The organism is uncultured Flavobacterium sp. (assembly GCF_963922255.1).
Taxonomy (GTDB): domain Bacteria; phylum Bacteroidota; class Bacteroidia; order Flavobacteriales; family Flavobacteriaceae; genus Flavobacterium.
Genome location: NZ_CAWUIC010000001.1, coordinates 288,358 through 346,028 on the forward strand (window position 1 = coordinate 288,358; position 57,671 = coordinate 346,028).

Below are 57,671 nucleotides of genomic sequence, written 5' to 3' on the forward strand. Positions count from 1 at the left end.
GGAAGTTTTCCTTTCAAAGCTTTAGGTAGAGCAAGAGCTGGTGGAGATTTAGATGGATTTGTGAAAATTCTTGCTGATAAAAATACAGATGAAATTCTTGGTGTTCATATGTTAGGTGCTCGTTGTGCTGACTTAATTGCAGAAGCAGTTGTTGCTATGGAATTCAGAGCAAGTGCAGAAGATATTTCTCGTATGAGTCACGCTCATCCAACGTTTGCTGAAGCAATTAAAGAAGCTGCCTTAGCTGCAACAGATAATAGAGCATTGCACGTTTAGAATTGCAATAATATAAATAGCTTTTTCTTTTACTAAGAAAAACGTAAAGTTTATTGGTACAATTATTGTACATAAAACATAAATTATTGCAGTTTTCATAATATGTATTTAATTGGTTTAAAATAGCGTATAGAAAAGTTCCTGCAATATAGAAAGTCCCGTGAAAACGGGACTTTTGTTATTTTATTTAGAGTTTATCTATGCTTTAATCAAATCTTTGTAGGTTTCCCAGTGAACATAAATCAAAAATAAATTTGCTCCAAGAACAAATATTGCAACAGGAAGATCAGTTGGAGCAATTGAAGAATGAAGGAAAAATATATTGACTGTGATGGGTAATAAAATTAGTAATCCTAATTTCATAAACTTTCCTGTTAATAATGTTAATCCTGCAACAAGTTCAACTATTTTAACTAATGGAAATAAATACTTTGTAGCCATAAATCCAGACATAACAGTCAACATTTCACCTTCTGGCATTGGTTCATCCATAAATTTAAAAAAATAATTTAAGGAAGCAAAGACCATTAAGGCACCTAAAAGAATTCGAACAATTAAGATTGCAATTTTTATATAAATTAGTTTTGGTTACTATGTCAAAGATATTAAATAATTGTTTTTAAAATTGTATTTTTGAAATTCAAATAAAAAGCATTGAGAACTTCTATAATAAAGTCTATACAAAACCCAACAGAATTCAAAAAACAACTTTTAAATTGGAGTCAACAGTTTAGAGAAATTGTGTTTTTAGATTCTAATTCAAATTATAATAGAGATTCAAAGTATTCTACTTATGATTTGGTTGTTGCGGTAGATGCCTTTACAGCAATTAAAACAGATTATACAAACGCTTTTGAAGATTTATACCAATATCAATCTATAACAAATGATTGGCTGTTTGGCTATTTATCTTATGATTTAAAAAATGATATTGAGGATTTAAAGTCTAAAAATTTTGATGGATTGTATTTTCCAGATTTATATTTTTTCCAACCCAAGAAATTATTTTTACTTAAAGGTGAAACTTTAGAAATTCAATATCTCAATATGTGTGATGATGAGGTTGAGGTTGATTTTGATGAAATAAATCAGTTTTCAGTTTTCAGTTTTCAGTGTTCAGAAATAAATATTCAACAAAGAGTTTCTAAAGAAAATTATATTGAAAAGGTTTCTAAAATGTTAGATTATATTCATCGTGGTGATATTTATGAAGCTAATTTTTGTATGGAATTTTTTGCCAAAGATGCACAATTAAATCCATCACAAGTTTATAACGATTTAAACGAAATTTCAGAACCACCTTTTGCTGTTTATTTTAAGAATAAAGATAATTTTTTAATTTCAGCTTCACCTGAACGTTACTTAAAGAAAGTTGATTCGAAAATTATCACACAACCTATAAAAGGAACAGCTAAACGTAGTTTTGATATGGAATTAGATGAAGAACTTAAAGTTAACTTATCTAAAGATGCTAAAGAACGTTCAGAAAACATAATGATTGTTGATTTAGTTCGAAACGACTTATCGCACACAGCCACAAAAGGAAGTGTCCAAGTAGAAGAATTATGTCAAGTTTACACATTTAAACAAGTACATCAAATGATTTCTACAGTAGTTTCAGAAGTAGAAAATACAACTTCTCCCATCCAAATTATAAAATCTACATTTCCTATGGGAAGCATGACTGGTGCTCCAAAAATATCAGCTATGAAAATCATTGAAGAACTAGAAGAAACCAAAAGAGGTTTGTATAGTGGAGCAGTAGGATATTTTACTCCAAATGGAGATTTCGATTTTAACGTTGTAATTCGAAGTATTTTATACAATTCATCCAATCAATATTTATCTTTTTCTGTTGGAAGCGCAATAACTTCTCTATCAATTCCTGAAAAAGAATATGAAGAATGTTTATTGAAAGCAAAAGCTATGTTTGAGGTTTTGTTAAACAATTAATTCTTATTTTTGAGCATGCAAAATCAATTTCAAGACCAACTTCAAAATCAATTTCCCTATCTAAAAGAAAAAAAACTTCTTTTGGCAATTAGTGGTGGAATTGACAGCATGGTTTTATTGCATTTACTTCATAAATTAAAATTTGATATTATTGTTGCTCATTGCAACTTTAGTTTGCGTGATGCAGAAAGTGATGCTGATGAAGATTTCGTAAAATCAACTTGTGAAAGTTTAAATATTCCGTATTATATTCAGAAATTTGATACTAAACAATTCGCTTCTGATTATAAACTTTCCATTCAATTAGCTGCTCGAAAATTACGTTATGATTGGTTTTCTGAACTTTTAACCGATAAAAAAATAGATTATGTTTTAACAGCTCATCATTTGGATGACGAAATTGAAACGTTTTTAATTAATCTAACTCGAGGAACTGGTTTAGAAGGTTTAACCGGAATTCCAGCAAAAAATGAGAAAACAATTCGTCCTTTATTAATATTTTCAAGAGAGCAAATTGAGAATTTTGCCAAAGAAAACAACATAAAATGGAGAGAAGATTCTAGCAATGCTTCTAACAAATATTTGCGAAATAAATTAAGACATGATGTAGTTCCAATTTTAAAAGAATTGAATCCAAGTTTTATGAATTCGTTTCAAAATACTTTGAATAATTTAAAACAAAGTCAGTCTTTAGTGGATGATGCTTCTCGAATTGTTTATAGAAAAGTAGTTCAGGAAGAAGAACATCAAAAGAAAATTAATATTTCAGATTTAAAACAACTAGAAAATTATGAAGCTTATCTTTTTCAATGGCTTAAACCTTTAGGATTTTCTGCTTGGAGAGATATTTATGATTTAGTTGAAGCTCAATCGGGTAAACAAGTTTTTTCTGAAAAATATGTGCTTTTGAAAGATAGAATCTACTTGATTGTTTCTGAAAGAAATCAAAGAGATTGTAATGTAAGTTATATAATTGAGAAAAACACTTTAGAAGTTAAAAATCCCTTAAATGTTTTAATAAGTAAGGTAGATGACATCTCTAATTTAACAAATACTACTATATTTGTCGACGAAGAAAAAATTTCTTTTCCCTTAGTTATTCGAAAATGGCAAGAAGGAGATGTTTTTTTTCCTGCAGGAATGAAGGGTAAAAAGAAAGTGAGTAAGTATTTCAAAGACGAAAAATTCTCACTTATTGATAAACAAAATCAATGGTTAATGTGTTCAAATGATGAAATAGTTTGGATAATTAATCATAGAGCAGATCAACGTTTCATTGCAAACAATAAAACAAAAAACATATTAAAACTAGAAACAAAATAATGAAGAAAATTCTTTTAAGTGTGCTACTTTTAGTTTCCTTTTTAGGAAATTCACAAATATTAGATCCAGTTAAATGGAAAACTAAAGTCGTTCAAAAATCAGATACAGAATTTGAATTAGTAATGGAAGCTGCCATTGATGATGATTGGCATCTTTATTCACAATTTACACCAGATGGAGGAGCTCAACCGTTAGTTTTTACTTTTAAAGGTAGTGGAAAAGACTATAAATTAGTTGGTAAAACTAAAGAAAGTCAATATAAGAAAACCTACAATGATATTTTTGAGGTAGATGAATATTATTTCTCAAAAAAAGCAACATTCACACAACTAATCAAGGTTACAAATTTAAAATTAAAAGAGATTAAAGTTTCGTTAGAAGGACAATCTTGTATTGACGGAAAATGTATTCAAGAAGACGATAATTTAACCTTTAAATTACCAGAAATAAAGATAGTTGAAGTTGAAAAAGTAGAAGAAATCATAAAAGATGAACCAAATGAAGAAGTTTCTACTGAAATAGTTTCTAATGATATTGATACAACTAATCTAGCTAACGCAAATGTTACCGATACAAAAGAAACAACTGAAATTGAAAATACAACTCCAATAGAACCTGTTAAAGAAGAGAAAAAAGGTTTGTGGACGATATTCTTTTTAGCTTTCTTTGGAGGTTTTGCAGCATTGTTAACACCATGTGTATTTCCAATGATTCCAATGACAGTAAGTTTCTTTACCAAACAAAGCAAAACAAAAGCAGAAGGAAAGCGAAATGCCATTTTATATGGAATTTCAATCATCTTAATTTATGTTTTGTTAGGTTCTTTAGTTACAGCTATTTTTGGAGCAGATGCTTTAAATGCCTTATCAACTAACGTTTGGTTTAATATAATTTTCTTTTTACTATTAGTTTTCTTTGCAACATCATTTTTAGGAGCATTTGAAATTGTATTACCAAATTCATGGGCAAATAAAGTGGACAAACAAGCTGATAGAGGTGGGTTTGTCGGAATATTATTTATGGCTTTAGCTTTAGCAATAGTATCTTTTTCTTGTACTGGACCAATTGTTGGAACTTTATTAGTAGAAGCAGCTTCAAAAGGAGGTTTAGCACCAATTGTTGGAATGGTTGGATTTTCATTAGCTTTAGCGCTACCATTTATGTTATTTGCAATGTTTCCAGGATGGATGAATTCATTACCTAAATCAGGTGGTTGGTTAAATACTGTTAAAGTTTCTTTAGGATTTTTAGAATTAGCTCTGGCTTTCAAATTTTTATCTAATGCCGATTTAGTGTTACAAGCACATTGGTTAGAAAGAGAATTATTTTTAGTGATTTGGATTGTAATTTTTGGAGCTTGGGCAGTTTATTTATTTGGAAAATTAATGTTACCTCATGATAGTCCAATTACTTATTTGTCTGTTGGTAGATTATATATGGCAATTTTAGTCTCAATGTTCACCTTGTATTTGATTCCAGGATTATGGGGAGCACCTTTAAAATTAATTTCAGGATTTCCTCCACCAATGACGTATAGTGAAAGTCCAAATGGAGTAGGATATAAAAATGATGGATTAAGCGGAACAGTTTCAGCTTTACCAGAACACGCACACAAAGGACCACACGGAATTGTAGCTTTTCATGATTATGAACAAGGATTAGCTTACGCGAAAGAAGTTGGGAAACCAATATTATTAGATTTTACAGGATATGCTTGTGTTAACTGTAGAAAAATGGAAGATTTCGTTTGGTCTACATCAGAAATTTTACCCATGTTGAAAGAAGAGTTTGTACTGATTTCTTTATATGTTGATGCTAAAGAAGAATTACCAAAAGAAGAACAATATGTTTCAAAAGAAACAGGAAAAGAAATAGTTTCAGTTGGAAATAAATGGAGCGATTATCAAATTACACGTTATAAAAATAACGCTCAACCATATTACATTATATTAAATGATGAAGGTAAAGATTTATCAACACCAATTGGCTATACACCAGATGTTGAAGAATATAAAGCTTGGTTAAATGAAGGTTTAGCAGCTTTTAAAAAATAATAAATATCTATAATTAAAAATCCCAATCATTAATTTTGATTGGGATTTTTTTTAATCTGTTTCTTCTAAAGAAAATATTTCTTCAACTGGTTTTTCAAAATATCTGGCTAATTTTAAAGCTAATAGAGTAGAAGGCACATATTTCCCTTTTTCCATAGCGTTTATGGTTTGTCGGCTGACTTCTATTTGTTTGGCCAATTCTTCTTGCGAAATGTTTTTGATGGCTCTTAATACTTTTAAATTATTAGTCATCTTGATTGGTTTTATTTAGCTTGTAGATCATGTAATGAAATCGAATGATGAAGAATAGAAGTAAAGTAAACATATTGTAAAATAATACATTTAGGTAAGGCATTCCGTAAATAAATAAAGCAAAAAACAGAATTAAACCATAATTAAGGTATGTAGCCCAAACTAAGCTTTCATATCTAATTTTCGATATCATTTCATCTTCTACTTTAAGTTTAGAAAATCCAACAAAAATTCCACCGAGAATCATCCCAAAAGTTAACAATTCATCTGAAACGCTATTGGTTATTACAGTAAAGAAACCTGGAACTTCACCAATAGTTTCCTGATAAATCGAAAAAACTTTTATTGTTAAATAATCATCTAATGATAAATTAAAAACAGAACTTGAAATTATTAAAATTAAACTTGGAACAAATAAAACCCAACCAAGAGTTTTATAGCTGTTCGGAAAAAGGAAACGTGTTTTCATTAGATATGTGATTAATATTATTTTTCAAATGTAAAGTATATTTTACATATTGACAAATAAAATTAACAAAAAGTAAAGTAAGATTAACTCTTATTTTGGTTTACTATAATTTTAAAAAGCTTTGTGGCTCATTAGTTATTATGAAAACTACTTGTGAACTATAGCCCTGATTGCAACGGCATCCTTTTTTGTTTTCTTTTAAAACAAAAAAGATATAGTGGAAAGCAGGAGGATTTTTGATGTGAAAACTACTGTTGTGCTTCTAAAAAAAAAAAATATTATTCTATTCTTTTTTCAATATAATCTGAGTTTAAAAGATACAAAGCACCCATGTATTGTAAATTAAATGAAACCAAGTCACCAACTTTATAATTCTTTTTAGAACTACTAATATCAACAACAGTCATGTCTGAACTAGAATCTATTATGCTTACTGAATTGTCTGTAGGTGCTAAATATTGCGGTTGCATGTCTAATAATCCAAAATCTAATATTGCACGCAAAGAAGTTTCGCTTAAGTCTAAATTTTCATTCACTTCATAAGTATGTCCAGCAACATTTTCTCCTAGTTCACCTGTTGGATTATTTGGTTTTTCTGTAATTTCAATGATTTCTGCGTACAATCTTAACACATCATTATGCATACCTTCCATGGTTTCTCCTGTGAATAAATCTTTACCAAAAAACAAGGCTTCACCAACTCTAAAATGGTTCACAGCCATAGGCCGTGCATTTTTAAGCATCAAAGGAACAGCTACAGAAGTTCCACCAGAAACCCATGGAATTTTTACATTGAATTTAGCTTCAATTAATTGCTTATATAAACTCAATTGAATTAGTTTGTCTTGTGTGGGCATTACACCGCTTAAACAGTTTAGATTTGTACCAATTCCTCTAATTTCGATATTTGGAAGACTAAAAATTTGTTCGTAAAAAGACATTAATTCTTCTCCTAAAACTCCTTCACGCAAATCTCCCATTTCGATCATAATGATAATTTTATGGGTTTTATTTTGACGTTTGGCTTCTTCAGATAAAAGTTTGATGGTGTAAATTTCTGTATTGAAACTTACATCAGCATATTTTACGATTTTTGCAATATTCAGTTTTGAAGGTGGTTTGATGTAAACCGTTTGAATCTCTGGTTTTAGTTTTTTGATTTTTTTCAAATTACTAATTCGAGAATCGTGCATTTCCATTACACCTAAATCAATTACTTCTTTTAGGTAAATAGTATTTCCGCAAAGTAATTTGGTTACAACACCCCATTCAATATGTCTCTCTTTAAAAAGAGTATCAAGAAAAGTATAATTTTCTTTTAATTTTTGTCTGTATAATTTTAAAAATGCCATTATTCAATTATTTTTCTAGGAATAGATTTTGAAATTCTTGATAAAAATTCATAATTCAACTGGTTGTTTAGTTCTCCAAAAGAAGCTACTGTTATTGCTAAATCACCTTGATTACCTATAATTACAACTTCATCCCCTTTTTTTACATTATCGATTTCAGAAACATCAATAGTCAACATATTCATATTTATAGTTCCAATTACACCACAACGTTTTCCTTCGATTAAAACGCGACCTTGATTGCTCAAAGAACGACTGTATCCATGAGAATATCCTAAAGGAATAGTGGCAACTTTCATGTGTTCTTTGGCCATATAACTGGTTCCATAACCAATAAATTCTCCCGATTTTACTCGTTTTACATTCATAATTTCACTTTTCCATGAAATTACGCGTTGTAATGGATCTGTTTTTTTCTTTTTAGAATTTAGGTAAGTTACCAAAACTTCAGGACTTGGCCATAAACCATATTGTAAAATTCCGATTCTCACTAAATCCATTTGTGTTTCCGGAAACATCATGGAAGCTGCTGAACAAGCTGTGTGTTTTATTTTAGCTTCAATTCCGTGTGATTTGAAAATTTCTATAGCTTCATTAAATCGTTCAATTTGATTTTCGATTCTGTAATAATTCGATATACTTTCAGCACCAGCATAATGAGTACAAATTCCAACAAAATCAAGATATTTTGCCTCTTTAATTAAATATTTTGCCAATCTTGAAAGTTCTTTTTTAGAAAAACCAGTTCGGTTCATTCCAGTTTCAATTTCAATATGAATTTTTGCTTTTGTTTTTAATTTTTTAGCTGTTTTTGTTGCTGAAGCCAAACGATAACGTTCAAAAACAAAAAACTGAATTTCATTTTCGATTACCCAAGGCAAATCATCATCAGCTACAAAACCCATAATCATTATCGTGACTTTATTTCCTAAAGTTTCAAAAACAATTTTAGCTTCTTCCACATCAAAAACCGAATAATGATTGACTCCGCTTTGATGTGCCATTGTAACAAATTCTTTGATACCATGACCATAAGCATTTCCTTTAACGACTGAAGAAAAGATGACTTTTTTGCCCAACATTTTTTTTAAAAATGCGAGATTATTTTGATACGCTTTTTTATTTATTTCTATGATAGAATTTCTATGCATTTAAAATTTCTTTTGTAATTTGATGGAATAAATTTATTCCGGTTTCAATAATTTCGTCTGGAAAATCATAATCAGGATTGTGTAGTGAAGGTGTATTTTCTCCAGAACCTAAACCTAACATAGCTCCTTTAAAATTTTGCGTAAAGATTCCGAAATCTTCACCAAAAGTAAAAGGTTGCTCCTTTTCTAAAATATCCAAATTAAGACTTGAAGCCGATTTTCTAATGAAATTCACAGCTTCACTATTATTTTCATTTGCTTGAAAACTTTCTGTCCAATCGATTTTTGTTTTCAAATTAAATTTAGAGGCAATTTCGTTTACATTTTCTTCTAAATTAGATTCAATATTTCTCATTTGAGCATTACTATTGCTTCTCACGGTAAAATGAACTTCACCATAACCAGCAGAAACACCATAAGCTTTTTCGCCCATATTAATATGAATAGGAGTGATGAGACAATACTTTTTAGAAGAAACGTCAGTATTGATTTTGGAATTAAAAACCTGAATAATTTCGGCTATAGCTAAAGCTGGATTGATGCCGTTTTCAGGTTCACCAGCATGAGAAGTTTTTCCGTTTAATTGAATAATCATACTGTTAACTGCACAAGTAAACGTATTTTCTTTCACAATTATTTGATGTTTCTTAAATCCAGGAAGATTGTGTAAAGCAAAGGCAAAATCAGGTTTTATAGCATCAAAATTTGAGTCATTTAAAACTCTTTTGGCACCATTTCCGTCTTCTTCTGCAGGTTGAAACAAAAGCATTACCGTTCCTTTTTTTAGAGGATTTTCATGCAAAGTTTTTGCCATTCCACACAGAATAGCCATATGACCATCGTGTCCACATTTATGAGAAACTCTTTCATAAAGCGATTTATAATCAAATGAATTAATTTCTTGAATAGGTAAAGCGTCTAATTCACATCGAAATAGAACTGATTTCCCGTCTTCTTTTCCTTTATATATTGCTAAAATACCTTTACCACCAAGATTAGTAATTACTTGGTTTGGTTTATATTTCGAAAGGAAATCTAAAATTCGTTGAGCAGTTTTAGATTCATTTCCCGAAACTTCAGGATGTTGATGTAATTCTTGTCTTAATTGAATAAGTTCTTTCAAAATGTATTATTTTGTTAAACGCATTTCCAAATATTTATTGGTAAAGCCTAATTTTTCATATAAAGCCTTTGCTGGATTGTCTGGCTCAACATGCAAGGCAATGTTTCCTTCAGTTGTATCAATCGCTTTTTGCATTAGTTTTTTACCAAATCCTTTTCCACGTTGACTATTATCTACTGCTATGTAAACCAAAATATTTTCAGGAATAAATCCGCTCATTCCGGTGTGATTTAAGATGACAACACCAACAATTTTTTCATGGTCTAAACCAACGATTATATTTCCACCTCTAGCAGGATTCATTGCGTAATCGATGCATTTTAAAATGTCTTCTATTTTGTCACCATATTGTTCTAAGTGAGTGTATAAGAATTCAGCAATAATTTGATGTGTATAAGTTGAGTTTTCTCCAGTTTCTGGATTAATGATTTTAAATTCCATTGTTATTTTTTTTATAATGATAATTTGATAGTACTATAAATGTTATTAAAGATACGCTAATTCCGAAGATATTGGCATCTAAATGTTCAGGTAATGTATAATTTAACGGTAATTTATTATTTGAAAGAATAAGTCCAATCGTTGTTGAGCCACCTAAAAGCATGCTCCAAAAAGCAGCAATAGGATTGCTTTTATGCCAAAATAACGCTCCAAGAACTGGGACAAATAAACCAGACACCATGAAAGCGTAGGAGTAAAGCATCAATTCTAATACATTTTGCATTTGTGAAGCTAAAAGAATGGCAAAAACACCTACCAAAAGCGTTACAATTTGTGATAATTGTAATAATTTTTTCTGCGTTAATTCTTTTTTGTAAAATTTTGAAATGATATCTGTAACAATATTTCCAGAAGCAGCCATTAAACAACTATCTGCCGTTGAAAGAATTGCTGAGAAATAAGATGAAAGCATTAATCCCATTAAACCAATGGGTAAAATGGTGCTTAATAAAATAGGTAACCCCATTTCGCTATCCATTGTTGAAGCATCTGTTATGCCATCAAACATTCCTTGTGTTGCAGCTACTTTAGCTAACATTCCAAGAATTACTCCCATAAAAGCCATTATTGGCCATTCAAATAAACCTGCAATGAACCAAGCTTTTTTGGCTTCTCTTTCGTCTTTACAAGCATAAATTCGTTGATATAATGTCATTCCAATAAACCAAATCGGAATTATAGTAACGGACCAATTTAAAAGTTGGTGCCAAGAAACATTAGTTAAGGATAAATATTCAGGAGCTAACGTTGCTTTGATGACATCATAACCACCAACTGCGTTATAAGCAATCGGTATTCCAATAAAAACCAAACCAGCAATTAGAATAATCCATTGAATAGTATCGGTGTAAATCACAGCTTTTAAACCACCAACAGCAGTATAAACTACAGCAATTGCTCCCATAACAATTAATGCCCATTGTAAATTTAAACCATCAATAGTGGCAGAAGCTAATTTGGCTCCTGCTAAAACTTGCGAACTAGTAAATCCAATGTAACCAATCGCAGAAATGATTCCAGCTAATAAAGCTACTCTTGCACTATAAAAATGATTGAAGATTTGTGGGAATGTAAAAAACTTATGCTGATGACCTAATTTGCTCACTTTTGGAATTAAGAAAACGGCACTCAACCAAGCACCGATAAGTCCTGTAAACAACATCCATGAGCCCGAAATTCCCATAGTGAAACCTAATCCACCTAAACCAATTGAAAATCCACCACCAACATCTGTTGCCACAACGGATAAACCAATGTGCCAACTACTCATGTTTCGTCCACTAACGTAAAAATCTTCTGATGATGTGTTTTTTCTGTAAAAATAAAAGCCTACACCTAGCATTGCTATCATGTAGACCACAAAGATTATATAATCTATTGTGTGCATTTTTTGTATTTTAGATTAAACTGTCTGAAATGGAATTTTTCCAAAAGACAAGATGCAAAACTTTGCAAAAGATGAAAATAAGATTGATTTAAGATTAAAATCATGGATGGAACTTAAAGAACCGTCTTATTTTCAAAATATGATGCAAAGGTAAGATAATTATAAAGAATACACATTTTGAATGTAAAAAACTGAATTAAAAATTTGGAAAATTCAAATTATTTTTTGGATATTTGTATCAGTATAAGCCATTTAAATAAAATTATAAGCCATGTTAGTAAAAGTATTTGGAAGCGCTGTCTTTGGCGTTGAAGCTACTACTATTACAGTAGAAGTAAACATTGATAAAGGAATTGGATATCATTTAGTAGGATTACCAGATTCCGCAATAAAAGAAAGCAGCTATCGAATTGCTGCTGCACTCAAAAACAATAACTACGAACTTCCCGGAAAAAAGATTACGATAAACATGGCTCCAGCCGATTTGCGTAAAGAAGGTTCTGCTTATGACTTAACATTAGCAGTCGGAATTCTAGTTGCTTCTTATCAAATAAAAGCAGAAACCTTAGCGGAATATGTCATTATGGGAGAATTATCTCTTGATGGAGGATTACAACCCATAAAAGGGGCTTTATCCATTGCCATAAAAGCAAAAGAAGAAGGTTTTAAAGGATTGTTTTTACCGATTCAGAACGTTAAAGAAGCCGCAATTGTGGAAGGATTAGATGTTTACGGAATTGAAAATGTATTACAAATCATAGATTTTTTTGAAGGAAGAGGAACAATCAAACCAACCGTTATTGATACCAAAGAAGAATTTTCAAAAACATTAGAATTCCCAGAATTTGATTTTTCAGATGTAAAGGGGCAGGAGAGTATCAAGCGTTGTATGGAAATTGCCGCTGCTGGTGGACATAACATTATTTTAATTGGGCCACCAGGTTCAGGAAAAACTATGTTAGCCAAACGTTTGCCTAGCATTTTACCACCAATGACTATGAAAGAAGCTTTGGAAACCACAAAAATTCATTCTGTTGCAGGAAAGACTAAAGAAGGTGGTTTGATGGCTCAAAGACCTTTTAGAAGTCCACATCATACAGCAAGTTCTGTTTCGTTAGTAGGAGGTGGAAGTTATCCGCAACCTGGAGAAATTTCTTTAGCACACAACGGAGTTTTATTTTTAGATGAATTACCAGAATTCAAGCGAGAAGTTTTAGAAGTAATGCGACAACCTTTGGAAGATAGGGAAGTTACGATTGCTAGAGCTAAATTTACGATAACATATCCATCTTCATTTATGTTGGTAGCAAGTATGAATCCAAGTCCAGGGGGTTATTTTAATGATCCTGATGCACCAGTAACTTCATCTCCAATGGAAATGCAACGTTATTTGAGTAAAATTTCTGGACCATTATTAGATAGAATTGATATTCATATTGAAGTCACACCAGTTCCATTTGAAAAATTGACAGAAACTAGAAAGGCAGAATCAAGTGTTGAAATTCGAAAAAGAGTAACAAAAGCTAGAGAAATACAGTCAATTCGGTTTGAAAATTTTGAAAATTTACATTATAATGCGCAAATGAGTAGTAAACAAATTAGGGAATTTTGTGCTTTAGATGATGCTTCCTTACAAATGCTAAAAACTGCTATGGAACGCCTGAATTTATCTGCAAGAGCTTATGATAGAATTTTAAAAGTAGCCCGAACAATTGCTGATTTGGAAGGTTCAGAAAATGTAAATTCTAGTCATATTGCAGAAGCTATACAATATAGGAGTTTGGATAGAGAGGGTTGGTTGGGATAGCATGTAATGCATCCCTGAATTGCCTCCAGCTTTAGATGGAGAAACTAATAAATCAATTTCAAAAATCAAAAATCTATGCCATTCATAAAAATATACATCCATTTAGTATGGAGTACAAAAAACAGAAAACCATTTTTAAATACAATAGAATCAAGAAAATTAGTTTGGAATATTAAAGAAAATGCTAAAGAAAAGAATATTTATATTGATTTCATAAATGGTTATGAAGATCATTGTCATTGTTTAATTTCATTAGGTAGTGATCAAAATATTGAAAAAGTAGTGCAATTATTAAAAGGAGAATCATCTTTCTGGATTAATAAAAATAGTCATTTATTTCCCAATTTGAAAGGAGAAAAATTTGGATGGCAAGAAGAATATTATGCTTTGTCTGTATCTAATTCTGTATTAAATAGAGTTCGTAATTATATCAAAAATCAAGAAGAACATCATCGCAAAAAATCATTTCAAGAAGAATGTGATTTGATTGTTGAGGAGTTTAGAGATTTGGCTAAAGCCTATAATGTTGATTGTGGTTCCTCCAGCTGAAGCTGGAGGGAATTCAATAAAAATCCTTATAAGATTAAGTATTCTTCAACCAAAGGTTTCGATACGATTCATCTTTATCATAATCTTTGGCTTGTTTTTCTATATTGAAAACTCTGTTTTGTCTTGGATCGTTTCCTACACCAGCTAAATAAGCCCAATTTCCCCAATTACTACAAACATCATAATCAATTAACTGTTGTTCGAAATAAGCAGCTCCAATTCTCCAATCGATGTTTAATTCATTGCAAAAATAACTCGCAACATTTTGTCGTCCACGATTACTCATAAAACCTGTTAACTTTAACTCAAGCATATTTGCATTTATAAAATCAGAATTTGTAGAACCATTTATCCATTGCGAAAGTAATTTTTCGTTTAAAGATTTTGAGTTTTGTTTTTCGGATTTTATGCCTTCAAATAAGAAAAATTTTGTTTGGTGTTTTTTGAACATAAATCTAAAAAAATCTCTCCAAAGTAATTCAAAAATTAACCAATACGTAGAATCATTTGCTCCAAATTGCGATTCATATTTTTTTATTTCACTATAAATAAATCTTGGAGAAATACAACCATTTGCTAACCAAGCTGAAAACTTTGAAGAATAATCAGCACCAATCATTCCGTTTCGAGTTTCTTTATAATTAGATAAACATTGACTTTCATAAAAATAATGATTTAATCTTTTGAGCGCTTCTGTTTCACCTCCTTTAAACTGAATTGCAGCTCTTGAATCTATTTCTTCAGATTCTAATCCTAATTCATTCAAACTTGGAAGTTTTATTTCAGGAATTTTAGGAGAATTTATTTTTTCGGGTTTATCAAAAGCTTCTCTTATTGTTGCATCTTTCTCTGTTTTTTTTCGAAAAGTTGTAAATGTATCAGGAATATCTTTTATTGAAAAAGGTAAATCTTCCGCATGATATAAAGTGCTTGTGCTTATGGATTCAAATTCGCAACGCAATTTAAAAAGCTCATTGGCTACTAATGTTTCCGTTTGTTTCTCTTCAAAAGCTACTTCACGCTTTGCAAATACTTTTTGAATTTTATAGGCTGAAACAATTTTTGGAATTTCTATTTCTGGTTTACCTTTTATAATTAATAATCCAGAACCTATTGCTCTTAAATTCTTATCTAAATCCGCTAAAGATTCTAATAAAAATTGAGTTCTATAATTACCTGTTTTTTTAAATCCAAATGAAGTAGTTTTAAAATGAGCTTCATCAAAACAATATACACAAACTAGTTGATTGCTTTGTGCAATTGCTTTTAAAAATGTTTCGTTATCTGTTAATCGTAAATCTGTTTTAAACCAAACTAATGCAGTTTTCATTATAATTCGTTTATGTTTTTTAAATAATAATCAGCTTGTTGTAATAATTCTACTTTGTCTTCGGGTTTCATTTTTCTCCATACATTGTACATCATTCCAATTCTTGGATTTTTACCTAAATTATCTTCATTTTTGTCATAAAAATTCCAATATAAACTATTGAAAGGACATGATTTTTCTCCTGTTTTTAATGCTTTTTTATAAAAACAAGTGCCACAATAATGACTCATTTTGTCAATATAACTGGCTGAACTAACATAAGGTTTTGTACCCACAATTCCGCCATCAGCAAACTGACTCATGCCACGAGTATTTGTTATTTCGACCCATTGTATGGCATCAATATATATACCTAAATACCAAGCGTCAACTTCATCAGGATGAATTCCTGCTAAAAGTGCAAAATTACCGGTAATCATCAACCGTTGAATGTGATGCGCATAGGCATAATCTAACGATTGGTTAATCGCATCTTTCATGCAATTCATTTTTGTTTTTCCAGTCCAAAACCAATCGGGTAACTTTTCTTGATTGTTGAAATAATTCATTTGAGCATATTCAGGCATTTTTAGCCAATATATTCCTCGCATATATTCACGCCAACCAATGATTTGACGAACAAAACCTTCTAATTGATTGAATTCAATTTCGTTGGGACGATTTTGCCATTCAGCAACAGAAGCTTCAATAACTTCTTGTGGAGAAATCACTTTAATGTTCATTGAAAAGGATATTCTAGAATGATATAATGACCATTCATTGGGTGTCATTGCATCTTGAAAACTTCCAAATAAATGCAAACAATTTTTGACAAAAAAATCAAGTAATTCTAAGGATTGTTCTCGATTTATTGGCCAGACAAAATTCTTTTCATCAATATTTCCGATGGTTTTTATATCCGTTTTTTTAATTTCATTTACTATATCTGAAACATCATTATTGAAAATTAAAGGTGGAGTAGGTTTGTGCTCTTTTGGAATTTTCTTTCGGTTTTCGCCATCATAATTCCATTTTCCTGTTGTAGGTTTGTCTCCTTCCATTAAAACATTGTGTTTTTTTCGCAGGGCACGATAAAAACTTTCTAATAAAAATGTTTTTTTTCCTTCAAAGAAAGTTCCAAGTTCTGTTCTAGAAGTATAAAAATGTTCAGAATCAACAACCGAATTTGAAATAGATAATGTATTGCAATAGTTTTTCAATAACTCATCTAATCTAAATTCATCAGGAAATTGGTATTCAAAATTGGTAAACTGATGTTTTTCAATTAAATACTGAATGTTTTTGTCAAATGATTGTAAGTTGTTTTCATCATTCAGATTAATATAAATTATTTGATGTTTATTTTTAATTAATTCATTGGCAAATGACTTCATAGCCGAAAAAAAGCCTACAATTTTTTGAATATGATGGGTTGCATAATCGGTTTCTGTTCGAATTTCCATTAAAAGATATGTCACAGAATTATCTTTAGTTTTAAACCACGAATGATTACTGTTTAATTGATCTCCTAGAATTAACCTTAAAGTTTTCATGTTCATTATTTATTCATTCTACATTTATCACTACAATATTTGACTTCATCCCAAACTTTTTCCCATTTTTTACGCCATGTGAAAGGTTTTTGGCAAACCAAACAAATTTTAGTGGGTAAGTTTTGTTTTTTTACTCCTTTCAAGTTTATTTTATTAGTGAAAAAAGGACATTATTAGGTTTTGCATAACTCAAACGGTCAATTCTTTTAGTTGTATGATAACTGTCTAAACCAGTGCAAGTTATTGTTTTGGCTTTTTCTATGTCAATAAAACCATCATCAAATAAACTGTCATTTGGAATGTAAATATCTTTGACTTGACCAATAATTAAAATGGTATTGTTTATTTCTATTTCAACTTTTTGCTTGAATTCCAAACTAAATTGAATGTGACTTTCTTTAACAAATGGTGCTTGAAAATCGTTTTTATATTCTGTATTTAATCCCGTTGCATCAAATTCTGAAATTTCTCTTGGATAACGAGCCGAAGTTTGATGTGCTTGTTTGTAAATTTCTTCATTAATATGATTAACGGTGTAATATTTTGTCTCTAAAATGTTTTCTAAAGTATGTCTTTCAACAACTCCTGGACGAATAATGATTCCAAACAAAGCGGGATTTGATCCAATATGAACTAGGGAACTAATTATAGAAAGATTCGTTTGATTTTCCTTGTTATTAGTTCCAATTAAACACACACTTTTAAAGCCAGATAAACTATTCATTAAGTTTACTCGGAATAATTTTTCCATGGAAGAAATATCTGAATTGGAAATGTGTTTTTGCATGACTTTATTAGTTAAATTAATTATTCTAAAAAGTTATCTTTCTTCGAATCAATATGAATCCATTTTTTATTGCTGTTTAATTTGAAAGTTCCAATGTGTTCTTTATTCCAATCATTAGGATGAATTAGGGATAGAAAATTAGATCCGTCTTTTCCTAAATATAAATGGTATATTTCACCAACAACTGGTTCGAAATAAAATTTGGCATTGTATAGAATTTCGTTCCATTCGTATTCTTGCATTAGTTTTTCATATTCTACTTTAAGTTCGTTGAATTTACTTTCAAATTCTTTATTTACGTTACTAACCCCTTTATTTTTCCAATCAACAATATTATCTATTTTGATGGCTGGAGCTCCAACATTTGTAGCGTAAGAAATTTTATTAGCATTATATCCATTTTCATCAGAGTAAACTACATTATCTGGGATTTTACTTTTCATGATTATCTTTTTGAAATTTTGTTATTAGAAATGGCACGTTGAAGTTTACATTTAAAACGATTAATACCTTCAACTCGTTTGGCTAAATGTTTGGTTTTACAGTTTTCAACTCTCTTTCGCCACAATTTGTAACTGCTAAATTTGAGTTCTTTTTTCATTAAAGCTTTAACATCAGCTTCATTTAAACCAAATTGGAATTTGATGGCATCAAAAGGTGTTCTGTCTTCCCAAGCCATTTCAATAATTCGATCAAGTTCTATATCTGTAAAGTTTTTGTCAGAAATCATATTTTGTTTAACTATTAAATTAAAAAGTTAAACAAAATTACAAAATATTTTATACTGAAGGATAAAATTTAAAAATTAATTATGTTTTTTCCAGTATCTTTTTCCGTAGCTGCAGAAAATTTCATTATTAGATTTGATATTTTTTGTAGCAATTATACAAACATTGTTATCATCATCTAAAGTGATTTTTGAGTTGTTTTTAAATTCAGGGTTTTCAAAAGCTTCAGCATCATTGGCATATTTGGCAAAACAATCCACATGCATAGAATCCATAATTGTTCCATCAATCATGTTTATGAAATATCTGTCTTTTCCATTGTCAACACGATTTTTAGCTTCAATTTCGGTTAAGATTTCTCCTTTAAAAATGGAAATGACTTCGTGTTTATAGATTTTAATTGCAGTAAATAAGCCTTTTCCTGCGTTCTGTATTTGAGAATTTTCTATGTATAAATAGTCAGATTCAGGTGCTTCTATTTTTAAAGTTAAATTGTTCAGGATTTTAATTTTTGGATTAGTAACAAATATAAGTAAACCAATCCAGATGAATCTTACTAAACAAATTTATAAAAACGTGCTCCTTTTAAAACTGGATTTTCTTTTTCGATGTAATCTAAAACAAATTCGTTTGATGAATTTAAAACATTAGATTTTAATTCTTTTTTATGAAGTTTTTCATAAGTTTTAAAATCAATTGCTGTTCTTAGTTCTAAAGTTTCGAATAATTCTGTTTTGACAATTTTATCTTTCCAATTTTTTTCAATTGTACCTTCAAATACCTTTGATTTAGAGCCACTACCATATGCAATAAAACCTGCTTTTTTTGTTTTTAACTCTAAATTTTCTTTTTTGTAAAAATACAAAGCAGATAAAAATCCTAGAAATATTGAACCAGTATAAATATTTCCAACGTCACCAGAAGCAATTTCTGATGGTTTTATTTTTTGATTGACTAAAGTCAAGTATTCATTTGATTTTGATAAAGCTCTTAACTTATCTTTTACCGTTTCTCCTTCTTGTTGCTTTAAAAGAGCTTGGTTTTCTTTTGCAAAAATTTCAATAAACGTTCTTCTTCCTTGAAAACAGTAGGGTAGATGCATCAAAATTAAATCCCAATTATTAAAAATTACTGTGTTTTGATTGCTTTCTTTTTTATAATGATCGTAAGCCTCTGTGATTCTATTAATGTAACAAGTATTTGAATATTGTCCATCAAAAACAGGTTGTTCTTTTGTGATAGTAATTTCAGATTCTAAAACACCAAACCATTCTTCATTGTTGGGATTTTTTGTTATTTTAGATTTTTCGATAATTATTTTTGGTTTAAAAAAATCAAAAACGCCACTTGTTGAAACCCCTATTTTCTTAGAAAATGAAATGATACTTGGATTTGAAGTTATCAACATGGCAATTGCACCAGCACCTTGCGTGTACTCACCCGTAGAGTTTAAATCATATTTTGCATTGTCTGTAGAGATAACTACTGCTTTTTTAGTAGGATTTAAACGAATATAATCCACACAGTTTTGAAGAGCGTCAACGGCTCCAATACAAGCAAATGTGAAATCAACCATATCACAATTTCTGAAAGAATTAGTTCCTGTTTTTTGTTCAATTAGTTGTAAAATGTAGGAAGCAATAGGTTTTGAATTATCTACACTACTTTCTGTGCCAACATATATTCGTGAAATTTCAGAAGGATTTAAATTCTCTTGTTGAATTAATTTATAAAAAGCATTTGCTCCTAAAGTAATACAATCTTGATTTACATCTAGAAAACTCATTTTTTGTAGACCAAGACCCTTAGTAAGTTTTTCGGGTTCAATATTTCTGTTTTGAGCTAAAACATCAATTGGTAAATATATTTTTGGAACATCAAATTGTATAGCATCAATACCGACTTTCATGATAGATTTATTAAAAAATGAAATCAAAATTAGTGATTGATTTGAGATTTTAAATAAAACAATTTATAAAATTTAATTTGCACATAAACTTTTGCGAATGTCAAAAATTAAGATAGGTTTTATTCTGAATTTTATATTTTTTTTAAAATTTCACTTTGCTTGAAATATAAAAAAAAAGAGTTACTAAAAGCAACTCTTTAATTTATGATATTTGGTTAGTTTACAAAATCTCTTTAAATGTATCGTGCAATTTTATGTCACCTGACTCATATCCTTTCATAAACCATTTCATTCGTTGTTCAGAAGAACCATGAGTAAATGTTTCTTGGTTAACATGACCTTGCATTTTAGATTGAATGGCATCATCACCAACAGCATGAGCAGCACTTAAAGCCTCTTCTATATCACCAGCTTCTAATAAGTTTTTATTGTAATGAGCCCAAAGTCCGGCATAAAAATCAGCTTGTAATTCCAAAGCCACTGAATATTTATTGGCTTGCGCTTGACTTTTTCCTTGTTGAGCTTGTCTAACTTTTTGAGAAGTACCTAGTAGAGTTTGAACGTGGTGTCCGACTTCATGTGCAATTACGTAAGCAATTGCAAAATCTCCACCTTTTGCTCCAAAACGAGTGCGTAATTCCTCAAAGAACGTCAAATCCATATAGACTTTTCGATCAGCTGGACAATAAAAAGGTCCTGAAGCCGCAGTTGCTCCACCACATGCTGTTTCAACTGAATCAGAGAATAAAACCATACCTGGTTTTTCGTAAGCACCTATATTGTTTTCAGCGAATATTTTAGACCAAGTTTCGTTATTATAAACGAAAACAGCTTCGCTAAAAGCACCTAATTCCTTTTCGGCAGCAGTTAGTTCTCTTGTTTGAGTTTGTTCAGTTTGATTTTGAGATCCTTGTGTTTGTTGCAGTACGTTTCCAATAGTTTGCCCAGTTTCACCACCAAAAACATTCAGTAATAAAATTACAATCCCAATTAGTCCTCCACCAATCACAGCTTTTCCACCACCGGACATTCCTCTTCTGTCTTCAAAAGTGTCACTTTTTTTTCTTTCCCATTTCATAATATTTTTTTTTAAAATTCTTCTTGTCCTATTTCGTCAATTAGAGATTTTTCTTCAAAACCAATTGCTTGATTATAAATTGCATAAATCATAGAGTAGTAAAATGGAATTGTAAAAATTATTCCAATACAAAAACCAATTATTCCTATAAGAACCCCAATAACTGCCAGTAATAGAGCCACAAAAATTAATACAGGTTGCTTAAAAAATAATTTGACACTTTTAGTTATAGCATTTTCATAATTCTGTTCACCATAAATAATTAATGGTAAAGTAAATACTGTAATTATTGCAACAAAAAATTGTGTAAAATATGTAAGAAATTCTAAATTTATTAAAGTTAGTCCAGAGCTTAATAAGCCGCTTGTTAATCCAATGATTAAGTAACTTAGAAATATATCTTTAAAAAATTTACTTTTATAAAAATCAAAAAACACGTTTATTCCAACTTCTTGATTGTTTTTTGCTAAATGATTAACGTGAATAAACCCTGCTGTAATTGGTGCAGAAAAAGCACTTGTAACAGTTGCAATTAATAAAGTGCTAATTAAACCGATGGCTGTGCTTTGACTTGCTTGAAATTCAGTCATAGTAGATGTTAAATCTGAAAAACCGTAGATTAATGCAAATACAGTTCCATAAATTATTAAAGTCACTATTATTAATAATATCATGGCAACTCCAGACATTAAAAAAGTCTTTTTAAAAGTGTTAACACTTTCATCAATTAAACTTCCAGTTTCAAGAGTATATCCGTTTTGGATTTTTAAGTCAATTTTTGAGTTAATTTTGCTGTTCATTATTTTATTTATAATTAAAAACCTATTCTAAATCCAAGATATATATCTGCTTGTTTAGTGTCATCAATCATTGCAGTTAATATAGATCCAGAACCCATGAAGAATCCACCTAATCTAAATCCAAAACCACCTGTGAATCCAGATATTTCATTTTCTGAAAGCGGTACATATATTTCATAACTTTCACCTGAAAAGCGAGGTGTTAAAGTTATACTATTTTGTGTTGTAGAAAAATCATTATCGCTATCATCTACTAATTTTTGTTGTGTATAAGCACTAACATAAAATCTACTTGCTAATTTTAAATCTGCATAAGCTGTAAATAAGGTTGGTAGCTTTATGGTGAAATCCTTTTCATCGCTAGTTTTTGTTAAGTATCCACTAGCTAACAATATTTGTTCAATATCTCTTACATTGTCAACATCTTGAAACTGATTTAGATTTAAAAATTCTGTGTTTGAAATGTTTAAATTATAATTACTAGATTCATTATTATCAGCTTTAAAAGTCATTGATCCAATATTTTTAATAGCTAAACCAGAATTGAATTTATAATCTTTAGGATTATCAGCTACTTTAATTTTAAAATTTAATCCTAAATCAACTGCATAACCATTAATTCCAGAACTGAAGAAATCATTAAAATTATCTGCATCTGTAAAACCATCGGCAATTGGTCCAGAGTAAGCTATATTTAAATTTGCTTGAGTATCCGTTAAATTGTGATTTCCTGTAGTATTAATTATCGTTCCGTTAAATTTGTCAACAGCTAAATTTGTATATGAACTTGGAAAAAGTAAACGAACATTGGTTCCAGCACTTAATTTATATTTATCAGATTCAAATAAATTTCTTGCTAAAGAAAATCCTATTTCACCCCAAGCTGCAGCATTTATTTTTTGATTAAAGTTACTATTTACTGTAGTTGTACCTAGAATTGAATTAACTGCAGAATTTGCTAATGCATCTCCTAAATTTACATCAACATCAATAATATTAGCTTTCGCAACAGCATTTAATGAAACACCAAACCCCCATTTGTTATATTTCATACCAAAAGAGGCTATATTAGCAAGCACATCCAAACGCATATTTGCAGGTTCGTCACCTTCAAAAATTAAATCTTCAATATCTTTATCAGAATTTACAATATCACTAAAACTAATCTTATTATTAGATATATTAGTACTTATATTTAAGGCACTTATTTCAAAATTATTTGACATATTTGTCAATTCTGCTGGATTAAATGATGCATTTAACAGACCTACTCTTCTAGAAATATTAATTCCAGAGTAATGTTCTTGGGCTAAACTTAGATTTAGCATGAACAAGGCTAGCAATAAAATATGTTTTTTCATTTGCGTAAGATTTTGATTTTTGTCTTAGTAACAAATGTATAAAATTTTGTTAATATTTAGGTGAGATAATTAAAGATATAGGATTAAATTATCATTTTTTCGATTAAATACAACTAAATAGCTTTCCAGATAACATCATTAGGAACAGTTGCTTCTAAAGTTAAGATTTCTTTTGTTACAGGATGTTTTAAAACTAATTTTCTAGCATGAAGATGTATTCCACCATCAGGATTGCTTCTATCAAAGCCATATTTTAAATCACCTTTTATTGGACAACCAATAGCTGATAATTGTGCTCTTATTTGATGATGTCTTCCAGTATGAAGATTTATTTCTAATGCGAAATAATTATCAAGTTTTTTAATGATTGTGTATTCTAAACTTGCTCTTTTACTTTCGGGAACTTCTTTAGTGTGTGCTTTTGAAGTATTGTTCTTAGGATTTCGTTTTAGAAAATGAATTAGAGTATCGTTTTCTCTTGGAGGTAAATTTTTTACAACAGTCCAATAAGTTTTTTGAGTTTCTCGATTTTTAAACGATTCATTTAAACGAGTTAGTGCTTTTGAAGTTTTGGCAAAAACAATGATTCCGGTTGTTGGTCTATCTAATCTATGTACAACACCTAAATAAACATCTCCAGGTTTGTTGTATTTATCTTTAATATATTCTTTTACTACTTCAGATAAAGGTTTATCACCAGTTTTATCACCTTGTACAATATCACCTACACGTTTGTTAATGACAATTATATGATTGTCTTCGTGAATGATTTGAAGATTATTTTTTGTGGAAATTATTTTTTCTGCCAAAACAAACTAATTGCTAATCACTATTTACTAATTACTTTTTAATATTGTTCATTTTCATTTGGAAAATCAACTGCTTTTACATCAGAAACATATTGTCCGATTGCTTTTGTCATTTGATCGTATAAGTCTAAATATCTTCTTAAAAATCTTGGATTGAATTCATTATTCATCCCTAACATATCATGAATTACTAAAACTTGACCATCAACACCATTTCCAGCACCAATTCCGATAACAGGAATAGAAATACTTTCGGCAACTTTTTGAGCTAATTTAGCAGGAATTTTTTCTAAAACTAAAGCAAAACATCCTATTCTTTCTAACATTTTTGCATCTTCAATTAATTTATCTGCTTCTTCATCTTCTTTTGCTCTAACCGTGTAAGTTCCGAATTTATATATTGATTGTGGTGTTAAGCCTAAATGTCCCATTACAGGAATTCCAGCATTTAAAATACGTTTTATAGAATCTTTTATTTCAGAACCTCCTTCTAATTTTACAGCATGACCACCACTTTCTTTCATGATTCTAATTGCTGAACGCAATGCCTCTTTTGGGTCAGATTGATAACTTCCAAAAGGTAAATCTACCACTACTAAAGAACGTTCAATTGCTCTAACAACACCAGATGCATGATAAATCATTTGATCTAAAGTAATTGGTAAAGTAGTTTCGTGACCAGCCATTACATTGCTGGCAGAATCTCCAACTAAAATAACATCAACTCCAGCAGAGTCAACTATTTTAGCCATTGTAAAATCATAAGCTGTTAACATAGAGATTTTTTCTCCATTGGCTTTCATTTCTATTAATGATTTTGTAGTAATTCTTTTGTAATCTTTCTTTGCAACAGACATAGTAAATAGTATAAAATTTTAGCAAATGTAGTAAAACCATTTATTTTTAAATAATATTAAAAAATTAATTCAATTTTAAGGTCTCATTAATAAAATAGATAGTACATTTATTCGATTTTTTAGCAAATAGAAAAATGATACCAATTTTATTAGTCGTAGCTATTTTGGGCTATCTTTTTGTGATTTTTGAAACTCCTATTCGAATCAACAAAACAATCACTGCAATTTTAACTGGAGCTATGTGTTGGATAGTAATAGCCATATTTAATCCAGGAAATGCTCCCATGATTTCAGAAAAATTAGTCACTTATTTTGGTGAGATTTCTGGTTTACTTATTTTCTTATTAGGAGCAATGACAATTGTGGAATTGATAGATTTACACAAAGGATTTACTGTTATAACTCATAGAATTAGAACCAAATCTGTTTTAGAATTACTTTGGATTGTTGGATTTATCACTTTTATTTTATCAGCATTATTAGATAATTTAGCAACAGCAATAATTATGGTGACTTTATTGCGAAAATTAATGCCAAAAAGCGAAATTAGAATGACCTTAGCAGGAATTGTTGTAATTGCCGCAAATGCTGGAGGAGCTTTTAGTCCAATTGGCGATGTTACTACAACTTTGTTATGGATTGGTGGTCAAGTTAGTGCTTTTGGAATTGTGAAAGTACTTTTCTTACCTTCTGTGATGGTCTTGCTAGTTCCTTTGATAATTGCAAGTTATAGAATGAAAGGGTTTGCAGTTTTGCGAGCTCAAATCTCAATGGCAGATGCAAAGCAAGAAGAAAAAATGAAAGGAAGTTTTAGTGTTTTTGTAGCTGGAGTTATAGGTTTAGTTTTGGTTCCAGTTATAAAATCAATTACAGGCTTGCCACCATTTATTGGAGTTTTGGTTTCATTGAGTATGGTTTCATTAGTTTCAATAGTTTATCATAGAAATAAAACACAAGAAGAAAAAGATAGATACTCTGTTGCTACAGCACTTTCAAAAGTTGATGTGAGTTCTATTTTGTATTTTATGGGAATTTTATTAATGGTTTTTGCTTTACAAGAAGTTCATGTTTTATCTCAATTAGCTACTTTTTTAGAAACGAATTTACCTAATACTAATATGATGATTATTGCAATTGGTGTTTTGTCATCAATTGTTGATAATGGAAGTTTAGTTGCTGCAACACAAGGGATGTTTCCAATAACTCAATTTCCAATGGATAATAGTTTATGGGAATTTATTGCTCTTTGTGCAGGAACTGGAGGAAGTATGATGATAATTGGTTCAGCATCAGGAATTGCAATAATGGAAAAAGAAAAAATGACTTTTATGTGGTATTTTAAAAAGATAACTCCATTAGCAATTGCAGGTTATATTGCAGGAATTGTAACGTATTTGGTAATTAATTTACTAATACATTAAAAGTAAAGATATGAAAAGAGTTATTGTTTTTTTCGTTTTAACAATTTCGAGTTTAATGTTCTCTCAAGAAAAAGAAGTTCAAAAAACTATTGATGATTTTTTTGTGGGATTAAATTCAAAAGACACAACAGCAATTAGAAAACAATGTTACAAAGATGTAGTAGTGCAAACTATACATAAAACCAAATTAGGAAATCAGCTTAAAACAGATAATATTAAAAACTTTTTAATTTCGATTAGTACAATTCCGAAAGAAGTTATTATTGAAGAAAAATTACTTGATTATAAAATTGAAGTTGATGGCAATTTAGCCCATGTTTGGACATCTTATGAATTTTATGTCAATGGAAATATTAGCCACAAAGGAGTGAATTCTTTTACCTTGTTCAAAGAAAGTAATGATTGGCAGATTATTCATATAATTGATACTCGAAGAAGAAATTAGTTTAGCAATAATTATTTACACTAACTTTTGATAGTACTCCGATTTTAAATTCAAAAATTATGCTACTACTTTCTAAATGAATAAGATATATATTTGGATTTTTGAAGTTTGTAGTTATGTATTTTGAATATTTTATTATAAATTCTTTTTCAGTTGTATTGTTGTCTAAAATATCATTTAAGTTAAAAGAAAATTTATTTATGTTATTTATAATTACGTCAATTAATTCAGTTTTATTTTCTTTTTCATCTACAGATAAAGTAATATTTTCATATTTGTAAAATAGTTCACTTAAATAAACCCCACATTCATCAGTAACAGTTTCTTTTTTTAAAGGTTTTCCAAGAGTTTTTATTATAAAATTTAATGGTAATATGCAGTTTTGACTTTTTTTACCATTAATAATAAATTCACTATTTTTTGCAAAATTATTTACTTCTTCAAAATTATATTCAAAATTAATTTTTGAAACAATAAACAAGTTAAATTCAGTTTCTTCTATTTTTTTAATATCATTAAGTTGATTAGCTACTAATAAATATCTTTCAAAAGCCGGTTTTAAAGTTTCATTATCGCTATTTGTGGCTAATTCAACTAAACGTTCAGCTATTTTTTTTCTTTCTTCAACCTTTAATACTTCTATTGTATCAAATTGATTTATTAAATCCTCAAAATTTGGACGTTGACCAATATATTTTCTTTGAACATAGACAGCGTTAGAATCAAAACCATACCCAATATTTACCCATTGTTCTTCATTTATAGGATAATAACTTATTTGAACAGCTTCACCATTTGTTAAAATTCTTTTTACAGTTGAATTTTTATCGGTTAAGGCTCTTCCTTTTAATCCTGCAACATTAACAAAAAGATGATTTCCACCATAATATTTGTCGCCACCATTTAGAATAGGATTTTCAATATCATTAGTGTAAACATCATAATAATTTAAACTATTTGAAATATACTTTTTAAGTACATAACCAATGGTCATATTATCAGATTGAATTTTTGACCAATTAGAATTAATTTCTGAAATAATTTTAATTTCTGCACCTCTTTTAAAATACCCGTAAAATGTTGAAGTCTCAGATGGTTTTTCAAATAAACGAGTATCATTGAGTATCCAAAATCGATCTTGGGAAAATGAATTACTTATAATTAAAAGAAAAAATAATATTGTTGATGATTTTATTGATTTCATTTTTTGAAAAGTTTGTTATCAAAATAATAAGTAATAAATGTACCAAATATATAGCAAAATAAATCACTCCAAAGAAAACCTTCACCAAAAATATAACGTCCAATATTTGTAGAGCGAATTTTATCCAACCAATTCCATTGAATTAATTGTGAAATTTCAATAAAAAAACAAAAAGACAGACTTATAATCAAAAGCTGATCTCGTCTTTTTATTGGAAATAGAAAACAAAATTCAAAATAAATTAAAACTGCATAAAGAATATCACCAACAAATAAAGGAATAAATTCAATTTTCCTTGAAAGTATACCAATTATCATAGTTATAATTGAAAGAACAAAGTAAGTGAACCTTTTTTTCAATGTACTTAGTTTAACAATCCGCCAAATTTACTGCAATCGCTAAACCACCCTCAGATGTTTCTTTATATTTAGTATTCATATCTTTAGCTGTTTCCCACATAGTATTAACAACTTTATCTAAAGGAACTTTAACGTTTTTGGCGTCCGTTTCTAAAGCTAATTCAGCAGCATTTATGGCTTTTATCGCTCCCATAGTGTTACGTTCAATACAAGGAACTTGCACCAAACCACCAATTGGATCACAAGTTAACCCCAAATGATGTTCCATAGCAATTTCAGCAGCAACCGTTACTTGTTCTGGTGTTCCACCCATTGCTTCACATAATGCAGCAGCAGCCATTGCACTTGAAACTCCAATTTCAGCTTGGCAACCACCCATGGCAGCACTAATTGTTGCTCCTTTTTTAAATACACTGCCAATTTCTCCAGCAGTTAATAAAAATTGTTTGATTTCTTCTTCACCAGCTTTGTGGTTTTCAATTACTAAATAATACATCAAAACAGCTGGAATTACACCAGCACTTCCATTAGTTGGAGCAGTTACAACTCTTCCTAATGAAGCATTGACTTCATTGACAGATAAAGCAAAACAGCTTACCCATTTTAAAATTTGTCTGAATTTAACTTCGGTTTGACGAATAACTTGCATCCACGAATAAGGATTGTCATAAGGTAAAACACCAATTAAATTTTTATGCATGTCATAGGCACGTCTTCTAACATTTAATCCACCAGGTAAAGTTCCCTCAGAATGGCAACCAATGTACATACATTCTAACATGGTATCCCAAATTCGCATGAGTTCGTTATGAATTTCCTCTTCAGAACGCATCGATTTTTCATTTTCATAAACGATTTCCCAAACTTTTTTGTTTTCCTGATTACAGAATTTTAACAAGTCAGTTGCATTGTCAGTTCTAAAAGGAAAAGAACATTTTATGGCTTCATTTTTTGTTGAATTGATTAGTTCTTCGACCACAACAAATCCACCACCTATAGAATAGTAGGTGTTTTGGTATTCTTCATTAGATGTATAAGCCGTAAATTTCATTCCATTAGAGTGGAAAGGCAAAAATTCACGATTAAAAACAATATCTTTCTCAAAATCAAACGGAATTATTATTTCATTTCCTAAAAAGATTTCATGCTTATTTTTTATTGCAGAAATAATTACATCAAGACTTTCCACCGGAATATATTCAGGATCAGCTCCACTCAATCCAAGCATTACCGCTAAATCTGTCGCATGACCTTTTCCTGTCAAAGAAAGAGAACCATATAAATCTACTTTAACGCGATTAACATCATCAAGCATTTTTTTATCTCTTAATTCACCCAAAAAACGCTCGGCTGCACGCCAAGGACCAAGAGTGTGCGAACTTGAAGGTCCAACACCAATTTTTAACATATCAAAAACTGAAATACATTCCATAGCTATATCGTTATAGTTGCAAAGATAGGAGAAAGTTTTATAGGTTAATAGTTTATGAGTTTAAAAGTTTAAAAGGGTTAACCAATAACATTCTAACTTATAACCTACAACATGATTAATGTCATCTTGTCATATAAATTTAGCAAAAACTGACAATTAATTGATAAATAAAGTGTTGGCACAATCCTTGTCTTATAGAAACCGAGTTTAAAAATTAAATAAATTAGAAATTAAATAAGATGAGTAAAATTATTGGAATCGACTTAGGAACTACTAACTCTTGCGTCTCTGTAATGGAAGGTAACGAACCAGTAGTAATTCCTAATGCAGAAGGAAAAAGAACAACACCATCAATCATTGCATTTGTTGAAGGTGGAGAAATTAAAGTTGGTGATCCTGCAAAAAGACAAGCAGTGACTAACCCAACAAAGACTATTGCTTCTATCAAACGTTTTATGGGAAATAAATTCTCAGAAAGTGCAAGTGAAGCAAAAAATGTGGCTTATAAAGTAGTAAAAGGAGATAACGACACACCAAGAGTTGATATTGACGGAAGACTTTATACACCACAAGAATTATCAGCAATGACACTTCAAAAAATGAAGAAAACTGCTGAAGATTATTTAGGACAAACAGTAACTGAAGCAGTTATTACAGTTCCTGCATACTTTAATGATGCACAACGTCAAGCGACTAAAGAAGCTGGTGAAATTGCAGGTTTAAAAGTAATGCGTATTATCAACGAACCAACAGCTGCTGCGTTAGCTTATGGTTTAGATAAAAAAGGTACTGATCAAAAAATTGCTGTTTATGATTTAGGTGGAGGTACATTTGATATTTCTATCCTTGAATTGGGAGATGGTGTATTTGAAGTGTTATCTACAAATGGAGATACTCACTTAGGTGGAGATGATTTTGACCAAGTTATTATTGACTGGTTAGCTGAAGAATTCAACAAAGAAGAAGGAATTGATTTACGTCAAGATCCAATGTCATTACAAAGAATTAAAGAAGCTGCTGAAAAAGCTAAGATTGAATTATCATCTGGTGCTGAAACTGAAATCAACTTACCATACGTAACAGCTACTGCTACAGGACCAAAACACTTAGTTAAAAAATTAACTAGAGCTAAATTTGAGCAATTATCAGATGCATTAGTAAAACGTTCTATGGAGCCAGTTGCTAAAGCATTAAAAGATGCAGGTTTATCTACATCTGATATTGACCAAGTAATTTTAGTTGGAGGTTCTACTCGTATGCCAAGAATCGCTGATGAAGTTGAAAAATTCTTCGGTAAAAAAGCATCAAAAGGAGTTAATCCTGATGAAGTAGTTGCCATTGGAGCTGCTATTCAAGGTGGAGTTTTATCAGGTGATGTAAAAGATGTATTGTTATTAGACGTTACACCTTTATCATTAGGTATTGAGACAATGGGTGGAGTGATGACTACATTAATTGAGTCTAATACTACTATTCCAACAAAAAAATCACAAGTATTTTCTACAGCTGCAGATTCTCAACCATCAGTTGAAATCCACGTATTACAAGGAGCTAGAGCAATGGCTGCTGATAATAAAACAATTGGACGTTTCCATTTAGACGGAATTCCACCAGCACCAAGAGGTGTTCCACAAATTGAAGTAACTTTTGATATTGATGCAAATGGTATCATTAAAGTTTCTGCAACAGATAAAGGAACAGGAAAATCTCATGATATTCGTATCGAAGCTTCTTCTGGTTTAACAGCTGAAGAAATCGAAAGAATGAAAAAAGATGCTGAAGCAAATGCAGATGCTGACAAACAAGCAAAAGAAAGAGTTGAAAAACTGAATCAAGCAGATAGTATGATTTTCCAAACTGAAAGTCAATTGAAAGAATTAGGTGAAAAATTATCTGATGAACACAAAACAACTATTGAAGGTGCTTTAACAGAATTAAAAGCGGCTCATGAATCTCAAGATTTAGGAGCAATTGATTCAGCTTTAGAGAAAGTTAATGCAGCTTGGAAAACAGCAACTGAAGCTATGTATGCTCAAGGAGATCAAGGAGCACAACAAGCACAACCACAAGGTGACGCATCAGGAGATGAAACTCAAGATGTAGAATTTGAAGAAGTAAAAGAAGAGAAATAATATTAAGTTTATAGTATTAAGTATCAAAACTAACCGAGTGAGAAATTACTCGGTTTTTTTTATGCTTAAAAATTATAGTATGCACGCATAGTAAATTCAATTAGTTTTAGTATATTTGAATTCCTTAAATAATTTCAAAATGCAAAAGCAAACGCTGACTTCTTTATTAAACATAAAACATCCTATAATAATTGCTCCAATGTTTTTAGTTTCCAATACTAAAATGGTTATTGAAGGCATGAAAAGTGGAGTAGCAGGGTGTATTCCTGCTTTAAATTACAGAACGTTAGAAGAATTAAGAGCTTCCATTCAAGAATTAAAAGCTGCTAAATTTGAAGGTGGAAGTTTTGGTTATAACTTAATTGTAAATAAATCTAATCCAAAATACAAAGAGCAATTGCAAGTTATTTGCGAAGAAGGAGTTGACTTTATAATCACTTCATTAGGAAGTCCAGAAGAAACAATTAGAGAAGCTCATAAAGTTGGCATTAAAGTTTTTTGTGATGTAACGGATTTATCTTTTGCTAAAAAAGTAGAAAGTGTTGGAGGTGATGCTTTAATTGCAGTAAATAATTTAGCTGGTGGACATAGAGGAAATATAAATCCTGAAACTTTAATTAAGCAATTAAATGAAAATACTTCGTTACCAGTAATTTCGGCTGGTGGTGTAAGTAGTAAAGCTGATATTGATAAAATGATGAGTTACGGTGCAATTGGAGTTTCTGTTGGAAGTCCGTTTATTGCTTCCAATGAAGCTGGTGTTTCTGATGAATACAAACAAGCTTGTGTAGATTATGGTGCAAAAGACATAGTAATGACACAACGAATTTCAGGCACACCTTGTACTGTTATAAACACCCCATACGTTCAAAAAATAGGAACGAAGGAAACTTGGTTAGAACGAATTCTAAATAAAAATAAAAGTCTTAAAAAATGGGTAAAAATGATTCGTTTTTATATTGGTATGAAAGCTACAGAAAAAGCAGCTACACAAGCAACATATAAAACCGTTTGGGTTGCAGGACCAAGTATCGAAAATACAAAAGCTATTTTGCCTATAAAAGAAATTGTTAAGGGTTTAATAAATTGATTCCTAATTAATAATAATGATTTCATCTTTGTTAATTCTAGATTGTAATCTTATTATATAATTTTCTTTTGTTGAAACTGTAACTTGCAATTTTTTATGTTTCTTATATTTAATTATTAATTGTTCTCCTAATCTTGAATCAAATTTAAATTTACCTTCTAAATCTGTATAATGTATGTCTTTGCTTACTTTACACTTAATTTTTAAATTTGGGATAGGTTTACTTTCACTATCATATATAATACCAGACACTTTTCTTTCTTGGTAGTCTGAAAAAGAAAAGATATTTATTAAAATGAATGATATGAAAATTTTCAAATTCAAATTATTCTACAGATAACTCAAATGATTTATCCCAATTTTTACCAGTAACGAGAATTGTTTTTGTTTTTGGGTTATAAGCTATTCCATTTAAAACTTCACCTTGTTGTAAAGTCTTTTTTACTTTTGTTTTTAAATCACTTAAATTTAATATTCTTTCTACAGCACCTGTTTTTGGATCGATTTTAATAACCATATCTTTTTCATAAATGTTTGCCCAAATTTTACCATCTATCCATTCCATTTCATTAATGTTGTCTATTTTGTTGGCATTAGTATATACATTGATATAATCTATCATTTCAAAAGTTTCTGGATTTAAAATGTAAATTTTTTCAGAACCATCACTCATATATAAATTTGTTCCGTCATTAGTTAAACCCCACCCTGCTAAATCTTTTCTGAAATACGATATAGCTTTTTCTTGTTTTAAGGTTTTGGCATCATATACAAAAGCTGTATTTTCATTCCAAGTTAATTGGTAGATTTTATCTTTAAGAATCGTAACACCTTCTCCAAAATATTGTTTATTTAAATCAACTTTTTCAAGAACATCACCAGTTTTATAATCTGTTTTTCTTAATGAAGAATTGCCGTATTGACCACTTCCTTCTATTAAAAGATCTTCATAAAACTCATATCCTTGTGTGTAAGATGTACTATCATGATTAAAAGTGTTAACAATTTGATACTCTAGTAATTCTGGTGCATCTTTAGCGTAAACAATAAAATTGGTTTCAGTTTCAGAGTTTTTTCCTTCAGAATAAATAAGAGCTTTAATTCTTGTATACCCTAATTTTTGATTTTCTAATGAAAAATGAATTTTTTCATTCTTCAACGCTTTACCGATATTAATATCATTAACGTAGTAGATTACAGAATCAATAGTTCTGTTTTGCTCATTTTTAATACCTAAATCTACACTTTGTGATGGATTATAAGCTTGCATCATTGCTGATGTATCTATTGAAAAAATATTTTTTTCGTCATTTTTATCACCTCCACATGATATTGATAAAAGAGTTAAACCAATGAAAGAGAATACCTTATATTTAAACATAATTATTATTTTAAAAAATCTAATATACAACGTTTTTTTTAACCTACAATTGCCTTGCAAAAATATAAAAAGATTGTATATTTGCACCGGCAAGTCCTACACGACCAGCTCCTGCAGAATCCCCCAGGGTGGGAACGCAGCAAGGGTACGCGGTTGTAGCGGTGCGATGTAGGTCGCTTGCCATTTTATTTCCAAATTGATTGGAATCTTTTTTAGAATTTATACTCAATTATCTTCCAACTCGGAAGATTTTTTATTTTAAATAAACCCTAAAGTAAAAATATAATGCTTTATTTAATTTGAAGTTAAAGTTACATTAAAATTAACCCAACTTTTTAATTAACTTTGCAATTCTAATTTTGAAAAGAAAATAATGCAAAAAGTTGTTTTTATTACTGGAGCTTCTTCTGGAATAGGTAAAGCAATAGGTGAATTTCTTCATCACAAAAACTTTATCGTTTATGGAACAAGTAGAAATCCTTCAAAAATTGAAAATTCTATTTTTCCTTTAGTTGCTTTAGATGTTAGAGATGTAAATTCAATTAAAAATGCATTTTCAGAAGTTTTATCAATAACAAAAAGAATTGATGTTGTAATTAATAATGCTGGAGTTGGAATTACGGGTCCTTTGGAAGAAATTCCATTAGAAGAAATTAAAAATAATTTTGAGACCAATCTTTTTGGACCTATTGAAGTGATGAAAGCTATTTTGCCGCAAATGCGTTCTCAAAAAAGCGGTTTAATCATTAATATAACCTCAATTGCAGGTTATATGGGATTGCCTTATAGAAGTGTTTATTCATCTTCAAAAGGAGCTCTAGAGTTAATAACAGAAGCACTACGAATGGAAGTGAAGTCATTCGGAATTCACATTACAAACGTTGCACCTGGAGATTTTGCTACTAATATCGCTGCTGGTCGTTATCATGCACCAGTTTTAAGAGGTTCAGCCTATGAAACAACATATGGAAATACATTAAAAGAAATGGATTTTCATGTAGACAGTGGAAGTAATCCTAACCAAATGGCAGAAGTTATTTATAAAATCATCAATACTTCAAATCCAAAAATACATTATAAAGTGGGGGCTTTTTTACAAAAATTTTCAATTGTTTTAAAACGTATTTTACCTGATAAAGTATATGAGAGAATGTTGATGAACCATTATAAGTTATAAAGAATCAATAATAAACGATAAATAAAAGAGATATGAAATTTTTTATAGACACAGCTAATTTAGCACAAATTAAGGAAGCACAAGAATTAGGTGTTTTAGATGGTGTAACAACAAATCCATCTTTAATGGCAAAAGAAGGAATCACAGGGAAAAACAATATCTTAAAACATTATGTAGATATTTGTAACCTAGTTGATGGGGATGTAAGTGCAGAAGTAAATGCCGTTGATTATGACGGAATGATTAGAGAAGGTGAGGAGTTGGCTGAATTACACGAACAAATCGTTGTGAAACTTCCAATGACAAAAGAAGGAATTAAAGCTTGTAAATATTTTTCAGATAGAGGAGTAAAAACAAATGTGACTTTAATTTTCTCAGCTGGACAAGCTTTGTTAGCTGCAAAAGCTGGTGCAACGTATTGTTCTCCATTTTTAGGAAGATTAGATGATGTTTCTACAGATGGTTTAAATCTAATTGATGAAATCCGTCAAATTTATGATAACTATGGTTTTGAAACAGAAATTTTAGCTGCTTCAGTTCGTCATACGATGCATGTTGTAAATTGTGCAAAAATAGGAGCAGATGTAATGACTGGACCATTATCATCTATTTTAGGGTTGTTAAAACATCCTTTAACGGATATTGGTTTAGCTCAGTTTATTGCAGATTACGAAAAAGGAAATAAATAATTTTCAAATATACTATCAACAAAAAAGCGATTTTCGTCAGAAAATCGCTTTTTTGTGTTTATGAAAAATTTTTATTCTAGATTTTTCTCGAAATTTATATCAAATAAATTCACAAATGCATTTTTGATTGTTCCATCAGCATTTAAAACAATTGTTCTGTGAATTTTATTGATAACCCAATCTTCTCTAATTTTTTCAAAATCACTTGCGTGAATTTCTACAATATTTTTGTAATCAAAACCTTCTAACTTGTTTTTCCAATCTTCATAACTGTCATCAATATTCACAGAAATGAAATCAATATCAGGGTATTTTTCTTTTAATTTAAATACTTTTTTATGAACTGCATTTAAGTGAGATTCAGCATTTGTGGTGCAAAAGAAAATAACGGTTTGCTTGTTAATTAATTTTTCAAGAACAATGGGTTTGTTGTTAATGTCAACAAATTTTTCAATTGGTAATCTTTTGCCAACTGCCAATTTATGAATAGATTTTGCGATATTATTTACTTCATCTTGCATTTTTTTATCAGTAGAAATTTCAAGATATCTATTGATAAAAGTTGTGTTGTTATACATGTTTTGGTCTTCAAGAAGATATCGCATAGCAAGACCATTTAAAACTGTATTTTTTATTTTATGATTCTTTATTAAAGTATCAGCTATGTTTAATTTTTTAATAGAATTTTCAAGTGTAAATTCATCGACATTACCTTTTTTTTCAGTAAATGTTATATTGTTTAATAAAGAAGTCACATAGTTTACATAAGGATAATAATTAGCAAATGTTGGGTTGTTAAAATCTATTGATTTTCTGTGATCATAATAATCTTTTGGCAAATCATTAATAACATTTTCACCTGCAATGAATTTATGGGCATAAGGGTAAACCTCTTTTTTAAAATATTGTGGCAACTCCAAGCTAGCTAGAGCTAAAGAATCAAAATTAGCACTCCATTCATTTTTTGCTTTATGTTTTTCGTATACTTTTTTTCTTAAAGCAAAAGTGGAATCAATATTTTTCATGAAATCTTTAGAGTTTCTAAAAAAAACATCATACATGTTAGAACGATCCTTTTCATTTAGCAGGTACATTTCCATTAAATAATTGTTTTTCTCAAAACCTCTTCCACAGAATACAATTGAATTATCAAAATCTCTAGAATTTATTAAAACCATCAAACTGTCATTCTTATCAAAATATACATATTGATATTCTGGTTGATGTTTAAAGGTATATAAACCAGGAGCTAAAGAGTCAAATTTTCGAAGAAAACGATTTTTTTTGTCTAAAAAAAGAGTATCAATAACTTCATTATCTTTCAATAATAATACATAATTGGTTTGAGGATCAATAACTTCACCTCCAAAATAAGCAGTATAATCTTCATCACTATGTTTTTTATCACAAGATGTAAAAAACCCTAAAGTTATTATTAATAGAGTAGAAGGTAATAAATGGAAATACTTTATCATGCTATTTAATTTCGAAAACAAATTTATAGCTTAGATTTTAATAGCGTTGTTAAAGCATAGTTAAATTAAACCTATTATTATTCTAAATAAGTGCTCAAAAAACTATGATATTAACATTAAAAACTAATCGTAATTTACTACTTTTGCAAAAAATATATTTAGCATGTTAACAGTTTCTAATTTATCAGTTCAATTTGGTAAACGAGTATTATTTGATGAAGTAAACACCACATTTACGCAAGGCAATTGCTACGGAATTATTGGTGCCAATGGTGCAGGAAAATCTACATTTATGAAGATTATTGCTGGAGAAATGGACCCAACTTCAGGTAGAGTAATTCTTGAGCCAGGAAAACGTATGTCAGTTTTAAACCAAAATCACAATATGTTTGATGAGCATACGGTTTTAGAAACGGTTTTGATGGGAAACAAAGTTTTGCACAAGATTAAAGCCGAAATGGACGCTTTATATTTAGATTACAACGAAGAAAATGCCAATAGAATAGGTGAGCTGCAAATGCAATTTGATGAAATGGACGGTTGGAATGCTGAATCAGATGCTGGTGCAATGCTTTCTAATTTAGGAATTTCAGCAGATTATCACTATACGTTGATGGCTGATTTAGAAGGAAAACTTAAAGTTCGTGTCTTATTAGCACAAGCACTTTTCGGAAACCCTGATGTTTTGATTATGGATGAGCCTACCAATGATTTAGATTTTGAGACAATTGGTTGGTTGGAAAACTTTTTGGCTAATTACGAAAACACCGTTTTAGTAGTTTCACATGATAGACACTTTTTAGATGCAGTTTGTACACATATTTCGGATATAGATTTCGGAAAAATTAATAACTACTCAGGAAATTACACATTTTGGTATGAAAGTAGTCAATTAGCAGCCAAACAAAAAGCACAACAAAACAAAAAAGCGGAAGAAAAGAAAGCTGAATTAGAAGAATTTATTCGTCGTTTTTCTGCCAATGTTGCCAAATCAAAACAAGCAACTTCTCGTAAAAAGATGATTGATAAGTTAAACTTAGACGAAATCAAACCTTCTAGTAGAAGATATCCAGCGATTATATTTGATACAGAAAGAGAAGCTGGTGATCAAATATTAAATGTACAAAACTTGAGCGCTTCAGTTGATGGTGAAGTCTTATTTAAAGATGTGCATTTAAACATGGCTAAAGGTGATAAAATTGTAGTTTTTTCAAAAGATTCTAGAGCAACAACAGCTTTTTATGAAATTTTAAACGGAAACCAAAAACCAGATTCAGGAGAGTTTGATTGGGGAATTACAACAAATCAATCCTATTTACCAGCCGACAATCATGCTTTTTTTGAACGTAAAGATTTAAACTTAGTAGATTGGTTACGTCAATATGCCAAAACAGAAGAAGAAAGAGACGAAGTATATATTAGAGGTTTCCTAGGGAAAATGATTTTCTCTGGTGAAGAAGCTCTAAAAAAGTGTAATGTTTTATCTGGAGGAGAAAAAGTACGTTGTATGTTATCACGAATGATGATGATGAGAGCAAATGTTTTAATGTTAGACGAACCAACAAATCACTTAGACTTAGAGTCAATTACAGCATTCAATAATTCACTTAAAAATTTCAAAGGTTCAATGTTGTTTACAACACATGACCACGAATTTGCACAAACGGTAGGAAACAGAATTTTCGAAATCACACCAAAAGGAGTTATCGACAGATACATGACTTTTGATGAATATTTAGACGATCCAAAAATTAAGGAACAGAGAGCTAAAATGTATTCTTAAATTAAATTACAATATTTAAAATTCCAAATCCCAATTTTTTAAGTTGGGATTTTTTGTATCTTTATCATATGAAACACCTAGCATTACTTCGTGGCATAAACGTATCAGGTCACAACATGATTAAAATGGATGCTTTAAAAAAGTTGCTCGAAGATATTCAATTTCAAAATGTTGAAACCTATATTCAATCTGGAAATGTATTCCTAGAAACTGAAGAAGAAAATCAAAATAGTGTTGGGTTTACTATTAAACAAGAAATCTTCAAACAGTTAGGTTTTGATGTCCCTACTATTGTTATTAGTAAAACAGATTTAGAAAAATGCTTGACTAATAATCCTTTTTTAAAAGAGAAAAATGTGGATACCAAAAAACTTTACGTTGCCTTTATTTCAAGAGAGTTAAACAATAATGCTCTGAATGATTTAAAAATAAGTCAATTCAAACCAGATGAAGTTTATATTGATGGAAACAGAATCTACATGAAATTAGAAACCGGAGCAGCAAAAACCAGATTAACTCAGAAATATATTGAGAAAAAACTAAATGTAACAGCAACTTCAAGAAACTGGAACACTGTGAATAAATTGTTGGAAATGTTCTAACCTTTATTTAAACGTTAAACTTTATTTAAAAAAGCGTTCTTTTTGCATAAATCTTCAAATTTTCGGATTTATTTTTATTAATTTTAAGAAATAACTAAAAAAAAATAGAAATATGAAAAGAAATGCAACAGCCGTATGGAACGGTGAACTAAAAACAGGTTCAGGTAAAATATCTACACAAAGTACAGTTTTAGATAACACGCAATATTCATTTAAAACACGTTTTGAAGATGGAGTTGGAACAAATCCAGAAGAATTAATTGCAGCGGCTCATGCTGGTTGTTTTACCATGCAATTAACAGCTTACATTGGAGAAGAAAGCAATGAGATTGAAAGTATTCAAACAAAATGTGATGTAAATTTTGAAGATGGAGCAGTAATTGGTTCACATTTAACTGTAGAAGCAAAAATTAAAGATATTTCAGAAGATAAATTCCAAGAATTGGTAACCAAAGCAGAAAAAAACTGTCCAATTTCAAAATTATTAAACACAAAAATTACCTCTAGTGCTACTTTAGTTTAAATATAGAATTTGGATTTTCTTTTTGGAATTTCTTTTTATTACCTTTGTAGAAACAGGGATGATTTCTCTCCCAAAGAAGGAATTGACTACACTTAAATTAAAAAAAATAACTATGTCAGTTTTAGAAAAAAACCTTGCTAATCAAGCGATTGCCTTAGAGGATCAATATGGTGCCCACAATTATCATCCACTTCCTGTTGTATTAGCAAAAGGAGATGGAGTTTACGTTTGGGATGTTGATGGAAAAAAATATTATGATTTTCTTTCGGCTTATTCTGCAGTAAATCAAGGGCATTGTCATCCAGATATTATTGGAGCAATGATTGAGCAAGCCAAAACGTTAACCTTAACTTCTCGTGCTTTTTACAACGATAAGTTAGGAGTTTACGAAGAATATATTACTAAATACTTTGGTTTTGATAAGGTTTTACCAATGAACACAGGTGCTGAAGCTGTTGAAACGGCTATCAAAATTTGTAGAAAATGGGCTTATGAGAAAAAAGGAATTTCAGAAAATGATGCTCAAATCATAGTTTGTGAAAACAATTTCCACGGAAGAACAACAACTATCATATCGTTTTCAAATGACGAAAATGCTAGAAAGAATTTCGGGCCTTACACAGCAGGTTTTGTTAAAATTCCTTACGATGACATTGAAGCTTTAGAAAAAGCGCTTAAATCATCTAAAAATATAGCTGGTTTCTTAGTTGAACCTATCCAAGGAGAAGCTGGAGTTTATGTTCCAAATGATGGTTACTTAACAAAAGCAAAACAACTTTGTAAAGAAAACAATGTGTTATTCATTGCCGATGAAGTGCAAACAGGAGTTGCTCGTACTGGAAAATTATTAGCTGTTGATCATGAGAATGTTAAACCAGACATGTTGATCTTAGGAAAAGCATTGTCAGGTGGGGTTTATCCAGTTTCGGCTGTTTTGGCAAATAATGACATTATGAATGTGATTAAACCAGGACAGCATGGTTCTACTTTTGGTGGAAATCCAGTAGCAGCAGCAGTTGCAATTGCAGCTTTAGAAGTTGTAAAAAATGAAAATCTTGTTGAGAATTCTGAAGCTTTAGGAAAATTATTCAGAGGTGAATTAAGTAAATATATTGAAACATCTAATATTGTTACTTTAGTTAGAGGTAAAGGTTTGCTTAATGCAATTGTAATCAACGACACAGAAGAAAGTGATACAGCTTGGAATATTTGTATGAAACTTGCTGAAAACGGTTTGTTAGCAAAGCCAACGCATGGTAATATCATTCGTTTTGCACCACCATTAGTAATGACAAAAGAACAATTGTTAGATTGTGTATCGATTATTACGAAGACTCTAAAAGAATTTGAGGAATAAAATAAAAATATTTTATACAAAAAAGGCTTTCATTTTTGAAAGCCTTTTTTGTTATCTATTGCTAAACTGTTCTAATAATTCTTCAAGTTGTCTTTGTTGTTCAATGTCTTTTCCTGTGACTTTCATGTAGATATAATAAATCACCACAAGTACACTTAAGATAAATGCAACTAAGTTTACAATTTTCCAAGTATTTACACTTTGAATATTGTATAATTCTGGATTTTGATGATAAGTTTCTGTAGCCTTCTTAGCTAAAAATAACCCAATTCCTGATAGAATAAGACCTCCAAATCCACTTGTGCAACAGCATCCAATATAAGATACTATTCCAAGAATCATTATTACTTGTTCGTTTGGTAATTTTTGTTTTTCCATAATTTTAGTTTTGTTTATTGGTTTTAGTTGATTAAGATTTTATAAAAATAATTTACTGTCATTATAATCCCATTAGTAATGGCAAGTATTGCTATAGGTTTTAGATAATTTCTTTTTTTATCAATAAGGTGTAATGTAATTGTAATCCCAAAAAGGAGTAAAGTATAAATTGCAGGAAACATTTTGAAAGCTTCAACAAATTCACCTTGAAGCAATAAGTTTAATGATCGTTGCGTTCCACAACCCATACAATCGATGCCAAATATTGATTTATTCATACAAGGAACCATATATTCTTCCATAATAGCAAATTTATTTACTTACAATTTTACAAATAAAAAATGTAATTGTGGTTAAATCATTTAATCTTTTTTACATTTGAAAAAGATTAATATTTAAAAGAATAATGATGTCAGAATTTCAAATAGGAGACAAGGTTTCTGTTTTAGATGATGCAATTGATGGAGTTGTTACTGCAATCAATTTGAATCAAATTACGATAGAAACTGAGGATGGATTTCCGATGACATATTTTGTCAACGAATTGGTTAAAAATAACATTTCCAGTGATTTAAAAGGTTTTATTTCAAATGCAGCTATAAGTCAAGTAAAGAATGAAAAACAAGAAGAAAAAAAGAAAAATTTTGTAAAAGAAAAGAAATCTTCAAGAGATGTTTTTACTTTAGAAGTAGATTTACATATCGAAAAATTAGTACCAAATAAAAATGGATTGAGTAATTACGATATTCTAAATATCCAAATGGACACCGCAAAACGACAAATGGATTTTGCTATTAGAAACCGAATACCAAAATTAGTTTTGATACATGGAGTTGGTGAAGGAGTTTTAAAAAGTGAATTAGAATTCTTATTAAGAAGATATGAAAACATAAGCGTCCAAGAAGCTAATTACCAAAAATATGGTCAAGGAGCTATGGAAGTTTATTTTTTACAAAAAAAAATAAATTAAACTATATAGTTGTTTGATAATTACCTACAAAATATTCTTCAAAACTAAAGTTATTAGAACCATTTGAAAAATTTACATTGGTTAATTTAATGGAATGCGTATATCCTAATAAAGTAATACCATCAGTATCAAAGCGCTGTGTTGTAGTAACTTCTATTGATCCACCAGTGGCATTCCATTCATTGTTTACAACAGGAGTTGCCGGGGCAATATTTTCACAAAGAGTTGCAGAGGTTACTGTACCATTGTATAATCTGTAGATTACAGCTGCAGTACTATTATCTATTGCATATGATTTTGTATATGGAAATGTAGTGTAAGTTGAGTCATAAGTGTAAGGAGTTGCTGTAATATCTAGTAATAACAATTCCTGATCGTTTATTTTATATAGAAAAGTTTTAGGATCATCACATTTTTGAATTGACTGACTAGAAAAATTAAAAGATTCAAGTGTTATATCACCATCATCACATGAATTGAAGATAAAAATAAAAGATAAAAGGTATAAAAGCTTTCTCATTATTAGATATTTTTAGCAAAAATAAGTTTAATCTTTATATTATGAATTTTTTTTGATAAAATTATGATATTAAAATAAGCCAATTCATTTTCAAAAGAAAAATTCTACTATATTTGAAAATTAACTAACCAATTTAATTACCAATATGAGTTCACCTATAAAGACCAATTATCCTGCATTATACACTTTAATAACCGTATTTTTCTTTTGGGGATTTATTGCCGCTGGAAATAGTATTTTTATTCCTTTTTGCAAAAGTTATTTCTCTTTAGATCAATTTCAGTCACAATTAGTTGATTTTGCTTTTTATACTGCCTATTATATTGGGGCATTACTATTATTTGCTTTAGGGAATAATTCAGGTAAAGATATTGTAGGAAAATGGGGTTATAAAAAGAGTATTGTTTACGGTTTATTATTTTCAGCACTTGGAGCAGGTGCCATGATTATTGCCGTTGAAGCTAATTTATATGCAGGAATGTTAGTTGGACTTTTTATTGTAGCTCTTGGTTTCTCCTTGCAACAAACTGCAGCTAATCCGTTTGCTATTTTATTGGGTGATCCTAAAACAGGTTCAGGAAGAGTGAATCTTGGTGGTGGAATCAATTCTTTTGGAACAACTATTGGTCCTATTGTAATTGCATTAGCCTTATTTGGAACAGCATCATCAGTAACGGATGAACAAATTAAGTTGTTAGAATTAAATAAAGTTGTTATTCTCTATATCTGTGTTGGACTACTTTTTGTGGCTGCAGCGGCTTTGTTTTACTTTTCAAAAAAAGTTCCATCTGGAATTTCTGAAGAACCTATTGAAAAAGCCAATAAAGCTTTACGAACTTTAGTGGTTATGACCGTTTTGTTAGGAATAATGTTTACACCAGTTTTTCAAAGTTATAAAAGCGAATCCGCTTTAAAAATTGAGCAACTTCAAAAAGAGGTGGATTCTATTAAAAAACAATTACCAGAAACGGAATTAGTACAAGCGAATGATTATTTGAATAAGGAAAATGGTTCTATTTATTTGATGGAACAAGAAATTAAAACCTTAAAAGAACCTCTAGAAAACGAAAGAATGCTTTGGTTATCAGGTGCATTGTTAGTAGTTATAGGAGGAATTTTATTCTCGTACACATCGGCTAAGAAAAAATCTGATGGTTGGGGAGCAATGCAGTACCCTCAATTAGTTTTAGGAATGTTGGCTATCTTTACTTATGTTGGAGTTGAAGTTGCAATAGGTAGTAACTTAGGTGAATTATTAAAATTAAAAGAATTTGGAGGTCTAGAATCTTCTGATATTGCTCCTTATGTTTCTATGTATTGGGGAAGTTTGATGATTGGTCGTTGGGCTGGTGCAGTTAGTGTTTTTGAATTAAAAGGAATGAAGAAAACTATTGCCCTAATCATTGTTCCTTTAGTGGCATTTGGGGTTATTCTTGGAGTAAATATTTTGTCTGGAAAAGATATGAAACCTTTGTATTATTATGTTTTCTGCGTATTTATTCAAATTGGAGCTTTCTTCTTAAGTAAAGATAAACCCGCAAGAACTTTAACTATTTTTGGAACTTTTGGAATCTTAGCCATGTTGATTGGATTATTTTCAACAGGAACAGTGGCTATTTATGCTTTCTTAGCTGGTGGATTAGCTTGTTCTATTATGTGGCCATCTATTTTTAGTTTATCTATCATAGGATTAGGAAAATATACCTCTCAAGGTTCAGCTTTCTTGGTAATGATGATTCTTGGTGGTGGAATTATTCCTCCAATTCAAGGGAAGCTGGCTGATATTATCGGAATTCATCAATCTTATATTGTTGCAGTAATTTGTTTTGCTTACTTAACATTGTTTGCAATTTTAGTAAAAGGAATTTTGAAAAAACAAAACATTAATGTTGATGCTATAGAAGCAGAGGGAAGTCATTAATTACTTAAAATTCAACTAACTTTAATTCTAAATTACTTGATTAAGCTAAAGTTGGAATTTGGAATTTCATTTTTGGAATTTCTTATTTGTATCTTTGCTGAAATTATTACATTCGAATGTCAAAACGTATTTATTTAGATAGTGCTGCTACTTCTTCAGTACATCCAGAGGTTATAAAAGCAATGGTTGAAGTATTGCAAAACGAGTATGGAAATCCATCATCAACACATAGTTATGGAAGAAGTGCCAAAACTTTAGTAGAAACTTCAAGAAAGAGTATTGCTAAGTACCTAAATTGTTCTGCACAAGAGATTATTTTTACTAGTAATGGAACAGAAGCAACTAATTGGATTTTGACATCTTTGGTTAAAACCAATCAGGTCAATCGTATTGTAACTTCAAAAATTGAGCATCACGCTACTTTATATACTGTTTTAGCGCTTCAAAAAGAGTTTGGAATACAAATTGACTTTGTATCAGTTTTGCCTTCTGGTGCAATTGATATGAAGCATTTGGAAGAACTATTGCAACAAGATATTGTAACAGTAGTTACTCTTATGCATGTAAATAATGAAATTGGAACTATTTTAGATTTGAAAAAAGTCTGTGCTTTATGCCAAGAAAATAATGCATTGTTTCATTGTGATACAGTTCAGTCGATTGGTAAAGCAACTTTAGATTTAACTGAGTTACCGATTGACTTTATAGTTGCAAGTGCTCATAAATTTCATGGTCCAAAAGGAGTAGGGTTTGTGTTTATTAAAAAGAGTGCTTCTATTACTACTTTTACACATGGTGGTTCTCAAGAAAAAGGTTTGCGTTCTGGAACTGAAGCTGTACATCAAATTGTGGGTATGACAAAAGCTCTAGAACTTTGTAATGCTAATTTGGAAACTGATAAAAAGTTTATTAGTGAATTAAAATCATATTGTTTGGAACAATTGAAAACCAATTTTTCAAATATAAAAGTTAATGGTGAAGAAACTTTTTACAACATTATTAATGTATTGTTACCTTTTTCAGAAGAAAAAACAGCTATGATTTTATTTAATTTAGATATTAAAGGTATTGCAGTTTCAAGAGGAAGTGCTTGTCAGAGTGGAAGTGTGAAACCCTCTCATGTGTTGGCAGAAATTTTGAATGATGAAGAGATTAGAAAGCCTTCTCTTCGAATTTCGTTTTCTCATGATAATACCAAAGAAGATATTGATACTTTAATTGATGCGTTGAAAGGAGTTTAATTATTCAAATGAAATGACAGTTAATTTTGATTGATTACTGTTATTTCCATTGACATTAACAATGTAAATTCCATTTGATAAAGCAGAAATATCTATACTTATTTCATTTTCGGTAGTTATGTTGGTTTTTTCCAATACTTTACTTCCATTCATGTTGAATAATTGAATTGAATTAGTTTGATTAGGTAAATCTATTATATTTAATGTTTTAGTTGTTGATTCAATAGAAATTTTAAAAGATGCTGGCTTTTCTACTTCATCATTGGATAATGTCGTTACTTCTTGAATGCTAAAATTTGCAAATAAGACTTCTTCATCTCTGAGGTCTTGAGGAGTTAATAAACTTCTGTAAATTCCCCATTTTGGTCTTACAAATGAAGCACCTGCTCTCCAGTTTACAATTGCATTGTTAGAATAAGATAATAGGGTAGTGTTGTCGCTAACTTTTTTTATTTCAATGGCATATGAACCAACTGTACTGTATTTTATGGTTTGGGTTACTTCAACCCACTGACCAATGAAAGGAGTTAAATTTACTTGGGCAACTGTAACTTGCGAATTTGTTTCCGCATAACGTAGTTGCAGTAAATCAGGATTTGACTTTCTTGTTGTTAGGGTGTACATTGGCATATCTTCTAGTGTACCTCCAACTGATTTTAGTTGATGTATATGTGTGAAATTTGTGGAAGACTGAAATCCAATAGGTAATTTATATTTCCATTTATAAATTACAATTTCATTTTCTGTACCTAGTAAATTGGCTGGTGAAGGGTTGTAGGTTTTAATTTCGTTGCGTTGTCTATCAAAGTTTATGCAACGGTCATTGTCTGGGGTTGTATAAATGTGAAAACGAAAGACGTTTGTGTTTAAATCGGTATCAAAAACTTCATCGATGTGATTTCCAAAGGCATTGTGACTGCAGTCTGGAGTTTCTATGGCATTGTTACCTGGAGCTAATACAGAATTGATTAAACTATACGTATTTCCTGGGCCATCTGCGTTGAGCACCACTTGAGATAGTGTTAATTGAGTAGTAAAAAGGATGCTTAAAACTAAAAATTTTTCATAGTATAATTGGTTTACCAATTTTGGAACTCAAATATACTATGAAAAAAATAATTTTATCAATAAATTGATAGTGAAAAGATTAAAAAAACTTTATACCTATTGAATGCTTTTTATGATGTTGGTTGCAATTTCGTTTTGACCTTCTTCACTTGTTAAATAGTTTCTGTCGTTTTCATTAGAAAGGAAGCCTAATTCTAATGTTATGGCTGGACAATTTGATTTTCTCAAAATCATGAAGTTGGCTTGTTTAACACCTCTTGATTGTAGTTTTTCATTTGCAATAGCTTCAATAAGTTTTCGGGCTTGTTCTGTTGATGCTTCGTGTTGTGAGTTTTTTGCTGATACATACGCTTCTACACCAGACTTATTGTTTTCTGAATGATAATTAGTATGAAGAGAAATTACTAAATCTGGGTTTAGTTCATTAATGGTATTGATTCTGTCTTCTAAAGAAATGAAGTTGTCTGTATCTCTTAGTAATACGATTTCCACTTTTGAAGGATCGTTTTTTTGAAATATTTTTTTAGCTATTTGTTCTACAATGTCTTTTTCGTATAGTTCGTTTTTAGCGGCTCCGTTATCGTGACCACCGTGTGCAGCATCAATTACAACTAGCTTTTTGTTGTTTAGTGATGTGAAGGATAATAAGACAACTACAAGACAGAGGCTTAAAAGGGCAAGAATTTTTTTCACGGGATTTGGTTTTTTGGTTTTTAGTTATAAGTAGAAAGTAGTTTTTAGATGATTTATTTTGTTACTATTTTGAATAATGCTGATGGATACAATTATGTTTTTATTTTATTCTAACAAAAGCATTTGAAGTGATTGTTGTATTTGGTTAGTTGTTTATTCTTGTTCGGGTTTTATTTGATTGTTGATTTGATTTGTAATTTGTTGTAGTTGTTTGTATGGCATTGTGGCAAGAGTTTGCTTAATACCTTGTTGGTTTTCGGATTGTTTTAGGTTGTTTAGTGGATGGTCTTTGGGAAGTTATTGCCCTTCATAAGGTCTGTAGGCTAGTAGGTCGTTGGGTTCACAGATTAGGATGGTGCATAGCTTTTCTATGTGGTCTAAACGAAAACTTTTGGTTGTACTGTTTAATAGTAAGTTTGCAGTGTGATAACTGAAGCCAGATTTTACTAGAAATGAATAAGGTCTTTCTATGCCGCGGGCTTGGAATATGGGTTATAAGTTGAGTGTTAGCATATTAGCGATGTGTTTTTTGGGTTACGTATGTTAAAAGTATAAAATATTTTGTAAAAAGTGGAATATTTTGTTTAATAATTTAAAATGCAGGTGCGAATTCCTAAAAGTAAGTTAAAATATTTTAAAAGTATGTTGTAAGATATTAAAGATAAGTTGTGAGATATTAAAGGTAAGTTGTAAAATATTAAATGTAAGTTATAAAATATTAAAATAATGTTATAATATTCTCAAATAAGGTTGTAATTATCTAAAACAAGGTTATAAATTTCTAAAACAAGGCTTTGAGTTTTTTAAATATTTTAGATATTTTTCTGTACTTGTTTAACTACTATTTGAAAAGGGTAAGGGATTTGGGGTTGATTGTATGTGGATTATAATTTTAGGAGAAGGGTTTAATTATAAACTAGTAATAAATATAAGAATATCAATGTCAAAAATGAGTGTAGTTAGATTATGTTTTGAAATCCATTTTCGGTTAGGTTGGTGTTGAATTTTAGTAGTAAAAGGCTAATAATTGATGTGAATTGCATTGCTGATGCGATATAAAAGAAGATGCCATTGAAACCAGAGGTTAATTCATCTGAATAGTCATTGTTAATGGTTGATATTTTGTTGATGTTTTGAAATATAAAGCTTTTGGTTATTTGAATTTGATTTTCTGGAATATATGATTTAGTTACTGAAAATTCTATACCTTTCTGTGTGTAGTATTTGTATCCTATAAATTCTTTACTTGTTTTTCCATAACTGTTATTTCTGCTTACTTCTAGTTTGCTGTATGCTGTTATGTAGTCGTTGATTTTCTCTTGGGGTAGTATAAATTGATCTACTAAGAATAGGATAAATAAACTTGGAATTAGTAGTAAAATTTTAAAAGTAATGTTTGTGTATTTATCTTTCACTATGATTTTTTTTTGTAAGGAGTGAAGAATAGGAGTTGGTTGAATATATGCATTGTTGCACTATGTATGTTATTGAAATACAATTGGCTTATTTGTTTTTGGTATTTTTACTGCTATAAAAGGACGAGAAGGTGTTTGAAAACCTGGACCATATAAACTTTCAGTTTCAACCACTATACTATCTTGATACTCAATAATTGAATTGATATTTATTACATATCCTGAATCTGGTCTTGTTTGATCTATACAAATTATTGGAATATGTTGAGTGAAATCCACAATTGTTTCTGGATAAATTGTTGATTGTATCCAGTAATTTGTTTTAAATTGCTCCCAATCGTTTTCATTAGTAAAGTAGGTAAATTCTTGATTTGGGAAATTATAATAAGGTCCTCCAGATGTATTTTGAGCAATTAAAACAGGAGTTATAACTTGTGGAGTAAATACTTGCTCTATGATATTATCATCGTCATTTTCACAAGATGTGATAGAAATCAACAATAATGTTGAGAATATTAAGTTTTTCATAAGTTATTTTGGTTTTTTCTCAACGTTTGGCTGCTTTGCATCAGTGGCTTGTGATTCAAGACTGACCAAAACAAATATAGACAAAATTTAGATTCGTAGAGGTTTTTCCGAAGGAAAAACCAAGCGTTTGTCGTTTTTGCTAACCGTTGTAGTGCGTAGTTTTTTGTTAATTATTTAATGTTTTCTTTAAAACCTTTATGAATTGCATTTATAAAACCTCTTTCAAACAACTTTTGCAAATATGCTTTTGATGCATCAATAGATTTAATTTCTAAATACTCATTTGATTTATAATTTTTTGTGTTTTTGAATTGATCAGTTGTAATTATTTCAATTTCAACATTTGTATATTCTTTTTCATTAAATGCACTAGCTTTAAATCCAACTTTGCCATCTACAATTTTAATTTCAACATTATATGAAGTGTCGGAATTTCCTGAAAACTGTTTTACGATTTCATCTTTAATTACTTTTATTGTGTTTTCTTGAAGTATTGGTGAAACTTCTTCTTTCATTCCTGGAAACGTTAAAAGAGAAATTTTAATTTCTTTATTGGAAATGTCTTTTCGTAAGTCAGTAATTGTTACTTCTATTACATTTCCTGTAATTATATTTTTGTTTTCATATGGATTTGTATTAATCAAATTTGATTTAGAACCACAACTTGAGATTATGAATAAAGATAATACAAGCAATAATTTAATACTTCTAAATTTTTTTAGAATATTTTTCTTTGTTTTCATAATTATGATTTTCTTTTTTTTGGTAAAATTATGCACAACGTTTCGCAGCTACAAGAAGTTGCGTACTTCATTCACTGTCAATTACAAATATAGACAAAACTTTGATTCAACAATTACCAATTCTGATAAAACCATGACTAGCAATTTCTTGTAACTGCTGTTGGTGGCAGTTTTTATTTTCTGGAATAATGCAGATTTGCTCTATACCATTTTTTGTCAACATATCTGCTAACATTTATCAATTTTGGCAGATTTGAGTCTTTTATAAATTTATAATATTTAATTTCGTTTGAATTTTCATAACTTAAACTTAGACTGTCACCATTGATATTGCCATAATATTTAAATGAATATGTTGCAATTTCGTTTGGGTTTTCTCCAAAATATTCGATAATAATTGAGTCTTTTTTTAAACTATACCATGCCATTTCTACATTGAGATTTTGATTGCTCTTTAGTTTATTTTCAATCTCACTCTTGAAATCATAGAATTGAGCAACGTATCCATTTTTTAATATAATTATTGCTTCTGGACCACTTATTCTTTTTTTTGGATTTTCTATTTCAAGATAATAACCATCAGTTTTTAGATTACTTTTTTCGTTTGCTTTCTCAATTACAGGCATTTTGTAAATTGAATATACATTCTTATTTATAAATAATGAACGTGAACAAGCAATCAATGTAAATAAAATTACAATAAAAATAATATTCTTAATTTTATTTTTCATTTCTCGTTATTTTTTTTCTAAAATTGCCACCAACTACTTTATAATCGCAAGTTCCACTTATAAGTACTTACAAATATTTATAGTCGTTTGTTCGTTGTAAATATATAAAAAGAATTGTAAGTTTTTTTACGGTTTTCCGTAATCTTACTAAAAAACATAAAAAATCCCCAACAAATATTGTTGGGGATTTTTGCTTTATTAGTAAGTCTTTTTTTTAAAAGTCTTGTATTGTGGTTTTATTTTTCTTCCACTACAATTTCTCCACATCCAATTCGGTCTCCAGCATTTCCACTAGGTTGTGATTTCATGTCGTCAGCATCTTTGTGTACAACAATTGATTTTCCAACAATATTTTTGGTTTCGTCTTCACAATTAATACACCATAAATCGGTTTCTTTGGTAATTGTTGCTATTCCATTTTCATCAGCAACTAAATTTCCGATGTCTCCTTTGTGAAATGTTTTGTGTTCCCATTCTCCATGGTCTTCTTTAGTTGGATTCCAATGTCCACCTGCAGATGAAGCGTCGTCTGCATTACAATCTCCGTTTTCATGAATGTGAATAGCATGTTCTCCAGGTGTTAATCCGGTAAAATTAGCTGACATGAATACTTTTCCTTCTTTTTCGGTAAAAGTAACTGTACCTGACACAGCACTATTACTTTTAGCTGAAATTTGAGCTGTAGCTGTAACTAATTTTTCTACAACTTCTACTTTTTCTTCCGTAACTGGTTCTTCTTTAACTGTTTCTTTGCATCCTACAAGTGTAACACCTAGTAGTGCTATAATCAAATAATTTTTCATAGTTTGTTTTTTTATATTTATTATTGATTTACTATTTGATGCTAATTTACTGTTTTTGAAAAGAGTTCATGTTATAAAATACCCATGTTATTGGCATTATTTATCTTGGAATGTTGTAAAAAATTTACTGTTTATATAATTTTAATGAGTAGCTTCGTTAGTTTCGTCTATCTCTAATTTTGATTTTTCGTTGGGTTTGATAATCATTCTGAAGTATTGGTCTTTGTATATGTAATATCCAATCCAATTAACAAAGGTGCGAAGTCTGTTTTTGAAGTTTACCAATCCCATAATATGGACAAATAGCCAAATTAACCAAGCTAAAAATCCTTTGATGAAGTATTTTTCTTTGGGTAAATCAAAAACGGCTTTGTTTCTACCAATGATGGCTAGCGAACCTTTGTTGTTGTATTTGAAAGGTTTCCAGTTTTTGTTTTCTATCACGAGATTGTTTGCAAGATTGTTTGCTTGTTGAATAGCTGGTTGTGCTAATTGTGGATGTCCTTCTGGATAGTTAGTGTCACCTGAAAGAATAGCGCAATCTCCTAAGGCATAAATATTTTCATAGCCATCAACCAAATTAAAAGCATTTGTTTTTAATCTTTTTCCTCTTCCGTAACTTGAAAGTTCAAATCCTTCAAATGTTTTAGCAGAAACTCCTGCTGCCCAAATTAAATTTCTGGATTCGATTTTGCTTCCGTCGGAAAGTTCTACTATATCTTTGTTAAAGTCCTTGACCAAGCAGTTTAGTTTGATAACGACACCAAGTTCGTTTAATTTTTTATAGGTGTACTCTTGAGATTTTTTTGACATTACATTTAAGACTGTTGGCATTCCGTCTACTAAAAATATTTTTAGGATGTCTTTGTCTGTTAGTTCAGGATAGTCTTTTTTGATAATAGAAGCGTTCATTTCTGCTAAAACTCCCGAAAGTTCTACACCTGTTGGTCCGGCACCAGCAATTACAAAGGTTAGCATTTTTTGTCTTTCGACTTCGTCTGTCAATCTTGTGGCACGGTCTAATCGTGTTAGAATTGTATTTCGTAAGGTTAAAGCATCACTGATGGTTTTCATGGGTAAACTGTAAGCTTCAATATTTTTGTTGCCGAAATAATTGCTTTCTGTACCTGTTGCCATGATTAAAATGTCATATTCCAATTCACCATTGCTTAATATGATCTTATTTTCATTAGGAATTACTCTTTCAAGACTACCTAATCTGAATCTGGCATTTTTGCTATGTCTAAGTATTTTTCTAAAAGGATAACTTATGGCTGAAGGTTCCATAAGACCTGTTGAAACTTGATATATTAAAGGAGGGAAGAAGTTGTAGTTGTTAGCATCTACTAATATGGTGTTGTATTTTTCTGGATTTCCTATTTTTCTAACAAATTCTAAACCTGCAAAACCACCACCAACGATTACTACTGTCTTTTTCATTCTGTTGAAATTTATACTGTAAAGTTACGTTTTTTTAGAATGAAAATAGAGCTAGATTGTCTTAAGATTTTGTTAGAGTTTTGATAAACTATAGCTATTCATTCATGGGGATTGAAGGAATTAATTACTTTGCTTCAATAATTAAAAATACGGCTGTACTATCACCAATATTTAATACTTCATGCCAAGTTGCTACGTCTTTGGAGAAGGTTGTTCCTGTTGGTACATCGAATTCTTTGGTGCCGTTTTGATCTGTGATTTTAAATTTGCTTCCTTGTAAAGTATAACCAAAATGTGGATTGTGGTAATGTTTTTCGTGTCCAACTCCTGGAGGAAAAGTACATTTTAGAATTCTTTGTTTGGCATTGTCTTCTAATACTTCACAAACGGGTTGGTTGTTCCAACCAGCGTCTAATGGATCAGGAAGTGTTTGTTTGGATTTGCAGTTTGTGAATAAAGTAAGTAGAAATAGAAGTTGGAAAAGTTGATATAATGGTTTCATTATTAAATTTTAATGCTAAATATAAAAAAAAATCCCCAACAAAACTGTTGAGGATTTCTATATTTATAAATTCTAAACTTCTTACAAGTGAATCACTTCTCCGTAAGCATCAGCTACAGCTTCCATAACTGCTTCACTCATGGTTGGATGAGGATGAACTGCTTTTAAGATTTCGTGTCCTGTTGTTTCTAGTTTACGAGCTACAACTGCTTCTGCAATCATGTCTGTTACACCAGCACCAATCATATGACAACCTAACCATTCACCATATTTTGCATCAAAAATTACTTTTACAAACCCATCTTTTGTTCCAGCCGCACTTGCTTTACCTGAAGCTGAGAATGGGAATTTACCAATTTTTAATTCGTATCCTTTTTCTTTAGCTTGTTTTTCTGTTAAACCTACAGAAGCAATTTCTGGAGTTGCATAAGTACAACCTGGAATATTTCCGTAATCTAGCGGTTCAACATGCATTCCTGCTAATTTTTCTACTAATAAAATTCCTTCAGCAGAAGCCACATGTGCTAAAGCTTGTCCTGGAGTTACATCACCAATTGCATAATAACCAGGAATATTTGTTTGGTAGAAATCGTTAACTAAGATTTTATCTCTGTCAGTTGCGATTCCAACATCTTCTAATCCAATATTTTCTATGTTTGTTTTGATACCAACTGCAGAAAGAACGATATCAGCTTCTAAAACTTCTTCTCCTTTTGCAGTTTTTACAGTAGCTTTAACTCCGTTTCCTGAAGTATCTACTTTTTCTACAGAAGAGTTTAGCATGATTTTAATTCCAGCTTTCTTCATTGAACGCTCCATTTGTTTTGAGATATCTTCATCTTCAACTGGAACAATATTTGGCATAAATTCTACAATAGTTACATCAGTTCCCATTGCATTATAGAAATGAGCAAACTCAACACCAATTGCACCTGAACCTACAACAATCATAGATTTTGGTTGTTCTGGTAACGTCATTGCTTGTCTGTAACCAATTACTTTTTTACCATCTTGAGGTAAGTTCGGTAATTCACGAGAACGAGCACCCGTTGCGATGATGATATGATCTGCAGTAAATTCAGTCGTTTTTCCGTCTTTATCAGTTACATCGACTTTTTTTCCAGCTTTCACTTTTCCAAAACCATTGATAACATCAATTTTGTTTTTCTTCATTAAGAATTGAACCCCTTTGCTCATTCCATCAGCTACATCTCTTGAACGTTTTACTACAGCAGAAAAATCTTTGTCAAAAGATTCCACTTTTAAACCATAATCAGAAGCATGTTTTAAATAATCAAATACTTGAGCTGATTTAAGTAGGGCTTTTGTTGGAATACAACCCCAGTTAAGGCAAATTCCACCTAAGTTTTCTTTTTCAACAACAGCAACTTTAAAGCCTAATTGAGAAGCTCTAATGGCAGTAACATATCCACCAGGACCACTACCTAAAACTATAATATCGTATTTCATTTTTCGAGATTTTATTTATTTTTGTGAAAAATGCAGTCGCAAAAGCTCGTGTCATTTCTTATGATTTTCTTATTTGTGATAACGCTTGCGAAATTATGGAAATTATTTGTAATGAACAAGTGTTTGTTTTTTGGGTTAAAAGTTTAAAAGGTTAAGATATTAAAAGGGTTTGAGTTAAGATATTAGTTAAATTGTTTTTATATGTTCAATGCCTTTTAACCTCTTAACCTTTTAACCAAATACTACGCAACTTTAGTATCAAACTGTGCTTCGTATAATTTTTTGTAGAAACCTGATTCCTGAGCTATTAATTCGCTATGCGTTCCTTGTTCTACAATCATTCCTTTGTCCATTACTATGATTTTATCTGCGTTTATAATGGTTGCTAATCTGTGTGCAATTACGATTGATGTTCTTCCTTTTGTAATGGTTTCGGTTGCTCTTTGAATTAATTCTTCAGAGTAAGTATCCACAGAGGATGTTGCTTCGTCTAAAATTAATATACTTGGATTGCTTACATAAGCTCTCAGAAATGCAATTAATTGTCTTTGTCCAGAAGAAAGCATGACACCACGTTCTTTTACATCATAATCATAACCGTTTGGTAAACTCATGATAAAATCGTGTACACCAATTTGTTTGGCAGAAGCAATCACATATTCGCGAGTAATTTCTGGATTGTAAAGTGTAATGTTGTGATAAACTGTATCAGCAAATAAAAATACATCTTGGAGAACGACTGCAATTTGAAGCCTTAAACTTTCTAAAGTGAAATCTTTGATATTGGTAT

60 protein-coding genes and 1 other RNA gene (2 of these 61 only partly in view) are annotated in these 57,671 nt (G+C 30.1%); 20 read left to right on the plus strand and 41 right to left on the minus strand.

Annotation, left to right across the window (positions count from 1 at the left end):
• A protein-coding gene (lpdA, locus tag AABJ49_RS01390) for a dihydrolipoyl dehydrogenase (RefSeq protein WP_338375445.1) crosses the window boundary here: on the plus strand, positions 1-276 show its 3' portion. 1,128 nt of this gene lie to the left of the window's left edge; only the last 276 of its 1,404 coding nucleotides appear in the window; its start codon lies off the left edge, out of view; the stop codon is at positions 274-276.
• 198 nt (positions 277-474) lie between these two features.
• Here lpdA (AABJ49_RS01390) and AABJ49_RS01395 read toward each other — a convergent pair whose 3' ends face one another.
• Positions 475-855, minus strand: coding sequence for a DoxX family membrane protein (locus AABJ49_RS01395; protein ID WP_338375674.1), 381 nt, complete (start codon positions 853-855; stop codon positions 475-477).
• 75 nt (positions 856-930) lie between these two features.
• Here AABJ49_RS01395 and AABJ49_RS01400 point away from each other — a divergent pair, with 75 nt between their 5' ends.
• Genes AABJ49_RS01400 through AABJ49_RS01410 form a run of 3 tightly spaced genes read left to right on the plus strand, consistent with a single transcriptional unit; the run spans position 931 to position 5,606 of the window.
• A complete protein-coding gene (locus AABJ49_RS01400) occupies positions 931-2,229 on the plus strand; it encodes an anthranilate synthase component I family protein (protein ID WP_338375446.1) in 1,299 nt (432 codons plus the stop codon).
• A 15-nt stretch (positions 2,230-2,244) separates the two neighbouring features.
• Entirely contained in the window at positions 2,245-3,552 is a 1,308-nt protein-coding gene (gene tilS / locus AABJ49_RS01405; RefSeq protein WP_338375448.1) for a tRNA lysidine(34) synthetase TilS, read from the plus strand.
• Positions 3,552-5,606, plus strand: a complete 2,055-nt coding sequence (locus tag AABJ49_RS01410) for a cytochrome c biogenesis protein CcdA (RefSeq protein ID WP_338375450.1) — start codon at positions 3,552-3,554, stop codon at positions 5,604-5,606. Before tilS ends, AABJ49_RS01410 begins: the two co-directional genes overlap by 1 nt.
• 51 nt (positions 5,607-5,657) lie before the next feature.
• Here AABJ49_RS01410 and AABJ49_RS01415 read toward each other — a convergent pair whose 3' ends face one another.
• The 7 genes from AABJ49_RS01415 to AABJ49_RS01445 all read right to left on the minus strand — a co-directional run bounded on the left by AABJ49_RS01415 (position 5,658) and on the right by AABJ49_RS01445 (position 11,841).
• Complete coding sequence (locus AABJ49_RS01415) at positions 5,658-5,858, minus strand: helix-turn-helix transcriptional regulator (protein ID WP_264558599.1); 201 nt, start codon at positions 5,856-5,858, stop codon at positions 5,658-5,660.
• Entirely contained in the window at positions 5,851-6,327 is a 477-nt protein-coding gene (locus AABJ49_RS01420) for a hypothetical protein (RefSeq protein WP_338375454.1), read from the minus strand. The genes AABJ49_RS01415 and AABJ49_RS01420 overlap by 8 nt, the downstream gene beginning before the upstream one ends.
• A gap of 278 nt (positions 6,328-6,605) precedes the next feature.
• Positions 6,606-7,679, minus strand: a complete 1,074-nt coding sequence (locus AABJ49_RS01425) for an alanine/ornithine racemase family PLP-dependent enzyme (RefSeq protein WP_338375455.1) — start codon at positions 7,677-7,679, stop codon at positions 6,606-6,608.
• Positions 7,679-8,830, minus strand: coding sequence for an alanine racemase (gene alr / locus AABJ49_RS01430; RefSeq protein ID WP_338375456.1), 1,152 nt, complete (start codon positions 8,828-8,830; stop codon positions 7,679-7,681). Before alr ends, AABJ49_RS01425 begins: the two co-directional genes overlap by 1 nt.
• The gene (locus AABJ49_RS01435; protein WP_338375457.1) at positions 8,823-9,953 is read right to left on the minus strand and encodes an amidohydrolase; all 1,131 of its coding nucleotides are present in this window, start codon (positions 9,951-9,953) and stop codon (positions 8,823-8,825) included. The genes alr and AABJ49_RS01435 overlap by 8 nt, the downstream gene beginning before the upstream one ends.
• A gap of 6 nt (positions 9,954-9,959) precedes the next feature.
• The gene (locus tag AABJ49_RS01440) at positions 9,960-10,394 is read right to left on the minus strand and encodes a GNAT family N-acetyltransferase (protein ID WP_338375459.1); all 435 of its coding nucleotides are present in this window, start codon (positions 10,392-10,394) and stop codon (positions 9,960-9,962) included.
• Positions 10,384-11,841: a sodium:solute symporter family protein gene (locus AABJ49_RS01445; RefSeq protein ID WP_338375461.1), complete on the minus strand. Its 1,458-nt coding sequence runs from the start codon at positions 11,839-11,841 to the stop codon at positions 10,384-10,386. The genes AABJ49_RS01440 and AABJ49_RS01445 overlap by 11 nt, the downstream gene beginning before the upstream one ends.
• A 271-nt stretch (positions 11,842-12,112) precedes the next feature.
• On the opposite strand from AABJ49_RS01445, the gene AABJ49_RS01450 reads away from it, so the two are divergent.
• Together AABJ49_RS01450 and tnpA are read left to right on the plus strand one after the other, a co-directional pair.
• Positions 12,113-13,648, plus strand: a complete 1,536-nt coding sequence (locus AABJ49_RS01450) for a YifB family Mg chelatase-like AAA ATPase (protein WP_338375463.1) — start codon at positions 12,113-12,115, stop codon at positions 13,646-13,648.
• A 75-nt stretch (positions 13,649-13,723) separates the two neighbouring features.
• Positions 13,724-14,197 carry an IS200/IS605 family transposase gene (gene tnpA / locus AABJ49_RS01455; protein ID WP_338375465.1) on the plus strand — a complete coding sequence of 158 codons (474 nt, stop codon included), beginning with the start codon at positions 13,724-13,726 and terminating at the stop codon, positions 14,195-14,197.
• Positions 14,198-14,231: 34 nt separating this feature from the next.
• On the opposite strand, the gene AABJ49_RS01460 is transcribed toward tnpA, so the two are convergent.
• The 13 genes from AABJ49_RS01460 to panB form a co-directional block, all read right to left on the minus strand.
• The gene (locus AABJ49_RS01460) at positions 14,232-15,527 is read right to left on the minus strand and encodes a DASH family cryptochrome (protein ID WP_338375466.1); all 1,296 of its coding nucleotides are present in this window, start codon (positions 15,525-15,527) and stop codon (positions 14,232-14,234) included.
• A complete protein-coding gene (locus AABJ49_RS01465) occupies positions 15,527-17,059 on the minus strand; it encodes a cryptochrome/photolyase family protein (RefSeq protein WP_338375467.1) in 1,533 nt (510 codons plus the stop codon). Before AABJ49_RS01465 ends, AABJ49_RS01460 begins: the two co-directional genes overlap by 1 nt.
• 5 nt (positions 17,060-17,064) lie before the next feature.
• Positions 17,065-17,202, minus strand: a complete 138-nt coding sequence (locus AABJ49_RS01470; protein ID WP_338375468.1) for a DUF2256 domain-containing protein — start codon at positions 17,200-17,202, stop codon at positions 17,065-17,067.
• Positions 17,203-17,204: 2 nt separating this feature from the next.
• A complete protein-coding gene (locus AABJ49_RS01475; RefSeq protein WP_338375470.1) occupies positions 17,205-17,846 on the minus strand; it encodes a flavin reductase family protein in 642 nt (213 codons plus the stop codon).
• Between the two features lie 20 nt (positions 17,847-17,866).
• The gene (locus tag AABJ49_RS01480; protein ID WP_338375472.1) at positions 17,867-18,289 is read right to left on the minus strand and encodes a DUF2452 domain-containing protein; all 423 of its coding nucleotides are present in this window, start codon (positions 18,287-18,289) and stop codon (positions 17,867-17,869) included.
• A gap of 2 nt (positions 18,290-18,291) precedes the next feature.
• Positions 18,292-18,576, minus strand: coding sequence for a TIGR03643 family protein (locus AABJ49_RS01485; protein WP_338375474.1), 285 nt, complete (start codon positions 18,574-18,576; stop codon positions 18,292-18,294).
• Between the two features lie 75 nt (positions 18,577-18,651).
• On the minus strand, positions 18,652-19,140 hold the full coding sequence (locus AABJ49_RS01490) for an SET domain-containing protein-lysine N-methyltransferase (protein ID WP_338375675.1): 489 nt from the start codon (positions 19,138-19,140) through the stop codon (positions 18,652-18,654).
• Positions 19,131-20,483, minus strand: coding sequence for a hydroxymethylglutaryl-CoA synthase (locus AABJ49_RS01495; RefSeq protein WP_338375475.1), 1,353 nt, complete (start codon positions 20,481-20,483; stop codon positions 19,131-19,133). The genes AABJ49_RS01490 and AABJ49_RS01495 overlap by 10 nt, the downstream gene beginning before the upstream one ends.
• Positions 20,484-20,703: 220 nt before the next feature.
• Positions 20,704-21,561 carry a neutral zinc metallopeptidase gene (locus tag AABJ49_RS01500; RefSeq protein ID WP_338375476.1) on the minus strand — a complete coding sequence of 286 codons (858 nt, stop codon included), beginning with the start codon at positions 21,559-21,561 and terminating at the stop codon, positions 20,704-20,706.
• A gap of 11 nt (positions 21,562-21,572) precedes the next feature.
• Positions 21,573-22,361 carry a hypothetical protein gene (locus AABJ49_RS01505; RefSeq protein ID WP_338375478.1) on the minus strand — a complete coding sequence of 263 codons (789 nt, stop codon included), beginning with the start codon at positions 22,359-22,361 and terminating at the stop codon, positions 21,573-21,575.
• A gap of 14 nt (positions 22,362-22,375) precedes the next feature.
• Positions 22,376-23,722 (minus strand): hypothetical protein, encoded by a 1,347-nt coding sequence (locus tag AABJ49_RS01510; protein ID WP_338375480.1) that lies wholly within the window; start codon positions 23,720-23,722, stop codon positions 22,376-22,378.
• A 113-nt stretch (positions 23,723-23,835) separates the two neighbouring features.
• On the minus strand, positions 23,836-24,531 hold the full coding sequence (locus tag AABJ49_RS01515; protein ID WP_338375482.1) for an RluA family pseudouridine synthase: 696 nt from the start codon (positions 24,529-24,531) through the stop codon (positions 23,836-23,838).
• A gap of 38 nt (positions 24,532-24,569) precedes the next feature.
• The gene (gene panB, locus AABJ49_RS01520) at positions 24,570-25,388 is read right to left on the minus strand and encodes a 3-methyl-2-oxobutanoate hydroxymethyltransferase (protein WP_338375484.1); all 819 of its coding nucleotides are present in this window, start codon (positions 25,386-25,388) and stop codon (positions 24,570-24,572) included.
• A gap of 134 nt (positions 25,389-25,522) precedes the next feature.
• Between panB and nhaD the strand changes: the two genes are divergently transcribed.
• Entirely contained in the window at positions 25,523-26,809 is a 1,287-nt protein-coding gene (nhaD, locus tag AABJ49_RS01525) for a sodium:proton antiporter NhaD (RefSeq protein ID WP_338375486.1), read from the plus strand.
• Positions 26,810-26,819: 10 nt separating this feature from the next.
• A complete protein-coding gene (locus AABJ49_RS01530) occupies positions 26,820-27,254 on the plus strand; it encodes a nuclear transport factor 2 family protein (protein ID WP_338375488.1) in 435 nt (144 codons plus the stop codon).
• A gap of 1 nt (position 27,255) precedes the next feature.
• Here the strand turns inward: AABJ49_RS01530 and AABJ49_RS01535 are convergent, their stop codons facing one another.
• From AABJ49_RS01535 to AABJ49_RS01545, 3 genes are read right to left on the minus strand one after another with little or no spacing between them, the layout of a single operon-like run.
• Complete coding sequence (locus AABJ49_RS01535) at positions 27,256-28,458, minus strand: SH3 domain-containing protein (RefSeq protein WP_338375490.1); 1,203 nt, start codon at positions 28,456-28,458, stop codon at positions 27,256-27,258.
• Positions 28,455-28,775 carry a DUF2809 domain-containing protein gene (locus tag AABJ49_RS01540; RefSeq protein WP_338375492.1) on the minus strand — a complete coding sequence of 107 codons (321 nt, stop codon included), beginning with the start codon at positions 28,773-28,775 and terminating at the stop codon, positions 28,455-28,457. Before AABJ49_RS01540 ends, AABJ49_RS01535 begins: the two co-directional genes overlap by 4 nt.
• Positions 28,776-28,827: 52 nt before the next feature.
• A complete protein-coding gene (locus AABJ49_RS01545; protein WP_338375494.1) occupies positions 28,828-30,249 on the minus strand; it encodes an L-serine ammonia-lyase in 1,422 nt (473 codons plus the stop codon).
• A 239-nt stretch (positions 30,250-30,488) separates the two neighbouring features.
• On the opposite strand from AABJ49_RS01545, the gene dnaK reads away from it, so the two are divergent.
• Both dnaK and AABJ49_RS01555 read left to right on the plus strand, forming a co-directional pair.
• Positions 30,489-32,381 (plus strand): molecular chaperone DnaK, encoded by a 1,893-nt coding sequence (dnaK, locus tag AABJ49_RS01550; protein WP_338375496.1) that lies wholly within the window; start codon positions 30,489-30,491, stop codon positions 32,379-32,381.
• Positions 32,382-32,520: 139 nt separating this feature from the next.
• Positions 32,521-33,471: a nitronate monooxygenase gene (locus AABJ49_RS01555; protein ID WP_338375497.1), complete on the plus strand. Its 951-nt coding sequence runs from the start codon at positions 32,521-32,523 to the stop codon at positions 33,469-33,471.
• A gap of 3 nt (positions 33,472-33,474) precedes the next feature.
• On the opposite strand, the gene AABJ49_RS01560 is transcribed toward AABJ49_RS01555, so the two are convergent.
• Together AABJ49_RS01560 and AABJ49_RS01565 are read right to left on the minus strand one after the other, a co-directional pair.
• A complete protein-coding gene (locus AABJ49_RS01560) occupies positions 33,475-33,789 on the minus strand; it encodes a hypothetical protein (RefSeq protein ID WP_338375499.1) in 315 nt (104 codons plus the stop codon).
• A 7-nt stretch (positions 33,790-33,796) separates the two neighbouring features.
• Positions 33,797-34,852, minus strand: coding sequence for a glutaminyl-peptide cyclotransferase (locus AABJ49_RS01565; protein ID WP_338375501.1), 1,056 nt, complete (start codon positions 34,850-34,852; stop codon positions 33,797-33,799).
• An 87-nt stretch (positions 34,853-34,939) separates the two neighbouring features.
• On the opposite strand from AABJ49_RS01565, the gene ffs reads away from it, so the two are divergent.
• The 3 genes from ffs (at position 34,940) to fsa (ending at position 36,718) form a co-directional block, all read left to right on the plus strand.
• An RNA gene (gene ffs, locus AABJ49_RS01570) (signal recognition particle sRNA small type) lies at positions 34,940-35,038 on the plus strand.
• Between the two features lie 187 nt (positions 35,039-35,225).
• A complete protein-coding gene (locus AABJ49_RS01575; RefSeq protein WP_338375503.1) occupies positions 35,226-36,029 on the plus strand; it encodes an SDR family oxidoreductase in 804 nt (267 codons plus the stop codon).
• Positions 36,030-36,061: 32 nt separating this feature from the next.
• Positions 36,062-36,718: a fructose-6-phosphate aldolase gene (gene fsa, locus AABJ49_RS01580; RefSeq protein WP_338375505.1), complete on the plus strand. Its 657-nt coding sequence runs from the start codon at positions 36,062-36,064 to the stop codon at positions 36,716-36,718.
• Positions 36,719-36,789: 71 nt separating this feature from the next.
• On the opposite strand, the gene AABJ49_RS01585 is transcribed toward fsa, so the two are convergent.
• The gene (locus AABJ49_RS01585; RefSeq protein WP_338375506.1) at positions 36,790-38,193 is read right to left on the minus strand and encodes a thioredoxin-like domain-containing protein; all 1,404 of its coding nucleotides are present in this window, start codon (positions 38,191-38,193) and stop codon (positions 36,790-36,792) included.
• 163 nt (positions 38,194-38,356) lie between these two features.
• On the opposite strand from AABJ49_RS01585, the gene AABJ49_RS01590 reads away from it, so the two are divergent.
• From AABJ49_RS01590 to rocD, 4 genes are all read left to right on the plus strand, one after another.
• A complete protein-coding gene (locus tag AABJ49_RS01590) occupies positions 38,357-39,976 on the plus strand; it encodes an ATP-binding cassette domain-containing protein (protein WP_338375507.1) in 1,620 nt (539 codons plus the stop codon).
• 68 nt (positions 39,977-40,044) lie between these two features.
• Positions 40,045-40,578, plus strand: a complete 534-nt coding sequence (locus AABJ49_RS01595) for a DUF1697 domain-containing protein (RefSeq protein ID WP_338375509.1) — start codon at positions 40,045-40,047, stop codon at positions 40,576-40,578.
• A gap of 112 nt (positions 40,579-40,690) precedes the next feature.
• Positions 40,691-41,101, plus strand: a complete 411-nt coding sequence (locus AABJ49_RS01600) for an OsmC family protein (protein WP_338375511.1) — start codon at positions 40,691-40,693, stop codon at positions 41,099-41,101.
• Positions 41,102-41,213: 112 nt separating this feature from the next.
• Entirely contained in the window at positions 41,214-42,458 is a 1,245-nt protein-coding gene (rocD, locus tag AABJ49_RS01605; protein WP_338375513.1) for an ornithine--oxo-acid transaminase, read from the plus strand.
• Positions 42,459-42,509: 51 nt separating this feature from the next.
• Here rocD and AABJ49_RS01610 read toward each other — a convergent pair whose 3' ends face one another.
• Together AABJ49_RS01610 and AABJ49_RS01615 are read right to left on the minus strand one after the other, a co-directional pair.
• Positions 42,510-42,836, minus strand: coding sequence for a CCC motif membrane protein (locus tag AABJ49_RS01610; RefSeq protein WP_338375515.1), 327 nt, complete (start codon positions 42,834-42,836; stop codon positions 42,510-42,512).
• Between the two features lie 23 nt (positions 42,837-42,859).
• A complete protein-coding gene (locus AABJ49_RS01615) occupies positions 42,860-43,138 on the minus strand; it encodes a DUF2752 domain-containing protein (RefSeq protein WP_338375516.1) in 279 nt (92 codons plus the stop codon).
• A 104-nt stretch (positions 43,139-43,242) separates the two neighbouring features.
• On the opposite strand from AABJ49_RS01615, the gene AABJ49_RS01620 reads away from it, so the two are divergent.
• Positions 43,243-43,806, plus strand: a complete 564-nt coding sequence (locus tag AABJ49_RS01620; protein WP_338375518.1) for a Smr/MutS family protein — start codon at positions 43,243-43,245, stop codon at positions 43,804-43,806.
• 1 nt (position 43,807) lies between these two features.
• On the opposite strand, the gene AABJ49_RS01625 is transcribed toward AABJ49_RS01620, so the two are convergent.
• Positions 43,808-44,326, minus strand: coding sequence for a hypothetical protein (locus AABJ49_RS01625; RefSeq protein WP_338375519.1), 519 nt, complete (start codon positions 44,324-44,326; stop codon positions 43,808-43,810).
• A gap of 145 nt (positions 44,327-44,471) precedes the next feature.
• Here AABJ49_RS01625 and AABJ49_RS01630 point away from each other — a divergent pair, with 145 nt between their 5' ends.
• Positions 44,472-46,247: an MFS transporter gene (locus tag AABJ49_RS01630; RefSeq protein ID WP_338375521.1), complete on the plus strand. Its 1,776-nt coding sequence runs from the start codon at positions 44,472-44,474 to the stop codon at positions 46,245-46,247.
• Between the two features lie 116 nt (positions 46,248-46,363).
• Positions 46,364-47,488, plus strand: a complete 1,125-nt coding sequence (locus tag AABJ49_RS01635) for a cysteine desulfurase family protein (RefSeq protein ID WP_338375523.1) — start codon at positions 46,364-46,366, stop codon at positions 47,486-47,488.
• Here AABJ49_RS01635 and AABJ49_RS01640 read toward each other — a convergent pair whose 3' ends face one another.
• From AABJ49_RS01640 to AABJ49_RS01690, 11 genes are all read right to left on the minus strand, one after another.
• On the minus strand, positions 47,489-48,574 hold the full coding sequence (locus AABJ49_RS01640; RefSeq protein WP_338375525.1) for a T9SS type A sorting domain-containing protein: 1,086 nt from the start codon (positions 48,572-48,574) through the stop codon (positions 47,489-47,491).
• Positions 48,575-48,652: 78 nt separating this feature from the next.
• A complete protein-coding gene (locus AABJ49_RS01645; protein ID WP_338375527.1) occupies positions 48,653-49,249 on the minus strand; it encodes an N-acetylmuramoyl-L-alanine amidase in 597 nt (198 codons plus the stop codon).
• Positions 49,250-50,208: 959 nt separating this feature from the next.
• Positions 50,209-50,664 carry a hypothetical protein gene (locus AABJ49_RS01650; RefSeq protein ID WP_338375529.1) on the minus strand — a complete coding sequence of 152 codons (456 nt, stop codon included), beginning with the start codon at positions 50,662-50,664 and terminating at the stop codon, positions 50,209-50,211.
• 69 nt (positions 50,665-50,733) lie between these two features.
• A complete protein-coding gene (locus AABJ49_RS01655) occupies positions 50,734-51,192 on the minus strand; it encodes a protease complex subunit PrcB family protein (RefSeq protein ID WP_338375531.1) in 459 nt (152 codons plus the stop codon).
• Between the two features lie 170 nt (positions 51,193-51,362).
• Complete coding sequence (locus tag AABJ49_RS01660; RefSeq protein WP_338375533.1) at positions 51,363-51,935, minus strand: hypothetical protein; 573 nt, start codon at positions 51,933-51,935, stop codon at positions 51,363-51,365.
• A 173-nt stretch (positions 51,936-52,108) separates the two neighbouring features.
• Positions 52,109-52,666, minus strand: a complete 558-nt coding sequence (locus AABJ49_RS01665; protein ID WP_338375535.1) for a hypothetical protein — start codon at positions 52,664-52,666, stop codon at positions 52,109-52,111.
• Between the two features lie 236 nt (positions 52,667-52,902).
• Positions 52,903-53,469: a superoxide dismutase family protein gene (locus AABJ49_RS01670; RefSeq protein ID WP_338375536.1), complete on the minus strand. Its 567-nt coding sequence runs from the start codon at positions 53,467-53,469 to the stop codon at positions 52,903-52,905.
• A 141-nt stretch (positions 53,470-53,610) separates the two neighbouring features.
• Positions 53,611-54,909, minus strand: coding sequence for an NAD(P)/FAD-dependent oxidoreductase (locus tag AABJ49_RS01675; RefSeq protein ID WP_338375538.1), 1,299 nt, complete (start codon positions 54,907-54,909; stop codon positions 53,611-53,613).
• A gap of 124 nt (positions 54,910-55,033) precedes the next feature.
• Positions 55,034-55,411 (minus strand): cupin domain-containing protein, encoded by a 378-nt coding sequence (locus AABJ49_RS01680; protein WP_338375539.1) that lies wholly within the window; start codon positions 55,409-55,411, stop codon positions 55,034-55,036.
• 81 nt (positions 55,412-55,492) lie between these two features.
• Positions 55,493-56,881, minus strand: coding sequence for a dihydrolipoyl dehydrogenase (gene lpdA, locus AABJ49_RS01685; protein WP_338375541.1), 1,389 nt, complete (start codon positions 56,879-56,881; stop codon positions 55,493-55,495).
• Positions 56,882-57,123: 242 nt separating this feature from the next.
• Positions 57,124-57,671 carry the final stretch of an ABC transporter ATP-binding protein gene (locus AABJ49_RS01690; protein ID WP_338375542.1) on the minus strand. The gene runs 1,210 nt beyond the window's last position, so only the last 548 of its 1,758 coding nucleotides appear in the window; its start codon lies beyond the right edge, outside the window — the gene reads right to left on this strand; it ends in the stop codon at positions 57,124-57,126.

What these genes read in the sequence shown, in the direction of transcription:
- tilS (WP_338375448.1), top strand. Translation starts at nt 2,245, where the DNA reads ATGCAAAATCAATTTCAAGACCAACTTCAAAATCAATTTCCCTATCTA.
- AABJ49_RS01410 (WP_338375450.1), top strand. Translation starts at nt 3,552, where the DNA reads ATGAAGAAAATTCTTTTAAGTGTGCTACTTTTAGTTTCCTTTTTAGGA.
- AABJ49_RS01415 (WP_264558599.1), bottom strand. Translation starts at nt 5,858, where the DNA reads ATGACTAATAATTTAAAAGTATTAAGAGCCATCAAAAACATTTCGCAA.
- AABJ49_RS01420 (WP_338375454.1), bottom strand. Translation starts at nt 6,327, where the DNA reads ATGAAAACACGTTTCCTTTTTCCGAACAGCTATAAAACTCTTGGTTGG.
- AABJ49_RS01425 (WP_338375455.1), bottom strand. Translation starts at nt 7,679, where the DNA reads ATGGCATTTTTAAAATTATACAGACAAAAATTAAAAGAAAATTATACT.
- alr (WP_338375456.1), bottom strand. Translation starts at nt 8,830, where the DNA reads ATGCATAGAAATTCTATCATAGAAATAAATAAAAAAGCGTATCAAAAT.
- AABJ49_RS01440 (WP_338375459.1), bottom strand. Translation starts at nt 10,394, where the DNA reads ATGGAATTTAAAATCATTAATCCAGAAACTGGAGAAAACTCAACTTAT.
- AABJ49_RS01445 (WP_338375461.1), bottom strand. Translation starts at nt 11,841, where the DNA reads ATGCACACAATAGATTATATAATCTTTGTGGTCTACATGATAGCAATG.
- AABJ49_RS01450 (WP_338375463.1), top strand. Translation starts at nt 12,113, where the DNA reads ATGTTAGTAAAAGTATTTGGAAGCGCTGTCTTTGGCGTTGAAGCTACT.
- tnpA (WP_338375465.1), top strand. Translation starts at nt 13,724, where the DNA reads ATGCCATTCATAAAAATATACATCCATTTAGTATGGAGTACAAAAAAC.
- AABJ49_RS01460 (WP_338375466.1), bottom strand. Translation starts at nt 15,527, where the DNA reads ATGAAAACTGCATTAGTTTGGTTTAAAACAGATTTACGATTAACAGAT.
- AABJ49_RS01465 (WP_338375467.1), bottom strand. Translation starts at nt 17,059, where the DNA reads ATGAAAACTTTAAGGTTAATTCTAGGAGATCAATTAAACAGTAATCAT.
- AABJ49_RS01475 (WP_338375470.1), bottom strand. Translation starts at nt 17,846, where the DNA reads ATGCAAAAACACATTTCCAATTCAGATATTTCTTCCATGGAAAAATTA.
- AABJ49_RS01480 (WP_338375472.1), bottom strand. Translation starts at nt 18,289, where the DNA reads ATGAAAAGTAAAATCCCAGATAATGTAGTTTACTCTGATGAAAATGGA.
- AABJ49_RS01485 (WP_338375474.1), bottom strand. Translation starts at nt 18,576, where the DNA reads ATGATTTCTGACAAAAACTTTACAGATATAGAACTTGATCGAATTATT.
- AABJ49_RS01495 (WP_338375475.1), bottom strand. Translation starts at nt 20,483, where the DNA reads ATGAAAGTCGGTATTGATGCTATACAATTTGATGTTCCAAAAATATAT.
- AABJ49_RS01500 (WP_338375476.1), bottom strand. Translation starts at nt 21,561, where the DNA reads ATGAAATGGGAAAGAAAAAAAAGTGACACTTTTGAAGACAGAAGAGGA.
- AABJ49_RS01505 (WP_338375478.1), bottom strand. Translation starts at nt 22,361, where the DNA reads ATGAACAGCAAAATTAACTCAAAAATTGACTTAAAAATCCAAAACGGA.
- AABJ49_RS01510 (WP_338375480.1), bottom strand. Translation starts at nt 23,722, where the DNA reads ATGAAAAAACATATTTTATTGCTAGCCTTGTTCATGCTAAATCTAAGT.
- panB (WP_338375484.1), bottom strand. Translation starts at nt 25,388, where the DNA reads ATGTCTGTTGCAAAGAAAGATTACAAAAGAATTACTACAAAATCATTA.
- nhaD (WP_338375486.1), top strand. Translation starts at nt 25,523, where the DNA reads ATGATACCAATTTTATTAGTCGTAGCTATTTTGGGCTATCTTTTTGTG.
- AABJ49_RS01530 (WP_338375488.1), top strand. Translation starts at nt 26,820, where the DNA reads ATGAAAAGAGTTATTGTTTTTTTCGTTTTAACAATTTCGAGTTTAATG.
- AABJ49_RS01535 (WP_338375490.1), bottom strand. Translation starts at nt 28,458, where the DNA reads ATGAAATCAATAAAATCATCAACAATATTATTTTTTCTTTTAATTATA.
- AABJ49_RS01540 (WP_338375492.1), bottom strand. Translation starts at nt 28,775, where the DNA reads ATGATAATTGGTATACTTTCAAGGAAAATTGAATTTATTCCTTTATTT.
- AABJ49_RS01545 (WP_338375494.1), bottom strand. Translation starts at nt 30,249, where the DNA reads ATGGAATGTATTTCAGTTTTTGATATGTTAAAAATTGGTGTTGGACCT.
- dnaK (WP_338375496.1), top strand. Translation starts at nt 30,489, where the DNA reads ATGAGTAAAATTATTGGAATCGACTTAGGAACTACTAACTCTTGCGTC.
- AABJ49_RS01555 (WP_338375497.1), top strand. Translation starts at nt 32,521, where the DNA reads ATGCAAAAGCAAACGCTGACTTCTTTATTAAACATAAAACATCCTATA.
- AABJ49_RS01565 (WP_338375501.1), bottom strand. Translation starts at nt 34,852, where the DNA reads ATGTTTAAATATAAGGTATTCTCTTTCATTGGTTTAACTCTTTTATCA.
- AABJ49_RS01575 (WP_338375503.1), top strand. Translation starts at nt 35,226, where the DNA reads ATGCAAAAAGTTGTTTTTATTACTGGAGCTTCTTCTGGAATAGGTAAA.
- fsa (WP_338375505.1), top strand. Translation starts at nt 36,062, where the DNA reads ATGAAATTTTTTATAGACACAGCTAATTTAGCACAAATTAAGGAAGCA.
- AABJ49_RS01585 (WP_338375506.1), bottom strand. Translation starts at nt 38,193, where the DNA reads ATGATAAAGTATTTCCATTTATTACCTTCTACTCTATTAATAATAACT.
- AABJ49_RS01590 (WP_338375507.1), top strand. Translation starts at nt 38,357, where the DNA reads ATGTTAACAGTTTCTAATTTATCAGTTCAATTTGGTAAACGAGTATTA.
- AABJ49_RS01595 (WP_338375509.1), top strand. Translation starts at nt 40,045, where the DNA reads ATGAAACACCTAGCATTACTTCGTGGCATAAACGTATCAGGTCACAAC.
- AABJ49_RS01600 (WP_338375511.1), top strand. Translation starts at nt 40,691, where the DNA reads ATGAAAAGAAATGCAACAGCCGTATGGAACGGTGAACTAAAAACAGGT.
- rocD (WP_338375513.1), top strand. Translation starts at nt 41,214, where the DNA reads ATGTCAGTTTTAGAAAAAAACCTTGCTAATCAAGCGATTGCCTTAGAG.
- AABJ49_RS01610 (WP_338375515.1), bottom strand. Translation starts at nt 42,836, where the DNA reads ATGGAAAAACAAAAATTACCAAACGAACAAGTAATAATGATTCTTGGA.
- AABJ49_RS01615 (WP_338375516.1), bottom strand. Translation starts at nt 43,138, where the DNA reads ATGGAAGAATATATGGTTCCTTGTATGAATAAATCAATATTTGGCATC.
- AABJ49_RS01620 (WP_338375518.1), top strand. Translation starts at nt 43,243, where the DNA reads ATGATGTCAGAATTTCAAATAGGAGACAAGGTTTCTGTTTTAGATGAT.
- AABJ49_RS01625 (WP_338375519.1), bottom strand. Translation starts at nt 44,326, where the DNA reads ATGAGAAAGCTTTTATACCTTTTATCTTTTATTTTTATCTTCAATTCA.
- AABJ49_RS01630 (WP_338375521.1), top strand. Translation starts at nt 44,472, where the DNA reads ATGAGTTCACCTATAAAGACCAATTATCCTGCATTATACACTTTAATA.
- AABJ49_RS01635 (WP_338375523.1), top strand. Translation starts at nt 46,364, where the DNA reads ATGTCAAAACGTATTTATTTAGATAGTGCTGCTACTTCTTCAGTACAT.
- AABJ49_RS01655 (WP_338375531.1), bottom strand. Translation starts at nt 51,192, where the DNA reads ATGAAAAACTTAATATTCTCAACATTATTGTTGATTTCTATCACATCT.
- AABJ49_RS01660 (WP_338375533.1), bottom strand. Translation starts at nt 51,935, where the DNA reads ATGAAAACAAAGAAAAATATTCTAAAAAAATTTAGAAGTATTAAATTA.
- AABJ49_RS01665 (WP_338375535.1), bottom strand. Translation starts at nt 52,666, where the DNA reads ATGAAAAATAAAATTAAGAATATTATTTTTATTGTAATTTTATTTACA.
- AABJ49_RS01670 (WP_338375536.1), bottom strand. Translation starts at nt 53,469, where the DNA reads ATGAAAAATTATTTGATTATAGCACTACTAGGTGTTACACTTGTAGGA.
- AABJ49_RS01675 (WP_338375538.1), bottom strand. Translation starts at nt 54,909, where the DNA reads ATGAAAAAGACAGTAGTAATCGTTGGTGGTGGTTTTGCAGGTTTAGAA.
- AABJ49_RS01680 (WP_338375539.1), bottom strand. Translation starts at nt 55,411, where the DNA reads ATGAAACCATTATATCAACTTTTCCAACTTCTATTTCTACTTACTTTA.
- lpdA (WP_338375541.1), bottom strand. Translation starts at nt 56,881, where the DNA reads ATGAAATACGATATTATAGTTTTAGGTAGTGGTCCTGGTGGATATGTT.